General features: G+C 44.0%; 49 protein-coding genes and 2 pseudogenes (2 of these 51 only partly in view). 37 read left to right on the plus strand and 14 right to left on the minus strand.

The window, feature by feature from the left end; translation table 11 throughout:
* From MKX60_RS09405 to MKX60_RS09415, 3 genes are all read left to right on the plus strand, one after another.
* Positions 1–315, plus strand: partial view of a FlxA-like family protein gene (locus tag MKX60_RS09405; RefSeq protein WP_076286012.1) — the 3' portion only. The gene continues 66 nt to the left of window position 1, outside the view; only the last 315 of its 381 coding nucleotides appear in the window; the start codon falls outside the window, past its left edge; the stop codon is at positions 313–315.
* A gap of 188 nt (positions 316–503) precedes the next feature.
* A complete protein-coding gene (locus MKX60_RS09410; RefSeq protein ID WP_341059599.1) occupies positions 504–1,376 on the plus strand; it encodes an AraC family transcriptional regulator in 873 nt (290 codons plus the stop codon).
* Between the two features lie 156 nt (positions 1,377–1,532).
* Positions 1,533–2,927, plus strand: a complete 1,395-nt coding sequence (locus MKX60_RS09415; RefSeq protein ID WP_341059600.1) for a hypothetical protein — start codon at positions 1,533–1,535, stop codon at positions 2,925–2,927.
* A gap of 179 nt (positions 2,928–3,106) precedes the next feature.
* On the opposite strand, the gene MKX60_RS09420 is transcribed toward MKX60_RS09415, so the two are convergent.
* The 6 genes from MKX60_RS09420 to MKX60_RS09445 all read right to left on the minus strand — a co-directional run bounded on the left by MKX60_RS09420 (position 3,107) and on the right by MKX60_RS09445 (position 12,972).
* The gene (locus tag MKX60_RS09420) at positions 3,107–5,725 is read right to left on the minus strand and encodes a family 16 glycosylhydrolase (protein ID WP_341059601.1); all 2,619 of its coding nucleotides are present in this window, start codon (positions 5,723–5,725) and stop codon (positions 3,107–3,109) included.
* A gap of 135 nt (positions 5,726–5,860) precedes the next feature.
* Positions 5,861–7,432, minus strand: a complete 1,572-nt coding sequence (locus MKX60_RS09425; protein ID WP_341059602.1) for a response regulator transcription factor — start codon at positions 7,430–7,432, stop codon at positions 5,861–5,863.
* 3 nt (positions 7,433–7,435) lie between these two features.
* Positions 7,436–9,274 (minus strand): sensor histidine kinase, encoded by a 1,839-nt coding sequence (locus MKX60_RS09430; RefSeq protein WP_341059603.1) that lies wholly within the window; start codon positions 9,272–9,274, stop codon positions 7,436–7,438.
* A gap of 147 nt (positions 9,275–9,421) precedes the next feature.
* Positions 9,422–11,086: an extracellular solute-binding protein gene (locus MKX60_RS09435; RefSeq protein WP_341059604.1), complete on the minus strand. Its 1,665-nt coding sequence runs from the start codon at positions 11,084–11,086 to the stop codon at positions 9,422–9,424.
* 62 nt (positions 11,087–11,148) lie between these two features.
* Entirely contained in the window at positions 11,149–12,033 is an 885-nt protein-coding gene (locus tag MKX60_RS09440) for a carbohydrate ABC transporter permease (RefSeq protein WP_076300441.1), read from the minus strand.
* Between the two features lie 18 nt (positions 12,034–12,051).
* The gene (locus tag MKX60_RS09445; protein WP_076300442.1) at positions 12,052–12,972 is read right to left on the minus strand and encodes an ABC transporter permease; all 921 of its coding nucleotides are present in this window, start codon (positions 12,970–12,972) and stop codon (positions 12,052–12,054) included.
* 148 nt (positions 12,973–13,120) lie between these two features.
* Between MKX60_RS09445 and MKX60_RS09450 the strand changes: the two genes are divergently transcribed.
* The 4 genes and pseudogenes from MKX60_RS09450 (at position 13,121) to MKX60_RS09465 (ending at position 16,507) form a co-directional block, all read left to right on the plus strand.
* Positions 13,121–13,864, plus strand: a complete 744-nt coding sequence (locus MKX60_RS09450) for a glycoside hydrolase family 16 protein (RefSeq protein ID WP_341059605.1) — start codon at positions 13,121–13,123, stop codon at positions 13,862–13,864.
* Between the two features lie 159 nt (positions 13,865–14,023).
* Positions 14,024–15,385: pseudogene (locus MKX60_RS09455) on the plus strand (SMI1/KNR4 family protein); the annotation flags it as partial.
* 42 nt (positions 15,386–15,427) lie between these two features.
* On the plus strand, positions 15,428–15,736 hold the full coding sequence (locus MKX60_RS09460; protein WP_341060287.1) for an immunity 51 family protein: 309 nt from the start codon (positions 15,428–15,430) through the stop codon (positions 15,734–15,736).
* Positions 15,737–16,042: 306 nt separating this feature from the next.
* Entirely contained in the window at positions 16,043–16,507 is a 465-nt protein-coding gene (locus MKX60_RS09465; RefSeq protein WP_341059606.1) for a phage tail protein, read from the plus strand.
* Positions 16,508–16,695: 188 nt separating this feature from the next.
* On the opposite strand, the gene pdxR is transcribed toward MKX60_RS09465, so the two are convergent.
* Positions 16,696–18,126 (minus strand): MocR-like pyridoxine biosynthesis transcription factor PdxR, encoded by a 1,431-nt coding sequence (gene pdxR, locus MKX60_RS09470; protein ID WP_341059608.1) that lies wholly within the window; start codon positions 18,124–18,126, stop codon positions 16,696–16,698.
* 172 nt (positions 18,127–18,298) lie between these two features.
* On the opposite strand from pdxR, the gene MKX60_RS09475 reads away from it, so the two are divergent.
* Both MKX60_RS09475 and MKX60_RS09480 read left to right on the plus strand, forming a co-directional pair.
* The gene (locus tag MKX60_RS09475) at positions 18,299–18,847 is read left to right on the plus strand and encodes a pyridoxamine 5'-phosphate oxidase family protein (RefSeq protein ID WP_076300446.1); all 549 of its coding nucleotides are present in this window, start codon (positions 18,299–18,301) and stop codon (positions 18,845–18,847) included.
* Positions 18,848–19,041: 194 nt separating this feature from the next.
* A complete protein-coding gene (locus MKX60_RS09480) occupies positions 19,042–19,305 on the plus strand; it encodes a hypothetical protein (RefSeq protein WP_341059609.1) in 264 nt (87 codons plus the stop codon).
* Between the two features lie 697 nt (positions 19,306–20,002).
* On the opposite strand, the gene MKX60_RS09485 is transcribed toward MKX60_RS09480, so the two are convergent.
* Complete coding sequence (locus MKX60_RS09485; RefSeq protein WP_076300448.1) at positions 20,003–21,931, minus strand: alpha/beta hydrolase family protein; 1,929 nt, start codon at positions 21,929–21,931, stop codon at positions 20,003–20,005.
* Positions 21,932–22,089: 158 nt separating this feature from the next.
* Here MKX60_RS09485 and MKX60_RS09490 point away from each other — a divergent pair, with 158 nt between their 5' ends.
* From MKX60_RS09490 to MKX60_RS09525, 8 genes are all read left to right on the plus strand, one after another.
* Positions 22,090–22,599, plus strand: a complete 510-nt coding sequence (locus MKX60_RS09490) for a MarR family winged helix-turn-helix transcriptional regulator (RefSeq protein ID WP_076300449.1) — start codon at positions 22,090–22,092, stop codon at positions 22,597–22,599.
* 336 nt (positions 22,600–22,935) lie between these two features.
* On the plus strand, positions 22,936–23,865 hold the full coding sequence (locus tag MKX60_RS09495; protein ID WP_341060288.1) for a phosphotransferase family protein: 930 nt from the start codon (positions 22,936–22,938) through the stop codon (positions 23,863–23,865).
* Between the two features lie 298 nt (positions 23,866–24,163).
* Complete coding sequence (locus MKX60_RS09500; protein WP_042191393.1) at positions 24,164–25,828, plus strand: extracellular solute-binding protein; 1,665 nt, start codon at positions 24,164–24,166, stop codon at positions 25,826–25,828.
* Between the two features lie 89 nt (positions 25,829–25,917).
* A complete protein-coding gene (locus tag MKX60_RS09505) occupies positions 25,918–26,823 on the plus strand; it encodes an ABC transporter permease (protein WP_042191391.1) in 906 nt (301 codons plus the stop codon).
* A 34-nt stretch (positions 26,824–26,857) separates the two neighbouring features.
* Positions 26,858–27,742: a carbohydrate ABC transporter permease gene (locus tag MKX60_RS09510; RefSeq protein ID WP_042191389.1), complete on the plus strand. Its 885-nt coding sequence runs from the start codon at positions 26,858–26,860 to the stop codon at positions 27,740–27,742.
* A gap of 45 nt (positions 27,743–27,787) precedes the next feature.
* Entirely contained in the window at positions 27,788–29,521 is a 1,734-nt protein-coding gene (locus tag MKX60_RS09515) for a sensor histidine kinase (RefSeq protein WP_076286024.1), read from the plus strand.
* A gap of 13 nt (positions 29,522–29,534) precedes the next feature.
* Positions 29,535–31,217 carry a response regulator gene (locus tag MKX60_RS09520; protein ID WP_341059610.1) on the plus strand — a complete coding sequence of 561 codons (1,683 nt, stop codon included), beginning with the start codon at positions 29,535–29,537 and terminating at the stop codon, positions 31,215–31,217.
* 92 nt (positions 31,218–31,309) lie between these two features.
* The gene (locus MKX60_RS09525; RefSeq protein WP_076286026.1) at positions 31,310–32,584 is read left to right on the plus strand and encodes a Gfo/Idh/MocA family protein; all 1,275 of its coding nucleotides are present in this window, start codon (positions 31,310–31,312) and stop codon (positions 32,582–32,584) included.
* A gap of 227 nt (positions 32,585–32,811) precedes the next feature.
* Here MKX60_RS09525 and MKX60_RS09530 read toward each other — a convergent pair whose 3' ends face one another.
* A complete protein-coding gene (locus MKX60_RS09530) occupies positions 32,812–32,997 on the minus strand; it encodes a hypothetical protein (RefSeq protein ID WP_042130754.1) in 186 nt (61 codons plus the stop codon).
* Between the two features lie 523 nt (positions 32,998–33,520).
* Here MKX60_RS09530 and MKX60_RS09535 point away from each other — a divergent pair.
* From MKX60_RS09535 to MKX60_RS09595, 13 genes and pseudogenes are all read left to right on the plus strand, one after another.
* A complete protein-coding gene (locus tag MKX60_RS09535; RefSeq protein WP_341059611.1) occupies positions 33,521–34,432 on the plus strand; it encodes a dihydrodipicolinate synthase family protein in 912 nt (303 codons plus the stop codon).
* A 4-nt stretch (positions 34,433–34,436) separates the two neighbouring features.
* Entirely contained in the window at positions 34,437–34,841 is a 405-nt protein-coding gene (locus tag MKX60_RS09540; RefSeq protein ID WP_341059613.1) for a GDSL-type esterase/lipase family protein, read from the plus strand.
* Positions 34,822–35,571: a carbohydrate ABC transporter permease gene (locus MKX60_RS09545; RefSeq protein WP_341059615.1), complete on the plus strand. Its 750-nt coding sequence runs from the start codon at positions 34,822–34,824 to the stop codon at positions 35,569–35,571. The genes MKX60_RS09540 and MKX60_RS09545 overlap by 20 nt, the downstream gene beginning before the upstream one ends.
* Before the next feature lie 24 nt (positions 35,572–35,595).
* A complete protein-coding gene (locus MKX60_RS09550) occupies positions 35,596–36,306 on the plus strand; it encodes an N-acetylmannosamine-6-phosphate 2-epimerase (protein WP_341059616.1) in 711 nt (236 codons plus the stop codon).
* A 2-nt stretch (positions 36,307–36,308) separates the two neighbouring features.
* Positions 36,309–37,181, plus strand: coding sequence for an ROK family protein (locus MKX60_RS09555; RefSeq protein ID WP_076286030.1), 873 nt, complete (start codon positions 36,309–36,311; stop codon positions 37,179–37,181).
* A 23-nt stretch (positions 37,182–37,204) separates the two neighbouring features.
* Positions 37,205–38,059, plus strand: a complete 855-nt coding sequence (locus tag MKX60_RS09560; RefSeq protein WP_076300453.1) for a MurR/RpiR family transcriptional regulator — start codon at positions 37,205–37,207, stop codon at positions 38,057–38,059.
* Between the two features lie 215 nt (positions 38,060–38,274).
* The gene (locus MKX60_RS09565) at positions 38,275–38,748 is read left to right on the plus strand and encodes a YhcH/YjgK/YiaL family protein (protein ID WP_341059617.1); all 474 of its coding nucleotides are present in this window, start codon (positions 38,275–38,277) and stop codon (positions 38,746–38,748) included.
* A 537-nt stretch (positions 38,749–39,285) separates the two neighbouring features.
* The gene (locus tag MKX60_RS09570; protein WP_341059619.1) at positions 39,286–40,398 is read left to right on the plus strand and encodes an amidohydrolase/deacetylase family metallohydrolase; all 1,113 of its coding nucleotides are present in this window, start codon (positions 39,286–39,288) and stop codon (positions 40,396–40,398) included.
* Complete coding sequence (locus MKX60_RS09575) at positions 40,364–41,467, plus strand: DgaE family pyridoxal phosphate-dependent ammonia lyase (protein WP_341059621.1); 1,104 nt, start codon at positions 40,364–40,366, stop codon at positions 41,465–41,467. The genes MKX60_RS09570 and MKX60_RS09575 overlap by 35 nt, the downstream gene beginning before the upstream one ends.
* Before the next feature lies 1 nt (position 41,468).
* Positions 41,469–42,221 carry a 2-dehydro-3-deoxy-phosphogluconate aldolase gene (gene dagF, locus MKX60_RS09580; protein WP_042191361.1) on the plus strand — a complete coding sequence of 251 codons (753 nt, stop codon included), beginning with the start codon at positions 41,469–41,471 and terminating at the stop codon, positions 42,219–42,221.
* Positions 42,214–43,230: a sugar kinase gene (locus tag MKX60_RS09585; RefSeq protein WP_042191359.1), complete on the plus strand. Its 1,017-nt coding sequence runs from the start codon at positions 42,214–42,216 to the stop codon at positions 43,228–43,230. The genes dagF and MKX60_RS09585 overlap by 8 nt, the downstream gene beginning before the upstream one ends.
* Before the next feature lie 8 nt (positions 43,231–43,238).
* Positions 43,239–43,952, plus strand: a complete 714-nt coding sequence (locus MKX60_RS09590; protein ID WP_076286037.1) for a GntR family transcriptional regulator — start codon at positions 43,239–43,241, stop codon at positions 43,950–43,952.
* A 2-nt stretch (positions 43,953–43,954) separates the two neighbouring features.
* Positions 43,955–44,099 (plus strand): annotated as a pseudogene (locus tag MKX60_RS09595) (LuxR C-terminal-related transcriptional regulator); the annotation flags it as partial.
* Positions 44,100–44,205: 106 nt separating this feature from the next.
* On the opposite strand, the gene MKX60_RS09600 reads toward MKX60_RS09595, so the two are convergent.
* The 3 genes from MKX60_RS09600 to MKX60_RS09610 all read right to left on the minus strand — a co-directional run bounded on the left by MKX60_RS09600 (position 44,206) and on the right by MKX60_RS09610 (position 45,742).
* Complete coding sequence (locus MKX60_RS09600; protein WP_081383030.1) at positions 44,206–44,415, minus strand: hypothetical protein; 210 nt, start codon at positions 44,413–44,415, stop codon at positions 44,206–44,208.
* A gap of 293 nt (positions 44,416–44,708) precedes the next feature.
* Complete coding sequence (locus MKX60_RS09605; protein WP_042191355.1) at positions 44,709–45,035, minus strand: branched-chain amino acid transporter permease; 327 nt, start codon at positions 45,033–45,035, stop codon at positions 44,709–44,711.
* The gene (locus tag MKX60_RS09610) at positions 45,032–45,742 is read right to left on the minus strand and encodes an AzlC family ABC transporter permease (protein ID WP_076286038.1); all 711 of its coding nucleotides are present in this window, start codon (positions 45,740–45,742) and stop codon (positions 45,032–45,034) included. The genes MKX60_RS09605 and MKX60_RS09610 overlap by 4 nt, the downstream gene beginning before the upstream one ends.
* Positions 45,743–45,844: 102 nt before the next feature.
* On the opposite strand from MKX60_RS09610, the gene MKX60_RS09615 reads away from it, so the two are divergent.
* The 5 genes from MKX60_RS09615 (at position 45,845) to MKX60_RS09635 (ending at position 51,290) form a co-directional block, all read left to right on the plus strand.
* Positions 45,845–47,242 carry an aminotransferase-like domain-containing protein gene (locus MKX60_RS09615; RefSeq protein ID WP_341059622.1) on the plus strand — a complete coding sequence of 466 codons (1,398 nt, stop codon included), beginning with the start codon at positions 45,845–45,847 and terminating at the stop codon, positions 47,240–47,242.
* A gap of 243 nt (positions 47,243–47,485) precedes the next feature.
* A complete protein-coding gene (locus tag MKX60_RS09620) occupies positions 47,486–48,478 on the plus strand; it encodes an ABC transporter substrate-binding protein (protein WP_339243355.1) in 993 nt (330 codons plus the stop codon).
* Positions 48,459–49,235 (plus strand): ABC transporter ATP-binding protein, encoded by a 777-nt coding sequence (locus MKX60_RS09625; protein ID WP_341059623.1) that lies wholly within the window; start codon positions 48,459–48,461, stop codon positions 49,233–49,235. Before MKX60_RS09620 ends, MKX60_RS09625 begins: the two co-directional genes overlap by 20 nt.
* Complete coding sequence (locus MKX60_RS09630) at positions 49,229–49,981, plus strand: ABC transporter permease (protein ID WP_042191349.1); 753 nt, start codon at positions 49,229–49,231, stop codon at positions 49,979–49,981. Before MKX60_RS09625 ends, MKX60_RS09630 begins: the two co-directional genes overlap by 7 nt.
* A gap of 178 nt (positions 49,982–50,159) precedes the next feature.
* Positions 50,160–51,290: a low temperature requirement protein A gene (locus MKX60_RS09635; protein WP_341059625.1), complete on the plus strand. Its 1,131-nt coding sequence runs from the start codon at positions 50,160–50,162 to the stop codon at positions 51,288–51,290.
* Between the two features lie 100 nt (positions 51,291–51,390).
* Here MKX60_RS09635 and MKX60_RS09640 read toward each other — a convergent pair whose 3' ends face one another.
* Complete coding sequence (locus MKX60_RS09640) at positions 51,391–52,338, minus strand: serine hydrolase domain-containing protein (protein WP_341060289.1); 948 nt, start codon at positions 52,336–52,338, stop codon at positions 51,391–51,393.
* Between the two features lie 171 nt (positions 52,339–52,509).
* Between MKX60_RS09640 and MKX60_RS09645 the strand changes: the two genes are divergently transcribed.
* Positions 52,510–54,879, plus strand: coding sequence for a YcdB/YcdC domain-containing protein (locus MKX60_RS09645; RefSeq protein WP_341059626.1), 2,370 nt, complete (start codon positions 52,510–52,512; stop codon positions 54,877–54,879).
* 160 nt (positions 54,880–55,039) lie between these two features.
* Here the strand turns inward: MKX60_RS09645 and MKX60_RS09650 are convergent, their stop codons facing one another.
* Positions 55,040–55,861 (minus strand): TerC family protein, encoded by an 822-nt coding sequence (locus MKX60_RS09650; protein ID WP_341059628.1) that lies wholly within the window; start codon positions 55,859–55,861, stop codon positions 55,040–55,042.
* 563 nt (positions 55,862–56,424) lie between these two features.
* Between MKX60_RS09650 and MKX60_RS09655 the strand changes: the two genes are divergently transcribed.
* Positions 56,425–57,671, plus strand: the start of a protein-coding gene (locus tag MKX60_RS09655) for a beta strand repeat-containing protein (protein ID WP_341059630.1). Its footprint extends 2,137 nt past the window's final position; 1,247 of the gene's 3,384 nt are visible here — the first part of the coding sequence; the start codon lies at positions 56,425–56,427; its stop codon lies off the right edge, out of view.

Here is a 57,671-nt window from a genome sequence, read left to right on the forward strand (position 1 = left end):
AGTGATGTCAGTTCCCTGGAGAAACAGCGGAACCGGCTGATGATGGAACTGGATAAAGTGAATGCGGCACAAGGAAGTGAGATGCAGACTCCTTATCGCCGGGAGCAGCTGCAGCGGCAAATCCGGCTGCTGGAGTCCCAACTCGTACAGAAAAGCGGGAGTAGCGCCCCCGTAAATTTTGTACCGGCTTCTCCGCTTCAAGATCACCTCCCCCTCTCGCGGATTGAGTGGAAGGGAGGCCTCAAGGGCATCGGTCTGACCGATCCCCGGACGGCGACGGTGAACTCGGAGGGCCATTTCGACGCGTTAATTTAGGCAAGAGAGAGAAGGTGCGAAAAGCGTCCGGTGATGAACCGGCTTTTCGCACCTCTTTTTTGAATGCGCGGTGAACCGTATCTTAAGTAGCGGCAAGTTTCTCCTAGGTACCCAGCAAAACTGTGCATGAGATGTCGGATGGATGCCGACGATACTTGCTATATTGTTAGTGAAGGGAGGTCATTCGAATGGATTTGCTTGCAAATCTGAACGGGGCTCTACAATACATTGAAGAGAATCTTGCTGATGATATAGACCTGAAGGAAGCGGCGAGGTTGGCTTGTTGTTCCGAATATCATTTTTCTAGAATGTTCTCATTTCTTGCAGGCATCACGCTATCAGAATACATCCGTCGGAGACGCCTGACATCTGCGGCATTTGAGCTTCAAGCTGGAGAATTAAGAGTTATGGATGTGGCGGTGAAATATGGATATAGCTCAGCAGACGCATTTTCTAGAGCTTTCCAAGGCTTGCACGGTATTCCGCCCTCTTCGGTAAAGTTGCATGGCCCTTCATTAAAAGCCTATCCGCGCTTGACCTTTCAATTAACGATTCAAGGGGGAAGTGCAATGAACTATCGTATCATTGAAAAAGAGTCATTCTGTATCGTAGGCATTACGAGAAGGGTACCTATCCAATTTAATGGCGTAAATCCGGAAATCGCATCTATGTGGAAAAGCTTAACTAGCGATGACATCGACCAGCTCAAAAAGCTCTCGAATGTCGAACCTCAGGGACTGATTCAAGCATCGATGAATTTTTCTGAGGGGAGAATGGAAGAAAAGGGGGAACTTGACCATTATGTTGGCGTTGCTACAACCAAGGAATGCCCCGAAAATTTAACGAAACTAGATGTTCCTGCAGCAACATGGGCTGTATTCGAAGCCGTTGGACCATTTCCCGATACATTGCAAAATGTCTGGGGACGCATCTATTCTGAATGGTTCCCTACCGCTAATTATGAGTTGGCAAGAGGCCCGGAGATTTTATGGAATGAGATTAAGGATATATCTTCACCCACCTTCAGAAGTGAGATTTGGATACCGGTTTTGAAAAAATAATAAACGGTGATTACTATTGTACTTCTGATTTGTCAGGCCATCCCATAGAAGGATGGCCTTTTTTTGTTGTGGGGGATGGTTTGTAAAGTTGAGATTGACCCTTATTTTTACATATGAGAGAATAATGGAAATTTGAAAATGAAAGGAAAATAATGTATGAGCAATCTTTTCCGATTCATTCCTATTAGTCAACTAGCAGATAAATTTCCGGAAGGATCTTGGTGGGCGAAGTTTTACCAGGATTTCAGTGACGAGCAGCTAGCCGCTTATTATGAAGGGGATTTGACGCTGCCTTCTCTTAATCTGGATTGGGAGCAGGCTTTCCCGCAACAAAAAGAGGTAATCATCATTTTTATCGATGGGAATTTTACTGTAGACAATCTCTATAATAAAGAAACAGATGGTGCCATAGGGCTTATGGTAACCGGTAATTTGAATGCGAAAAATATAGCTGTAGGCGGTCAGGAAATCTATGTTTCGGGCAATCTGATGGTTGAGGAAATATTGTGCGGCACCTACAATCATGGGGAAACAATTGTTATAGGTGATCTTAGCGCTGCTGTTTTAGTTCAGGATGACGAGTACAGCATCAAAGTAGACGGGCAGAAATCTATTGCATGCTTAGTAAATGTATGGGAGGGAGACGGCGTATTTCAGGAGCTTCCGGTGGACATTCATGAGGTGTTGATTGATGAAGTTTTTCTGGATATGGATGAGGAGGACACGGAATTTTCCTTTTGCACGCTGGTGAATGTTATTGTAGAAGGGCGTTCCGTATTGAAAAAAGTAAATGAACCCCTCACGAGAAAGAAACCTGTTCATTTTTATTTTACCCATAACACGATCAATGAGGAAAATATATTGAAATTGACTCAGTGTATTTTAATGACGGATGACAAACCATCTTTTGATTTTCAGGAGCAAGGCGTATTTTTCAAAGTTCAACTGGAGCATATTGATGCAGACGGGGATGAGCGGGATCTCAGCGTTTATATGAAAGATCACAGGCATCACTATTATATTTGGCTGGAGCAAGATCATTCCATCGGTTTGTTGAGGAGAACCATAGATGAAGGGTCTGAGTGGGAGGATATTACAGAAGAGTCTCAGGAACAGCTAGCGGAGATTAGCGATTGCTGGACTATGTTGTTGACCTGTATTAATATGGCTGAGCTTTATTTACGAAACATTGAGGTCCAATATGTGCAAGACATTTTGCAACACGATGTGATTCAGGAATTATATTCGGAAGAAGAGGAGGATGACGGGTTCTGGGACGGCTCAAAATATTACAGCTTCCGTAATGCGCATACGGACGAGGACGGAGACTACCTGCATGCTCGGATTGAAATCAAGACTCCAGATGAAGCGTATTATTTTTATACAGTGGATCATGGAACTTATGTTTCCCGGCATTATCAGCCGCCCAATCAATATGGCAAGCAGGACATGTCTTTTTTGGACCTTAGGCGCTGGGAGGCATCAGAGCAGTATTTTACAAGATTCAAGCAATTTATTGATCAGAAGATAGAGGCTGGTGTAAATAGTTAGGCTTGATGACGTTCTAAGAGATGAGCTTTGTCGTCAAGGAGGTCACGCATCACGCATGGCAACTGATCTTCCACCGAGGAGACCAGCATGGCTGAAACAACAAAACAGGCGAGAGGGAAGCACCAATACTTCCTCCTCGCCTATTCGTGTTCATGCATTTTGTCTAGGGTTTATCCACTTTACTCCGGTGTTCCTTGGGTTAACCCATGGATATACGTGAGCGTCGGAGAATCGACGGCCCCTTGCCCCGGATTATAGGTAAAGGAGTACTCGATGGTATCGCCGTGTTGCAGGTTATTTACAGGGTAGGTATAGTTACCGTTCCCTGCTGGGGTCATGGCTACGTTTAGCTGCCCACCGTTATTTAGCTTATAGTGTAAGTCAGCAAAGGTTGCACCGTTCACATAGAACAGCAGATCGTCGCCTATTTTCTTCAGGCCCCGCACCTCATCGCCGATGATGATAACACTGGATGATGCCGGTACAACAGTGATGGTGGAGGTAGCAGTTTTATTGCCGTCGGCGGTTGTAGCTGTTACGGTTGTCGCGCCCGGTGCAAGTCCCGTTACAAGACCGTTCGGGTTCACGGAAGCGATGCTGGTACCTGATACGGTCCAAGTAACCTGCTTATTCGTTGCATTAGACGGGGCTACATTGGCGTTCAACTGTACACTCTGTCCGACTTCCACCTGTGCAGTGGTCTGATTCAGAGTTACACCGGTAACCGGCACGTTTACCGGATTCTCGCTGTTGCCTTCTTTATAGACACGAACATAATCGACTTGCATTGTAGCTGGAATATCCGACGGATCTGGGGTATGACCACTGTCGAAGTGTCCGCCGATCGCCAGATTCATAATAATGTAGAAGGGCTGATCGAATGGAGCGTTCGGATTGTTCGGTGCAGCAACGGAATACCATTGATCTCTGCTCACTTTAAAGAAGAATTTTCCGTCCACATACCATTTCATATTATCTTCTTCCCAGACCATGGAGTACACATGATAATCATTGGCGAAGGTCTGACCTTCAGGGAAGTGATATTCACCCGCAATATATCTGTTCACAGGCCATTGTCCGCCAAAGTGAATGGCGCCGCTGGTCGTGCCGGGCAAGCGTCCTTTGGCTTCCATAATATCAATTTCCCCGGATGCGGCCCATGCACCATAGGCTGAATCTTTCGGAAGCATCCAGAGTGCTGGCCAGACGCCATTACCTGTAGGCAGCTTAGCACGAATATCTACTCTGCCGTACTGAAAGGACAAATGATCTTTGGTGTTTATCTTGCCGGAGGAGTATTGGGCATACCGGCTTGGGTCCTGTGGGAAGGATTTTGAATCGTTCAAAGCTTTGATATTCAGCTTTCCGTCCTGTACAAATACATTTTGTGCACTGTCTGTATAGTGCTGCAGCTCCGCATTACCCCAGCCCCAGCTATTCGGATCGTCAGTAATATAATAGCCTTGTTCGTAGCTCCATTTGCTCGTATCAAGCGCTGTTCCGTTAAATTCATCCTGCCAAATGAGATTCATGCCTTCTATGACCGGGTCGTTTGGCGTTCCGATGGCAATGTCATCATGATCGGATACATCCGGACGTGGAGCATCTGGATTACCGATAAAGGTATAGTTGACGTAATTGTTGCCGACACTTCCGCCGGCCTGTCCATTTAATGGATAGCCGATACGGATCTGTACATCTTCTTGTACGGGCTGGAACCAAAGTCCATAGATATAGTCAGCCCAATATCCCCACTGGTTGGCATCGGACATGTTGTTGTAGCCATTGCCGGCGTATACAAATCCGCTCAGACTGGAATCACTCATAGCAACCCATTGTCCGTTGATGTTAATTTGGTACACGTAATTTCCGAGCTCAGTGCCTATTGGAGCGCCTCCATCAATTTTGGGCAGCGGTACACCTATGACGCCTTTTGCATCTGCGGTAAAGGTCGTTCCCTCATAGGGAGTAAGGACATATGAATTTCTTACAGGTTTATTAAAGGTGAGGGTATAGACGACGTTAGCTGAAGAGGTCTTCGATTCTAACTTGACGTTGATAGACTCCGTTACGGTAAACCAGTAGCCGCCACCTCCTTCGGTGAATTGCCCGAAGTTGTTATCATAGATCCAGCCGCTGGCTGCATTATTGTCAATATCAATCCATGTACTGCTGCTTACAGGTTTTACATATACCTTCAGATCTTCAGCAACGGCTTCATAGGTAACGGCCGGATCATTGTTGAAGGTAGGATAAGTAAAGCCTGCACTGCCTGTAAAACCTGCCGTAATCTGCGGACCCTGTGTAGGTGCCATAGCAGTGATGTTCGTTTTGTTAATGTTTTGAAATACCAGGGTGTAATTCAGTGTAACCCCATTAGCCTTGGAGAACAGTTGAATCTCCGTTGTTGCGGAGAGAGTAAACCAATAGCCATTCTTGCCGCTATCACTCCAGTGCCCCCAGTTTTGGTTATAGATATAGCCGCCTGCACTGTCAATATCCACCCAGTTGCCATCCACTTTCACATTTACACCTACGTCATCGGAAACATCATTCCAGGTGGCAGAGTCTCCATTGAATATAGGCATGACAAAACCGTAGCTAGCTTGTCCAACCCCTGATTTTGAGATGACAGGTCCGTCTGCCGCCGAAAAGTAAGCCATAGAGGTAACTGTGGTTCCTGCTGCCTGAACCTTCAATGTCGGCAATAGGCCTACACCAGCCAAGAGCACTACCGCTAAGAACCAACTAAATATCTTCCGCTTAAAACCACTTTCCGTATTGTAAAGTCGTTTCATACTTGCCCTCCTTTAATAAGATGGTATTGAACGAAACCGCTTTCATTTAGGGACGTCTTTATTGTATCGAATATAATAATCAGCTAAAAGGTACAATTATTTTTGTTATAACCCAATTTTTTGGCTTTTGATTATTTATAGCGCTGTGTCATGGTACTTTTCCTCACTGTCATGCTTCCGCCGCATCATTTGCCGGTATTCAGTGGGTTGCATGTCCATGACATCCCGAAATGATCGTGTAAAACTTTTGTAGCTTTCATATCCTACCATGGTGGCTACCTCAACGATTTTATGATCGGTTTCAGCCAGCAGCCGCCGGGCTTTATCCAGGCGCACATCGCGCAAGTATTCTGCGAAGCCTTTGCCGATATTTTTTTTGAACAGGTTGGAAAAATAGGCATAATTAAGCGACACGTGGTTGGATACCATCGCGAGATCCAGGGGTTTATGATAGCTTTCGTGTATAAAGCGTATGGCTTCATTCAAATCTTGCGAGTTGCGATAGCTGCACTTATATTCATAATAAAATTGGTTCAGCCGAAGCAGCTGTTGTTGCAGCGCCTGAATATAATCACGAATACCCGGATAATCGAATAGATTACGCAAACATTCGATGTCCAGCGCTTCTTCCCCCATGTACGGGCGGATCACACGCACAGATTCCTCCAGCATCTGCACAATGGCACGGCATAGCTGCTGTGTGTATTGGATGTGATAGCGTTGCAGCGTATCTTTGTGAAATATCATAGAAATGCCTTGGGTGATTGTACCGCTGTTTTTGGTGCCGATTAACTGGAACAGGGCATATAACTCCTCATAGGGAAGCTCCCACTGCTGCTCCTGTCGCTCAATATGTGTTGGCAGGATACAGCTCTTCTCTGGAAACAGATAACTGTGGCGATAGAGCTCTAGCGCTTGTGTATAGCTGCGGGGCAACTCCTTTAAGCCTTGCTGCGGGCTGGTCATGGCAGTGATTGCATCTATCTGCCCTGCTTTGAGGGCGGCCGGGAAGGCTCCCGTATCTACGGTGGCATCAACCGCGAGGATCAGGTACGGGCGGTGTTGCAGGCATATACACCCTTGTCTACCATATACACGGTAGGCAAGGGATTCCATGCTGTGGCTACTGTCGGCCCCCGGTTGGTTAATCCATAATTCTTCCCGCAGCAGACACAGGCGGTAATTACTCCATAACTCTGGATTCTGCTGTTGGGTCTGGAGAACCCACGCTTCATCAATCATTGCACCCTGCATGAACATACTCATTTCTTTGCGGTCTGTTTCCCGGGCGCGGCGGGAAATATGCTCCATATTACGCGAGAGCGTCTGCCGTGTTTTTATCTCATTCGCTACATGTTCTACCGCGGTTTGCAAATCTTCACGTTTCACAGGTTTGAGCAGGTAGCCCTTTGCCCCAAGTTCGATCGCTTTTTGAGCATAGGCAAAATCGCTGTAGCCGCTAATAATCAGGTAATCTACCTCGATGTGCTCCTGTTTGCTCTGCGCCATCAGCGTCAATCCATCCATATCGGGCATTCGGATATCGGTAATCACCAGTTGGATGTTATGCTGACTCAATATATCCAAGGCCTCAATTCCGTTTACGGCACAGTAAATGTTGTCCAGCTGCAACGGGAATTGGCGCAGCATGGCCTGCAGCCCATCACGAATGTGCTTTTGGTCGTCCACAATTAGAATATTGATCATGCTCTACCATCCTCCAAGATTCACATTTTCCAAAGGCAAACGTATGGTTACACAGGTATAAGCGCCCTGCACACTGTCGATCCAAAGACCGCAGTCCTTACCATAATGAAGCTGTATGCGCTTATGCACGTTCTCCAAGCCCAGTCCGTTTTTGCTGGTAACAATCGGTGAATCTGAGTCGCCCCGCAGCACAGCCTGCAGACTGGACAGCATCTCCGGGTCAACACCTGCGCCATCATCTCTTATCTCAACTAGCAGGAGGCTGTCATTCTCTACGGATACGGTAATTTGGATGTGTACACTGCCCCCCGAGGGCGCTGCGTGATGAACGGCATTTTCGACGATGGGCTGCATACACATTTTAGGAATTGTATAACGCAGCACCTCCTGCGGGAGATCCGCCGTCAATACAATGCTGCCACCCTCCATAAAGTTTATGAATCGGACATAGCTGTGTATGTTGGCTAGTTCTTCGCTAAGGGCAACCGTATCGCTGCGCCACTGCATGCTGTAACGCAGTTGCGAGCCTAAAGACACCAACGCATCGGCGATAGCCGGCTGTCGCTGAACCTCTGCGAGCATACGGATGGATTCCAGCGCGTTATATAAAAAGTGTGAATTGATCTGCGAATGCAGTGAGTGCAGCTGTGCATTTTTGGCAATCAGCTGTTTATCTACCACTTGGGTCATCAGATGTTTGATTTCGTCTAACATATTATTATAGCTGACGGCCACCTCGTCGATTTCGTCACCGGTTTCGTTTTTATCTAGGCCGGTATCAATTTTCGCATCCAGTTGGCCTTGCCGCACCTTGCGCATAGAAGCCAGCACTCTGTCGAGCCGGCGGAAAATGCGCCGGGTGGTATGTGAAACGAGCAGTAACATCAGCAGCAATACACATAAGGTGATCGCTACTACGAGCAAATACCAGCTTCGTGGGCCTTTCATCAGCGCTTGATGAGAGGCAATATCCACTACATAGGCGTTAAGTGGGGCGATGTAGCGATACAACGCATAGTAAGTTTGGTTGCCTACCTTGACCTTAATGGGACTACTCTGCTGCAACATATCCAGCCGCTGATGAATGCTGCCCAGAATTTTATCCAACTCCTCACCGGCATTTTGAGCAAAGATATGCTCAGGATTGTATACAGATCGGGAAGGGGTGGTTCCGTCCACCACTACAGAAAAGAAATCTCCCCCGCTATCCGCAAGCAGGTCACTGAAAAAGACGCTATGCTGGGCGCGAATTTCCATAATGGTAGGGAGTTTCTGCTGCTGTCCCTGAAGGCGTACCAGCCGGTAATAGGATAACGTATGCTCGCCATCCTTAAAAGCAAATAGGCGGTATGCTGCACCGCCTTCCTCCCGAAGGGTCACCCAGTAGTCCTGCGGCTGAAACTTGTCATAATGGTAGATTTCAGGCCAAATCTCAAATAGGTTTGGATTATCGACATAGAAACTGAGCTCACTGATCATCTCGTGGCTTTGAATGATATTATGCATTTGCTCAAATTGATTTTGTCTAAATTTCACAAGACGCAGGCCATCCCCACGCATATTGGAGTGAATAAAATCTACAAATGCCTTTTGATTCAGCGCAGTAGAGGAAGCGTTCTCAATAATGCCCATTCTGCTGCGTAGCTGTTCATTAAGTCGTGAAACATGACTGCTGCCGGTGGCCATAGCGTCCTTGTATAGCTGGCTTTCCTGCGTGCGGATAAATAAAAAGGATACCACAATCGCAGGAATAGCAATCATCATGCTAAAGGCCAAAAACAATTTTTTGGATATGCGTGAATTGCGGTAAAGCCTCTTCAATTTAGTCAGCAGATACTTCATTTTAGTAGCCTCCTACCCTTGTAATATACCATATATTACAAACCGCCTGGTAGGTAACTAGGCTGTTTTGCCAAATGGTAGAACTAGCGAAAAAGGGAATACCGGCCACCATTTCGGTGACCGGCAGCACGCTTTATTCGGGCATTATTACTCGGCCATTTTGGATTTTCGCACATCCAGTTCAGCCTGACGGTATTCCATCACCTTGCCAAAGCTGTAGTTTTCGCGGCGGTCAAGGAAATTCTCGAAGATTTTATCAAATTCAGCCTCATTCTTGGCTGTAATCAGCTCGGGGAGGACTTCCTCCCAATTTTGTGAAATACGAGACCAGGCTACCGATACATCAGAATCTCCCTGTGGATCTAATCCCTTATAGATACCGCTATCAATATCGGCCTGCTTATTGGCGAAGTCTTCCATTTGCTTAATGACAGGCGCTTTCTCCGGTCTCCACTGGTTGACGATTACAGGGTTTCGCATCATCCAATAGGTATCCATGATGCCATATTCTTTCTCCATCTTCTCAATATCAGTGTCGAGTAATTTTACCATTTCAGGCTTCAGCTGCGGCTTGCCATCCACCATCTCCCATGTTTCGCCTTCCTTGCCAAGGAATAAATCTCGTTGGCCTTCTTCGCTGGCCAGATAGGTCAAAAAGCGGATGGCTCGTTCAGGGTTTTCGGTGGATTTGCTAATCATCGTCACCATCCAGCCGTCCATGTTGCCGGGGAATAGTTTAGGATTATCACCCTTACTGTTCTTAGGCCCATCGACTGCGATGTAGTAAGAGTCCGGGTTACCGCTAGCAGCTAGCATAGGATTGACAGCCGACATGCCGGTCCACTCGCGGACCATCATGAAATAGCGGGCGTTGTTTGTTTTTTCCTCTACCTGCGTATCGGAATCCACCAGGAAATCCACATTAATCAGCCCGCGCTCGTAAGCCGTGCGGAAGGTTTTTAGCCAGGCGATATAATCGGGATCGGTAATGCGGTCATATACTTTCCCGTCTTTCTCATGCGGAACGGCCAGGAGGTTCTGCAGATATTCGGTCATCCCGTAAGGGACGTTCCCTTGTGCAAAAAAGGGACTGATGGGCTGGCCTTTATATTGGGAGTACTTATCCTTTACCAGTTGCAGTGCGTTCAGAAAGCCCTCTGGAGTGCTAAGGTCCGGACTGCCCATCTCCTCATACAGATCCTTACGCACCAGGAAAGTCTGGTTGGCGGCCGTCATGCCAGTTTCATGCATCAGGTTGGGGCTATATGAATCATTCGGAACGCCATAGGTATTGCCATTTTCTTGACGGTACCATTTCAGTGTGCCGTCCCCGGCCACCTTGAAGAAGTATGGATCATACTTGTCAGCCAATTCATTTAAGGCGTAGACATGATCGCCTTCCCACAGCTTTTTGACAGCAGTTTCCCATGAACCCATCGATATCAAGTCTGGCAGCTTGCCGGAGGTCATCATCAGGGTAATATGCTCATTCGCTTCACCGGAAGGTACTTCAAGCTTGATGTTTACGCCTGTTTTTTCCGTTACGTACTTGGAGGTCAAGCTCTCTCCCCAAGTGTGGGCATACCAGTTAGCACCTACGAACCAGGACAAATCCACAGGGCTGGTATCGAGCTTCCATGCCGGATCATCGGGATTAAGTTTTGCTTCACTTGGTGGAGGCTGTGTACTATCCGTAGGCTGTGGGGTCGGCTTATTTTCACTATTCGCTGAATTGGAACACGCGGCTATGCCTAGCATCAGGCTTGCGGCCAGAATGAGGGTCAACCCTGGCTTGATGAGATTGCGTTTCATGACATAATCATCCTTTCTTTGCTGCTTCGATTTTTGTATTCCAGTTTCTAGACGTATACCTCTTATCCTTTAATGGCGCCGATCATCACTCCTTTGACCAGATAGCGTTGAATGAAAGGATAGACTAAGAGAATAGGCAGTGTGGCCACCATCATGGATGCAAATTTGATAGAGTTGCCGGGAAGTCTTGCGCCGAATTGCGCCATCGCTTGCTGCTGCATGAAGGACATAGAGTTCTCCGCAATGATTTTGTACAGCATGGTCTGCAGCGGCAGTAATTCTTGCGAACGGATGTAAATGACCCCCTGGTAATAATCATTCCAATGATAGACGGCTGAAAAAAGTGATATGGTCGCTATGACAGCCATGCTATTGGGCAATACGATTCTGAATAGGACACCATAGTCTGAAGCACCGTCTACTTTCGCAGATTCCTCCAGGCTGTCGGGTATGGTGCGGAAGAAGCTCATGAATATGACCATATTAAAAAAAGTGTACATGGAGGGAATAATGAATATCCAAAAATTATCATATAAGCCCAGCTTCGTCATCAGAATAAATGTAGGGATCAGCCCGCCTGAGAACAGCATCGTAACCAACGCGATTTTAAGATACAGCTTGCGTCCGATCAGATTAGACTTGCTCATTCCGTAAGCTATAATGGCGGTAAATAACACATGCGTTGCTGTCCCGAGCACCGTGCGCAAAGTAGTGATATAAAAACCGTTCATCATAGTCTTATCATTGAACACAACGCTATAGCTGGCCAGCGATAATTCTTTGGGAAACCAGTTGACGGTGCCCAGCGATGCCTGCTGCGGCGCATTAAGCGAGTTAATGAATACAAACCACATCGGGTACAGCGTTAAAAAGCAAACCGCCAGCATCAGCAGGGTGTTGCAGACTTCAAATACTCCAATTTGCCGAAACCTTTTGCGTCTTTCCATCTTTCTGTCGTCCCCCTTTTAAAAAATGCTGTCGCCGGTTAGTTTTTTGGATGTGTGATTGGCCAAAAACAATAAACCTAGCGCGACAATAGAGCGGGCGAACAGGACGGCTGTTGAGAAGGAATGGCGCCCGGAGACCAACCCCATGTTGTAGATATACAAGTCTAGGCTTTCCGCCATCCTCATGTTCATGTTGTTCTTCAACATAAAGATCTGCTCAAAGTTACTGCCGAGTATCCCGCTGACAGCGAGGATGAACAAAATAGCGATGGTGGGGCGTATGCTCTGAATGGTGATATGCCACATACGCTGCCGCCGATTTGCGCCATCCAGCTCGGCCGCTTCGTACAGCCCCGGATCAATGCCGGATATTGCCGCTATGTAGATAATGGCGCTCCAGCCGGTTTCTTTGAGCGTATCGGTGAAGTAGGTAATCCACCAAAAGTACTTAGGGTCGCTGTTAAACAGGATTTCGCGTCCCTGGAGCCCGATCGCCATCATCAGCTGATTGATCACACCGCCCTCGCCCAGCCAATTGAGTGCAATGCCGCCAAAAATCGTCCAGGCAATAAAGTGCGGCAGGTACGAAATGGTTTGTACCGTTCGCTTAAATCGAAGACTCCGTATTTCATTCAGCATCAAGGCAAACAAGATAGGAATGGGAAAACCCAACACCAGCTTGATGCTGCTCATTCCCAAGGTATTGCGGATTGAACGCCAAAAACGCTCATCCGTCAAAAAATCCTGAAAATGCTTCAGCCCGACAAACGGTGATTCTAGTAAGGGTTTGGCGATGCTGTAGTCCATAAATGCAATAATGAGCCAAAACATGGGGATATAACAAAAGATAAACATCCAGAGGATTCCCGGGATAACCATGCTTTGCAATTGCCACTGTTTAAAAAGCGCTTTCATTTGTTCCGTTCTGTATTGGAACATGTTCCGTGCCCCCTTTCTATTTCATCGTATGAAAAAGCGCATAGGAAAAAAAGCCCATGATTATTGACCCTATCCCATTTTTTTAGATTTGTTTGACCAGCTGCAAAATTTAAGTATGCTGTGATTAAATGAAAGGAGTGTGCAAAGGATGAATAAACCTATATGGGAACAGAATTTCTTAGATAGAAATGCCGATTTAAAGCTATGGAATATCCGCCTTGGCAACGACTTGTTAGATAATGAGGGTAATCCCATAGACCCAGGTTGGGGCAACGGAGAGCAGCAGTATTACACGGATCATTCCAGCAATCTGTATATCGATGAATTTGGCTTAAACCTGTGTGCGTGCAGCGAATCCATTGAAAAGGATGGGCGCAATTTTGCATATACCTCGGCTCGTTTGGATACAAAGGACCATTTTTCCTTTTGCTATGGCAAGTTAGTTGTGCGTGCAAAGCTGCCGGTAGGGCAGGGGGTATGGCCTGCCATCTGGTTGCTTCCGAAGGAACAGGCTTACGGTCCTTGGCCAGCTTCCGGCGAGATTGATATCATGGAAGCGAAAGGCCGCTTGCCTCAGCAAATATCCGGAACACTGCACTACGGAAAGGATTGGGAACATCAAATCGTCGAGGAGTTCTCGCACCATTTTGAAAGCGGAACTATTAATGAATTCCATGATTATGCACTGGAATGGAATGCTGGTTCGATTCGATGGCTGGTAGACGGATATTGCTTTGCTGAGCGTCGCCAGGAGCCGGGTGTGATGCCCTTTGATGAACCCTTTTATCTAGTGCTTAACCTTGCGGTGGGCGGCTGGTATGACAATGTAGCGGTTGACGAGGCTGCACTGCCAGCGGTCATGACGGTTTCAAATATATGGCTGTTCCGATAATAAGAAAGTTGTTATTTATCAGATTAAAGCCTTTAGGGCACACCCATTTTGGGGATGCCCTATTTCGATTTTCAATACCTATATCCCATCTGGTAGAATAGGGAAAACCATATTTTTCTATATTCTAGTAATTTGATTATACGCTTGGGGAGGTAGACCATGGACAAAGAACTAACCGCACAGCTGACACAGTGGCATGAAGATGATGAACACCAGAAGATTGTAGACACCCTGATGGCGATTCCTCCAGCGGACAGAGATTACGAGGTAGTCAGCAGTCTGGCAAGAGCGTATAACAATTTGGGACGTTATGAAGAAGCGCTTGGACACTTCGCGATGATTGCGGAACAGGGGCAGAATGACCATCTGTGGCATTTTCGTGTGGGATATTCCTACTACTATTTGAATCGATATGAGGAAGCGGTGAGAGTGCTGAGTATTGCCCATGACCTCGATCCGGATGATGAGAATACGGCCATGTTTCTGAAATTCAGCCAGCGCAAGCTACGCAAAGAACAACACGCCGCAGCCAGACAGGTAATCAGAGAGCAACATAATGATTCGGGGACGACTGCAACTCCTTTTGAAGGGATGGACCTCTCCGAATTTTGGAAAGATAGCGATTATGCGCTAAAAGAATATGTTTCTGCCCCGCCTACGGATGAGCTGATTGCTTCTGTAGAAGAAGAACTGGGTTACAAGCTTCCTGCCTCTTATATCAGTCTGATGAAGCAGCACAATGGGGGAGTTCCTTATAATACTTGTTTTCCGACGGAGGACGCGACCTCATGGGCTGAGGATCATATTGCGATTACGGGCATTATGGGCATCGGACGCGAGAAAAGCTATTCACTCTGTGGCGATCTCGGCAGCCCGTTCATGATTGAGGAGTGGGGGTATCCTGACATCGGCGTAGTAATTTGTGACTGCCCTTCGGCAGGCCATGATGTCGTGATGCTGGATTACCGGAACTGTGGGAGGGACGGCGAACCTGAGGTAATTCATGTGGATCAGGAAGATAATTATGAAATTACGTTCCTGGCCCAAGACTTCGAGACGTTTATACGCGGTCTGGTGAGTGATGAGGACTACGACACCTCTGAAGAAGATAAAGAGGAGGATTTGCGCAAAGTAGCCGTAGGCCAATTCTCGCCTTTGCTTGCGAAGCTGTGCAGCCATGTGTCTGAGGTAGATCAGCTTGAGCAGAAGATCCGTAGAGTCTGTACCCGAATCGTAGAAGAGAAGGGACACTTTTCCTTTCATGCGGATGAGCTTTCTACTCTGATGTACGATGTGCAGTTCTGGCTGTACACAAGCTCTTATCCAAATACGAGCCGTCAACAATATCTGGATGTATATGAGGAAATGATCGCTTTTGGCGGCGAGTTCGGTCAAGGCGGGTATGCTCCGGGCTGGATCAGCGACTGGCTGGATGGGCGAATACGGGAAGGGCTGATTGTTCAGAAAAACGGGGTGCTTTGCTTCACGGATCAAGCCCGCTCTGAGGTCATTGCACGGCTGGAAGCAGAATCCGCAGAAGAGGACGTTGCCCCTTTTATACTCGTGGATCAGCAAGGTGGAGGCATGTCTGTCATTCTAAATGTGGGTAGCTACCGATCGGAAATGTTTGAGGCCCGGGCAGACGAAGGATTTGAAGGTAACGGGTACGATTGGGCTTCTTTGGCGGCTGTGTTTGTGAACGAATATATGCCTGAATGGGTAGATACGATTCATTTTGACCCGGAAGCGGATATGTTCTGTGCTTATTCGGAGAATAGCGAAGCTATTAAGCAGTTCGCGGTGCGGTTGAAGCAGGCCTGTGAAAATGAGACGTTGATCCGGGATCTTTTTTCCCGCGCGGAGCTCGATTGATCACAACAGTATTCAGGGGCTCGGTCACACAGAAGGTTGAGAGAATGCGTCAGGTAGGAATCCGTTTCAAGGTTTGTTTTCGATGGCACCAATATATGGAATGATACGGTTTTTAGCTGACCGTCAGCATCTGCTGCAAGGACGAAGGCTATAAGTCTTGGCCGATTTGCAGCAGATGCTCTTTTTTAGAAAGTTACGGGCATAGATTTGAACATGTGAAGTGGATTATTTTTGATATAATATAGTTAAAATTTTAGTTATTGTATTCTATTGATAGGGAATAATGAGAGAAAAGGAGAGATGGAAATGACGTATATCGTTGATTTTAAAGATGTGTCTACGGTCGGAGTAGAGTCTTCACCTGTAGCAGAGGCGCTTGCTGGTTTACGTGCGAATGAAGCTCGTTACTTTATGAACAAGTACAAGCATGAATTTACAGTTGTCCCAGCTAACGAAAGCCAGGAAAACCTTGATTATGTGAGCCGAATTTTAAAAGAAGAACGTAATATTGAGTTTGCGGCAAAACCTTTAGAAACGTCGCGTTTTCAAGTGGAAAATATTAAATTCACTTATGTCTTTTATGAAGATGGACTTGAGGTTAATGTCATGTATACGGTTGATGATCCTAAGAAGCGAGCCGTTGGTTTTAAGCTTTCTGAGGGGATGGAGATACCAAAGGAGTTAGAAGAGAAGTTTAAATTTGCTAGGCAAAAGTCTAAACTAGCCGGTACAATCCGTGGCTCGTATTTTGTAATCAAAGGAGAGTATTAAAGGAGTAAGAATAATACAAGCCTCTATTCCGAGTGGCGGGATAGAGGCTTTATTTATTTGCTATCTGCATAAGCCAAGTATCTTAAAATGAGGGCGTAACCAAGGGATTCACGGTAACTGTAACCATCGGACCAAGTAATTTAAAGTCCATACTTTCTTTTAATTTATCTAATCCTGCGGAAATGATTTTACAGAATTATCTCCGCAAGGCGATGTATCCCCTGCTCAATTGATGCTTCATCTACTTTTGCAAACCCCAATACCCATCCCTTTCTTTTGCTATCCAGACAATAGGGTCCAAGAGGGTAAACACGTATTCCATGTTGTAGGGCTAAATTTGTCACAGTTTCTTCGTCGTATGATTCCTCAGCCTCAAGTAACATATGCAATCCTGTTTCTACTCCACTGAGTGTAAAACGCTCCCCTAAACCACTAGCCATAATAGCTTTTGTCATGATTTCGTGTCTTCTTCGATATACATTTCTGACTCTTCTCATATGCCGCATAAAATGACCATTTTTAATGAAATGGGTTAGTGTTAGCTGATCCATAATCGGAAGATGACGGTAAGTCAGCTCCTGTACCTTCGCTAGTTGAGCAATTGCCTCGGATGGACCTATAATAGCCGAAATACGAATGCCAGGAGCAATCATTTTAGAAAAACTCATGAGATACAAAGTATTATTGGATGCCTGACTAAACAACGTTGGCAGCGGCTCCCCACGATACCGGAATTCACTATCATAATCGTCTTCAATGATCCAAAACCGTTCTTGAACCGCTTTATGTAGCAATTGTTGCCGACGGGTCTCCGACATAACGACCCCTACTGCGCACTGGTGAGAAGGGGTGGCAAAGATCAGTTTGGATTGAGGGTGAATATGCTCCACCACTAGACCATACTCATCAACGGGAATAGGTACCACATTCATTCGTCGATATTTCATCGCCATCCAAGCAGCTGGGAAACCTGGATCTTCTACTGAAACTGTGTCCCCATCAGCTAAAAGCGACTGTGCGATTAAATCGATACTATGCTGAGCTCCTGAGGTCAACAGAATCTGATTAGTTTGGATATGTATGCCCCGTTCAAGGGATAAATAACGCTGTATTTGCTCACGTAATGGTGTGTAACCGTAGCAATTACCGTAAGCCCAGCTTGATAAATCCATTTCAGCAGATGCGTGGAGCAGCGATTGCCGCCAGTTTTTTTGAAATTGTTCATCCAAATAGGGTTCATGAGGACTGAAATCAATATCCACTTCTAGCTGTTCTTTACCTCTGAACCAGTCATGTAAATGATCAACAGCTGAGTCTAACAAGGAGAGTGAAGGAGGTGTGGGACCCTCTGGTTCTATTTCCTTCGTTGACACATTGAATTGCTTCCATTTACTAACTCGCGTTCCTCCTCGGCGAGAGGTAACTGTATAACCTCGACTTAACAATTCTTCATAGACGATCTGTATAGTTGAACGTGAGACACCTACGATGTGAGCAAGTTCGCGGGTAGGTATTAGTAATTCTCCTGGCGCCCAGACTCCGCTAGTAATATTATGAATCGCTTGATCAAGCAATTGCTGCCAGATCGGTCTCTTATCATTACGAATTACTTTCATCATCGTACACACCTCCAAATAGAAGTCCAATCATAATAATATTAATTATGGATTGCTCTAAACGGTGATTTTTGGATATTTTAATGCAATCCATTCATTGATATACTACCGTAACAACGCTGGTATTCGCAATTTGGTCGTTGCCGCACGCTAGAGTTAAAGGAGAGATATCGATATGAATTCGGTTCGTTACAAGAGCAGGGAATGCCTGGATCAAGAGAAGATTGAAGGGTTCCTTCAGCAAGCGAGATTGGGTTATCTTGGGTTGGCTGATGGCAATCGCCCCTATGTTGTGCCACTTAATTATGTATGGACAGAAGGGAAACTCTATTTTCACGGGGCTGGAGACGGAAGGCGTAATCAGGTGATGAGTGATAATTCAGAGGTGTGTTTTACGGTATGTGAGGAATACGGAACCATTACGGATCCGGTACCTGCGAAAACGGATACAGCTTATATGAGCGTAATGATATTCGGACAAGCAGAACCGATCACGGATTTGGATGAAGCCACTCATGTACTTCAGGAAATGATGAATAAGTATGTACCAGGTTACTATAATCGCCCCCTGTCCAAGCAGCATGTGGAGAAGTATAGATCAGCTGTATTCGGCGGTCCGGTTCAAGTTTATCGGGTAATTCCAAGCCATATGACGGCAAAAGAGAGTCCTATTGAAGCGGAAAAAATGTATAAAAAGGACATGGATACTGAACGCCAAGTTTAACCACAAGATATTCCCATTAACATTATTCAATAATGAAATTAGAGATTAGTCCTTAAGCTAACGAATATCGATAGCTCAATAAACACGATAAGGCAGCCGATCAGTCAACGTGATCGACTGCCTTTATTCAACTAACGGGCAGATTAGCTCGGTAAATGTTTTTTACTCTTATAGATAAAATTGAGTTACCAAGAATGGGAGCAGAAAATGAAAGAATAGTGATCGGGGATTTAATCTTACCTTCTCCCAGACTTCAATTTCTCAGACCAAGAGCATTCTACTTCGATCATAAAACTTCAAATTTATACGTCTATATAGATTATTTAGTTTACTACGGTGTTGATGGCGAAAAAATATTAAAGCCAAAAGAACTAAAAAGATATCTAAGCAAAATTACTGATTTAAATGATTTAAATGATATCTATATTAATTGGGATATTAAATTTGTTGAAGCCTAATATGAATTCATGGGAAGAGCAATATTTATTTGATTACTAAAGTGTAAAAATAATGTATCGATTCTAGGAACACTAGACCGCGGACTTCCAGCAAGGGCGGCTTCATTCGACCAGCTGCAACCCACTGTGATCATAACAGTGTAACTGTGGGAGATATCGAGAAAATTGGAAGTCCTTACAGAGTCATGATGTTCTGTGACCCATATGGATCGTTTCAGGGCATGTCAGGAGAAATAATTAAATGTAGGTATAATCCCTATAATCATTGAAGTAACGGATAACGACAGTTCAATAAAAAAGCGGCCGTCTAGGACTATATTTTCTCTGAACAGTTATTGATAACTGAGGAAGAATACAACTCCTATATCACTATCATTTCATTGGGTGCTATTTATCATTCCTAGAAGAAAAGGAAAAAGTCCTAAACGTAGCGGTAAAATCATTGTCGCGAATAGAAATATTCAGTACGAGCGAGTGGGAATACACGTAAGAACCACAATGAAAAAGATGGAGATTCCATAGAGCCAGCAGTTGTTTGGTAATAAGTCAGTCTACTCACTTATGGTCAGCAAATTACAAATAGGCTGACGGCATTCGCGGCAGCCTATTAAAGTAACGGGGAATATAGTTGAAACAGGAACTTAAATCTGTGGCATATTTGCTGTTGTAAGAAACCCCTCTATGTTCAAAACTTTCTTTAAAGTGCTAATGTAGCAGTATTGGCAACTCCGATCATCGTGATGATCAAGGTATTCACCATAGCACCAAGCCACACGTTCCCTGTCAATTTGTATAGGCTGCGACTAATAATTGCAGCTGCAAATAGTAAGAAAATAAACGGAAGCAGTACCATTGGATAAAGTCTTGTTTCTTGCCAAAATGTATTACCTGTCGTAAATAATACAGCATACTGGATTCCGTTAATAAGCATAATACCTAGCACGTTTCCCAGTCCAGCGACAATCATATTTGCTTTTTCAGACTTTATATTACTAAAACTTAATATATTTATTAAGAGCGCATTTATTAGATAGAAAATAAAGAAGAACGGCAAATAGTTCATCCATACCAATAACTTATCTGAATTAAATGTAAATACTCCGAGTATCCAAAATTTAAAATCAGCGTTAAAAAGATATTCTGCCGCATATACGATACCGAAAAAAATTCCGTAGATGCATAAGGCAAGAATTAAAGTCTTTCCTGCTTTGCTCAAACCGATTTTTAATCCTAATTGTTCCAAAGAAAGCTCAGCGTTATTTCTTTTCTCCAATTTGTACTTATATACAAATAGTGCCGCTCCAATAAGGCTGCTAAACATTGCCCATATCAAGATATAGTTTGTAATGGGCTGCGTAAACCATTTTACAGACATGAAATTGGACGTGCTTTTAAAAATCACTTTATCTAGATTTAAAGCTACGATTACGCCAATAGCAGAAAAAATCCAATTAAGCGACCAGCTGATCCAAAAAACTCTAGTTTTCTTTTTGCTTTTTTCCGTTTGCAATGCATTAGCTATAGAACTGCTTTGTTTTTTTGCTAATTTTAAGTGCTTAAAGAACGGAATTTCCAACAAGTAATAGGATGCTGGGAAAATCAATAGAAAAATACCTAATAATCCAATAAAGCTAACTAGCTCTTTCCAGATCCATATTTGATTAGTATTTTTTATTTGTGGTGAAATCTCAAAGGCCTGGCTGAAAAAGTCTACTGTGTATGCAACAGTTTTCTTTGAAAAATGTGCCCATTCATGCGTTTGCTTTGGATTATAAATTACTCTCAGTGTTTGATTTTCTGCATCTCCATAATATTTAGCTACATTAAAGCTCGAATGCTGCTCAGCTTTTGAAAAAATCGAGTTCACTGCGACTAAGGCCTCATCAGCATTATTGGAGAGATCGCCATTGCCTTGAGACAAATCATAATTCCCCTCATCATATTGACCATAAATAATTCCCATATTAGCGTGGATTTGACTAAATACCTTTTCACTAGATAAACGGATATTTCCCACCGGCAACCCTGCTGCGACCTTGTTTAAGGAATTAGCATATTCCTTTTCGCTGTCTGTTATTGTCTCGGCGCCTTCCGAATCGGGCTTCTTCGCTTCTTCAATTGCTGCATAATATTGTGAACCGTAGTGCATTAACGTCAACCATGTGGACATTCCACCCATAGAATGCCCCATAACACCGATCATGTCATTATCAATGTAATCGAGACTTTTATAGGCAAATTCCACTAGAGGTATCATTCCCTCACCATTAGCTGCTACTGCCTTCATGACTGGCTCGCTCGACGAGCTTGATTTTCCATGATAGTAGGCATCGAATGTCATTACTGCAATCCCTCTGCGTGATAATTCAATAGCGTTTAAATTTTGCATATGTTTATTGTTTAGATAACCATGCTCGGTAATAACTAAAGGAACCTTGTGCTCCTCATTTGATTGTTCAGGTTTAAAAATTTGTCCAGACAGCCACTGCCCATTTTCAGTTGGTAGCTTAAAATCAATAATTTCTACCTTTCCATAAGAAGTTTGTAAAAAACCTGATAAACAAGCGCTTACAAAAATCATCAACATAGAAACGACAAGCAATCTTCTTATTATCTTTTTCCCCATATAAATACTCCCCCTTAACTATATAGGTTCCATTGGAAACTATATAGTTTTTATACTATACTTTTTATTTGAAAGCAATAGCGCTTTTCTAGCTATGTTAAAATTACAATTTTTGATATAATTTTATGAGCTAAATTGACGGGAAAAGAGGGATTTCTTTGGCAGTTGAATGGATGGGGAAATATAGAACATTTGTAGAGAAGATTGTTAAATATGGAAATTCATACGCAGACTCCTATAAAAAAGAGTACAACTATAATACTGTTTTTTTATTTTCTGCTGCACAAATTCAAGTGCTGGAATATCTATTGGAGAATGAAGATAAAAATCAAAACATGCTGGAAATTGCAAAACGGCTGGGAATATCTAAGAGCGCATTTTCAAAACATGTAAAAAAAATGGTGGAAAAAGGGCTGCTCGAAAAGTACCATACATCAGATAATAAGAAAAACATTATCATTAAGGTTTCCACAATAGGCAAAGAAGTGTATAGCCAATATGTACAATACGCTTATGAAAAATGCTTCAAAAAAATATTTTCCCTGCTGGATGAAATCCCTATGCAATATATTGAGAAAATGGAAGCTATTTTAGATATCTCAGCTAGTGCTACAACTGAAAAAACAAAGCAAAAGAAAGAGGTTAATCTCATTCTTATCGAGGAATAAGAGATGTTATTATTAACATTTAATCAATTTCAATATAAAACGATGGTCTAATGCTGTTCGAAAAAAAGAAATTGATCAGTTGCGTATGGAATGATGAGATTGGTTATGAAGCTGCTAGAAATTTCATCAAAAAAAGCCTTTTGGAATAAAATCCAAAGGCTTTTTGTATGCTTATTTTTTTCAAGACCTTATTCAACATCATAATTGATCAGAAAGAAAAAGTCTATACTTTGGGCTGGATTTTATTTACTATTGTGAAGCCGGCAAAACTTAATCAATGGAGTGTTGTTAATGGACGTTACCTATCATCTCGATCAGGCCGACTTACAGGATTATATTGGACGGATTTTTGGCACCAGTTATTTAGTTACTCGTGTTTCACGAATGCATGGTGGCGCACAAAAGGTGGTCTACAAGATTGAGTGCAGTAATGGATTTTCCTGCGTTTTGTATGTGTGGGATCTTTCCATGAATTATTTTGAAGAAGAAAAAGCGAATGAAGATATAAATGAACAGTCCTATGGAAGTGATTTGTTTGAATTAAACAATAAGTATTTAATACAACATGGAATTCAGACCCCAGCACTTTATGATCTGAACAAGGAAAGAGATCGTTACCCATTTGATTATGCGCTTGTTGAATATATAGATGGACGTAAGGCAGAAACCTTTTTCCAACATTCCGAGTTAGCTGCTCAAGATAAAGTGTTTCAGCAGTTGGGGGATATGCTTACTACTATGCATACCACCGAAAGGCAGTTTTTTGGGAAAGCCAATGCTAACGAGATCAGTACAGAACAATGTCATTCATTACAAATGGAAAATGCGAAAGTACAGCTAGCTTACGCCTCTCAGCATATGGAGAAGATCGGGTCTAATCAAAGTAAACTGCTCGATAAGTTGTATGAGCTTGAATCAAGAATTAAGCCTAGAAAGCAGTATGGATTTATTCATGGGGAACTGGGTCCTGACCATGTATTGGTTAATGATAAGCTGGAGCCCTTTCTGATCGATATTGAAGGAGCAGCGTTCTTTGATATTGAGCATGAGCATAGTTTTTTGGAGATGCGATTTGGAGATTTCTATCGGTATCTTAAGAACGATAAGCTTGATCCGGATAGGCTGTTATTTTATCAATTGCATCACCATATATCATTAACTTCAGCGGGTTTAAAGCTACAGCATAGAGGATTTCCCGATCAACAATTCGCAAAAGGTCTAGCTGAATATCAATCTGAACGTGCGCTTAGGTTTATCGAAAGATGAAGAAATGAAAATGAAGCAAGAAGCGGCGCGTCATCTCTTGTCAAATATCGTGGGAGCTGAATATTCAAGTTATTACACGGTAACGTTTCAACGAAGCGAAGAGGGAGTCAACCTAACCTAGGGAGACTCCCTCACTCTTGTGCGTTCTAGGGACAAGCCTGACGGTAGTCAAGAGGTGTATACGAAAGTAAAGACTAGTATATAGATGGGGGTCCTTTCCTTTCCTATACTAGAACTAGGAAGAGAAGCAGCATGAAGTAGATGCACGACCTATTTTGAGACAATGTGGAGGGGTAATATGAAGAAAAAAAGTAGAATACTTCTGATCGTCGCATTGATCCTAAGTTTAACTATCACGGCATGCGGCAAAACCACAAATGAAGGGGAGAAGCAGCCTGAGAAGCAGCCTGAGACACCTGTGGAACAAAAAAATGAAGTGATTGAAGTTTCAACAGTTTCGGCAAGCGATCAGTATCTCAAATTCGATGAGGGCGAAAGCTTTGAGAAGAACTCGGTCTATGATGCGTATGAGAAAGATATCGGTGTGAAGCTCACGAATAAATGGGTGTCCGCCGATGACGTTCAATTCAAGGAAAAAGTGAAGATGTCCATCGCCTCCAATGATCTTCCGGACTTCATGAAGGTTAATGCTACACAGCTGAAAGAACTGACCGAAGCGGATATGATTATGGATATCACGGACGTATATGACAAGAATGCGACGGATGAGACTAAGAAATTCTTGTCGATGGATGGCGGAATGCAACTGAAGACCGCCACTTTCGACGGTAAACTCATGGGGATTCCAAGTTCTTATAATCCGTACCAGTATCAGTTCCTCTATGTACGTACGGACTGGCTGAAGAAATTGAACCTGCCGGAACCGAAGACGATGGCGGATCTCTTGACGATCGCAGAAGCGTTCAAAACAAAAGATCCAGGCGGCACTGGGAAACCGTATGGAATTGTAATTAGCAAAGATCCATTTAACAACCAGTCCACAGCTGTTACAGGACTAATAGCATTCTTGAATAGTTACCATGCTTATGAAAATCTTTGGATGGAAGACGGAAATGGCAATTTGGTCAACAGTGACATTCAGCCTCAAGTGAAAGACGCACTTAAGGCGCTGCAGGAAATGTTCAAGAAAGGATTAATTGATCCTGAGTTCGTCGTTAAAGATGTGGAGAAAGCAGCAGAGCTCCTCTATAACAACAACGCAGGTATCGTATACGGCCAGTCTTGGGTACCGGCTCAGCTCGCTAAAGGCGCAGTAAAGGATGGTAAAGTCGTACAAGAGTGGGGCGTATTCCCGATTCCATCGGTGGATAGCGAACCTGCACTATCGCAGATAGGTTTGGGTGTTGACGAATATTATGTTATCTCCAAGCAAGCGAAGCATCCGGAAGGCGTTATTAAATTGCTGAACCATTGGATTGTCGTGGATAATCATCCGACGCCAGAACAGAAAGTGTATGAGTATGGTAAAGACCTGAAGGAGAAAGGCAACAACTACTGGCTTCTAAGCCCGCTTCGTGTTGGTAAACAAAAGGATAATAACGGTGAAATATTGCCAAAAGCGATCGAGAACAAAGACGAGAGCATTTTGGAGACGAAAGATCAAAAAACTCGTTACGAGCGTGCCATGAAGTATGTTGATGGTACCGATATCAATATGTGGTGGGAATATCTGATCTCAGGTCCAAAAGGTGCATATTCACTTGTTCCTGAAATTCAGAACAATAAACAGTACCTACAAAACAAATTCTACGGCGCACCGACTCCAACCATGGCAGATCGACAAGAAATCCTGAAGAAGAAGCGGGATGAAGTATACTTCAAGATTATGATGAATCAAGTATCTGTGGATGAATTCGATAAATTCGTAGAAGAGTGGAAAAAGCTTGGCGGCGACGAAATGACCAAAGAAGTCAATGAATGGTACGCGACTCACAAACAATGATAGCAGGAGAATCGAGGGGTTGAACACAAACGACCTCTCTTTTCTTTAACCTAGTTCTTCATTTTTAGTCCTATAGCGAGGTGGATGGCATGAATGTATTAACGCGTATGTGGAAAAGGGAGTGGCCGCTTCACTTGATGTTGGTTCCTGGGATCGTATTGGTCCTCATCTTCAGTTATATCCCGATGGCCGGCATTATGATGGCCTTTCAGAAATACGTACCGAATAAAGGGTTGTTCGGCTCACCATTTATTGGTCTTAAAAACCTTCAGTTACTGATGGATTACCCCGATATCGGCCGGATATTCTTCAATACAGTATACATTGCGGTGATGAAAATTGTAGCAGGTATGATCGTTCCGGTCACCATAGCGATACTTCTGAATGAGCTGCGGAAAGAATGGGTCAAACGGACCTTCCAGACGCTCGTGTACTTGCCGCATTTTCTATCATGGGTCTTGTTAAGCGGTATTCTAATCGATGTATTGTCTCCATCTTCCGGTATTCTCAATCAAGTGCTTGGCTTGTTTGGTATAGACCCTGTTTTTTTCCTGGGAGACAACAAATGGTTCCCTTATGTCATGGTCATATCGGATGTATGGAAAGAGTTCGGATTTGGTACGATTGTCTATCTGGCTGCGCTTACCAGTATTAATCCGTCACTGTACGAGGCAGCGGAGATCGACGGCGCAGGACGCTTTAAGCAGACGTTACATGTGACGCTGCCGGGGATGCTTCCTATTATCGTTCTCATGTTTACGCTTAGTATCGGGAATGTACTGAATGCGGGATTTGATCAAATCTTCAACCTATATAGTCCTCCGGTCTATGAAAGCGCGGATATTATCGATACCTTCGTATATCGTATGGGGATTGAGCAAGCACAGTTCGGTTTCGCTACGGCCGTAGGACTGCTGAAATCCGTCATCTCTTTCATATTCGTATCTATGTCCTATATCTTAGCCTATCGTGTAGCGAATTACCGCATTTTCTAATGCAATCGGCGGTAATTCAGAAGGGAGACACATCGTGCGTACTAACAGATCATTCGGAAGAAAATTGTTTTTGATATGTAATTTTATTTTTCTGGCATCCGTATCTTTGTTATGCCTCATGCCTATTATTCATATTTTGGCGCTCTCGTTCAGCTCCGGGCAGGCAGCATCCGCCGGAAAAGTCATCCTGTGGCCAGTTGAATTCACAACGGCTGCTTATGCTAACGTATTTGGAAAACCTGAATATTTACGCGCATTCTGGGTATCGATTCAGCGGGTCCTTATGGGAACGACAATCAGCATGTTCCTGACGATTATCACGGCCTATCCATTATCCAAAGATTCTCGCCAATTTCGGCTGCGGACCTTCTATTCATGGTTCTTCGTATTCACGATTTTATTCAGTGGCGGGCTTATTCCAAACTATTTAACCGTGAAAAACCTTGGGATGCTCGATACAATCTGGGCTTTGGTGCTGCCGGGAGCGGTCACGGTGTTCAACGTTATTCTGCTGCTGAATTTCTACCGCAGTCTGCCCAAAGAACTTGAGGAATCTTCGCTGCTCGATGGGGCGGGTCAATTTACTACCTTATGGAAAATATATGTGCCGCTATCGTTGCCGGCATTGGCAACGACAGGTCTTTTCACTATGGTGGGGCATTGGAATAGCTGGTTTGATGGTATGATTTACATGAATCATCCCGAGAATTATCCGCTGCAGACCTTCCTGCAGACGATCATTATCAAAATGGATTTCCGCTTTATTAAACCTGAGAGGGCAGAATTAATGATCAAATTGTCCGATCGTACGAGCAGGGCAGCTCAAATATTCGTAGCAGCATTTCCGATTCTTATCGTGTATCCGTTCTTGCAGCGGTTCTTCATTAAAGGAATTGTGATGGGGAGTGTCAAAGAATAAAATAGGGCACTCAAACTATGACATAGCATTGCAGGAGAACAAACGATGAAAATCCGATTCTTGATTAAAGATTCCTCTATATTCCAGAAAATAATGGCTGCCTTTCTGGCAGCCTTGTTTCCGCTCATGGCGATTACCTGGTTGATTAATGAGAAGGGTTCGGACAATATTCGGAGTGAAATTTCCGAGTCTATTCTAAATACGACTCGCTTCTATCTGGATTCACTCGACAAGGAAGCAGACCGGATCAGCCGTTATTTGCCGAACTATGTGATGGACAAAGACTTGATGGAAATTGCAACTACAGGCAATTACATGAGTTATTACGATCGTGCGCAAAAAATATTAGATATCCAAAGACGGCTTGAATTGATGAAGAACTCAAGTCCATTTATTCAAGAAGCAAGGGCGTATATCCCTCTTATCGACCGAACGATTCTTAGCAATAAATTTGAAACTTCGATGAATAAGCAGGAATATGCTTCTATGCAGCAAAACAAGAGATTATACGAAGAACCTTTCATTTACTGGAACGATCGATTATTTATTTCCATGCAATACCCCATTAATACCGTTAAAAATCCGATTTATATCGTAGCGGTTGAATTATCGACTATCAAAATCCGAGAAACGTTATCTCAAATCGGCAGCTCGCGTGGTGGACAGAGCGTATTGCTCAATCTGGAACGTGGTTGGGAGATCGAGAGTGACATGGATCCGGAACTGCTGGAACAAATGAAATCCTTCGCTGCGGATAAGCGGGAATTGCAAAAAGACGAAGGATACGAAACGATTATGTATAATGGTAAGCGGTTTCTTACGGTATATAAATACTCCAGTCTCTGGAATTCCTATTCGATTATGTGCATTCCCGAAGAGACGATTTTGGGTTCTCTTGAGATCTATCGAACATTGTTCTGGTGGGCTTGCGCACTAGCTGTGGGTATTGTCGTTTTCTTCTCCTACTTTCTATTACGATTTATCTATCGGCCATTAATGAAACTTGTGCATTCCTTTCGGCGCGTTCAGCAGAATAGGCTGGAACCGATCGTGATCGATCGTGGAGCCGATGAGTTCGGGTATTTGTACCAAGCTTTTAATAATACGATCCGATCCTTGAAAACACTAATCGAGGAAAATTACGAGCAGCAAATCAGGAACCAGCGTTCCGAACTGAAACGATTGCAATCGCAAATTAATCCTCATTTTTTATATAATTGTTTTTTTGTATTGTGCCGGTTAATTAAATCCGAGAATCAGAAGGAAAAGGCTTATCAATTCTGCCTGTACATCGGACAATATTTTCAGTTCATTACTCGCGATGACGAGGATGATATTCCGCTGGGGCTGGAGGTCAATCATTCTCGCACGTATGTAGACATGCAAACCATATGTTACGGAGACCGTATTCAAGTCAAGTTCGAAGGTGATGTTCCCGATCTCTTCGTGCCGAGGCTGATTCTGCAGCCGATCATCGAAAATGCTTATAAGCATGCCTTGGGCAATATGATTCAGCAGGGTGAGCTATGGGTTCATTGTGAGCGGGTGGGTGATGTATTCTCCATCTATGTCGAAGATAATGGCAGAAGCATCTCCGATGCGGAGATCGAACAGCTTCAGAAGCGACTGCGTCAATCCACCACTCGGATGGAGGAAACAACCGGAATCATAAATGTGCATCGCAGAATACAACTGCGGTACGGTGAGGAATATGGCATTACAGTGTCACGTTCTGCTCTTGGTGGACTTCAAGTAAGAATCAATCTGAGCGCGAACTAGAGGAGGAATCAGCATGTACCGACTGCTAATCGTCGATGACCTTCCCATTATTGTCGATGGTCTTCTGGAGCTATTCAATGAGACCGATCATTTACAACTCGAGGTTATGAAGGCATATTCAGGTGAAGAAGCACTGGAGGTACTGTCTCATCATCGTATTGATATCGTGATTTCCGACATTAAGATGCCTGGACTGGAAGGGATTGAGCTGCTTCGGGAAATCAAATCCCAGTGGCCGGCCTGCAAAGTTATTTTCTTAACAGGATACAATGATTTTCATTATGCAAGGAGCGCAATTACGTACGGTGGGTTCGATTATATTCTGAAGGTCGAAAGTGATGAGAAAATTATTCAGTCCGTAGAACGGGCGATTGAGAAAATTGAAGAAGAAAATAACCAAGAACAGATGATCGCTAGAGCGCAATCCAAAATGAGACTGGCATTGCCCTCCCTGCAAAAAGAGTATGTGTGGGAGCTCTTTCAAGGCAAGCATGTATCGGATAGCCAATTAAAGCAGGCGTTCAAAGAAATCGATATCCCGCTTGACGCGACATTGCCGGTTTACTTGCTCATAGGCAGGGTAGACGCATGGAAAGAAATGTTCACGACGCCGGATAAAGCGTTATTGACTTACGCCGTACAGAACATTTGCGATGAGTATTTGTCCACGCAGGTCAGATGCTATTCCGTTGTATTCGAGTTATCCAAAATCGTCTGGATGATTCAACCGAAAATCCCGGATGGATCGTCTATCGAATACGGGGATCAGGATTGGATCAGAGCTCATCGGTATACGAGCGGTATTCTGGAGACTGTGCAGGGAAATTGCAAGAGATTGCTGAGTTTATCGGTTTCTTTCCTTCTTGGAAGTGAAGCAACGACATGGGATAACATATCTGATCGGTTTCACTCGATCAAATACGGCCTGGTACAAGGACATGGATTATTTAATGAGGTCATATTGACCGATAAAGACATTCAAAGAGAAGTGAACGGTGATCTGAGTGGGAACTACCACGATGCCTTCTATCACGCCCGTGTTCAATTGCTGATGTCTTGTGTCGAGAATAATCATCGGGAGCAATTCAACAAGCTGTATGCCGAACTAACGTCCATTTGGAATGATGAGGAGTCGCCGAATGAGCGGAAGATCGAACTGTATCATTCGCTTTCAGCTATTTTTCTGTTCTATATCCATAAGAATCGGGAAATTCGGGATTACATCAATACGCTGATGGATCTGGATAAGTTATATCGCTATGGTGATTCCGCATCATGGTCGGAGCTGATTCAATACTTCTCGCAAATGGCGGATTGCTTCTTCGAATGGAATGCGCTGCGGGGTACGCAATTGCCGACAGAGGTCGTGAATAAAGTACATCGATATATTGAAGAACATATTTCCACTGATATCTCCTTAAATGCGCTGGCCGATTACGTGAGCTTGAATCCATCTTATTTGTCCCGACTTTATAAGCAAATCACTGGAATGGGGTTATCTAAATATGTGAACGACTATCGTAACCTGATCGCCAAAGATATGCTGCTCAACACATCGATGAAAGTGAATGAAATTGCTGCTGCCCTGGGGTACAACTCAGCGCTTGCGTTTATTCGCTTCTTCAAGAAGCAGAACGAAACGACGCCGCAAGATTTCCGTATGGCAAGGATCCATATACAGAATCAAGGTCAATAAATGTATATGAAATGTCAGTAACGATCTCTTTTGCCTCCGTTCCTACCGCCTTACAATGGAAGTACACTAGGTGCGCAAGAGGAGGAGTAGTCTTGAGAACATTAACAGCTGTATTACTTGGCGCTGGCAGTCGAGGAAGATATATTTATGGGCCCTACGCGGAGAAGTTCCCGAATGAATTAAAGATTGTTGCCGTAGCTGAGCCGGATGATGAACGTAGAAATCGATTTGCAGAGATTCATAGAATTGCCCCAGAACATGTCTACGATTCTTGGGAGAAAGTATTCGATCAGGGTCAAATTGCGGACGTGATGATAATTGCTACGCTCGATCGGATGCATTATATACCAGCGATGAAAGCGATGGAGCTAGGCTATCATGTCATGCTAGAGAAGCCGATGTCTCCTTCCATGGAAGAATGCATCGAATTGGAGCAAGCTTCGCTTCGGTATAAGCGATTGCTCGTCGTAACCCATGTCCTGCGATATTCCCCGTTCTGGTCTGGGATCAAAAAATGCATCGAAGACGGTGAACTCGGAACGATAGGTACGATTCAATTAACCGAAAATGTGGGCTACATGCATATGACACACAGTTATGTCCGCGGGAATTGGCGCAATTCGGAGGAGACGAGTCCCATGATCCTGGCCAAATCATGCCATGATCTGGATCTCATCTCATGGCTTATGAATCAACCGTGTACAAGCGTGAGCTCGTACGGATCATTATTGCATTTCAGGGCGGAGAACGCTCCGGAAGGCTCCGCGGATCGCTGTATCAACGGCTGTGAGGTTGAGAAGGAATGCGCCTTCTCGGCGATGAAAATATATATTCAGCCCCCGGAACACCCTTGGGCACGCTATATGACGAATGATTTGTCGCAAGAGGGGATCTTGAAGGCGCTGAAGGAAGGACCGTGGGGTCGCTGCGTGTATCGCTGCGATAATAATGTCGTGGATCACCAGGTAGTCAACATGGAGTTCGAGAACGGAGCGAATGCATCGTTCATCATGTCAGGGCTGACACAGAGCGGCACGCGCCGGGTTCAAATTATGGGAACACAAGGCGAGATCATCGGGGATATGGACAAAGGATCTTTCACGCTGTACCGCTATGTATCGGGCGAGAAGGTTGAGATTGGCTGCAATGTGGAAGGCGATGGTCATGGAGGCGGCGATGACCGTATGGTAAGCTCATTCCTGCGGAATGTGCGTCAATTCGACAGCAATCCATCGCAAGGTTTGACCTCGGCGACGGCATCCCTGCAGAGTCATTTGATCGCATTCGCGTCGGAACATTCGAGATTGAACGCAGGTCAGGCGGTCAAGCTTTCGGACTTGCAGAAGAAAGGACAAATGTCTGTATAAGATCAAATGATACTAGGAAGCCTCTTTCGAAGTGATGGGATGCCGTCATGGAGAGGGAGGTTTTTTAGTATGTATTTGATTCAAGAAATCGAGTCAATATGGAAAAGGTTTTTCGTTACATAATCTCAAGGCATAATAAAAGACCGCTCTACTGGAATGACTTCCGGATCTGCGGCCTTAGGACAAGATTCTATTATAGGGTCAATCTGTATCTAAAGGTGGTGAAATTAATGGAATTTAACAGTCTTGATACGAGCTTCTTCTTCATAGGTGAGTGGTTTTGGGGATCTTGGAGTGTGCAAGTGGCGTTGCACAGAATATTCCATTTTTTGATAATCCTCATTACCTGAATTCATCGTTGGATTCCAATTTTCCGTTACCCAATTTTTAAGTTCTTTAAGACCTGCTAGCATTTCCTCCAGCCTCCTTTGGCGAAGAAACAATATATTTTGTATTGTTCTGGTTACGCTTTCATTATATCATAGAAATTAGTTTTTTAAAGCTGTGTCCACGTGAAAAACACAGTTTTTAAGTGAACATTGTGTGTTAATTAGGGTTTGTGCTTCCTATGGAGAAAAGTGTCTCCTTGTAGGAGACACTTATATTAGATTTAAAAGGATAATCTATTGCCCTTGAGAGCCGCAAAAAATTTCTAGTAATTACCAATACGGCAGATGACTTTAAGGTCGTAGATAGTGTTACTCTGATAATAACTAGAGCTGCATATATCGTCCGATATTCTATTTTTAATTGGAAAATAAGGTCTTATTTTATGGGCATTTACTTAAATGAAACTATTTTTCTAGTATGATCGTTCTTCCGGCGGAAATAAATTTTATTTTTAAAAAAATAGAGAAAATAATTTACAGAACTAAATTTAAGTGATATCTTGAATATGTAGAAAAGAAACCGTTCACATCTTAAGGGGGATTATCAATGACACTCAACAAGTTCCACGGAATTATACCTGCCTTCTATGCTTGCTATGACGATCAAGGAAATATTTCCGAATCCCGGACACATGCCTTATGTGATTACTTATTTGAAAAAGGAGTTCAAGGTGTTTATGTGGGAGGTAGTTCTGGAGAATGTATCTACCAGAGTCTGGACGAACGCAAAGCGGTACTTAGCTATGTAGCTAGTAACCTGAAAGGTAAAATGACACTGATTGCTCATGTAGGAGCCCCTTCTACTAGAGATAGTATCGAATTAGCAAAACATGCGGCGAGCTTAGGATATGATGCACTATCCGCAATCCCACCTATATATTTCAAATTACCTGATAGTGCAGTAACTAAATACTGGAGCGATATTATGGAGGCAACTCCTCTACCGTTCATTATCTATAACATTCCTCAGACTACGGGATATACACTAACTCCAGCTTTATTCGAGAAACTGCTTACTAATAAAAAAGTTATCGGCGTTAAGAATTCTTCTATGCCACCTATGGATATTGAACGCTTCAAAAGAGTGGGTGGAAAAGATGTAGTGGTCTTTAATGGACCGGATGAACAGTATGTTGCGGGAAGAATCATGGGAGCCGATGCTGGCATTGGTGGTACTTATGCAGTTATGCCGGAGCTGTTCTTGCAAGCTAATACATTTGTACTTGCCGGCAAGTTAGAGGAAGCAGGACAACTTCAAAGTGAGATCAACGATATCATCATCGCGCTTTGTTCCCTCAAGGGTTCTATGTATGCGGAAATTAAAGAGGTTCTGAGATTAAGAGGCGTAAACATTGGTAGTGTAAGAGCACCGCTTGAAGGGGTAGCCGCTGAAGATGCTGGTCCAATCGCAGATATTATGAAATTGATTGATCAAGCGATCGAAAAATATTGTGGTTAATGCAATGAAGAGAACCATCGTATGCTTTGGTGATTCCAATACTTGGGGCTACGACGCAAAGACGGACCAAAGGTTTATTGATGAAATACGTTGGACCGGACTTCTACAATCAGAACTGTACAACACTTACCGGGTCATAGAGGAAGGGCTTCCTGGTAGAACCAGTGTTAGTGACGATCCGCTATTTGAAGGGTTAGCCGGAATATCTTATCTCTATCCATGCCTCATGTCACATGCACCACTTGATTTGGTAGTGATCATGCTTGGGACGAATGATACGAAAGAAAGATTTGCACTAACTTCTTATAACATCGCACAAGGTATTGTTAGGCTCGCTCATAAATCTAGAGGGAGCGGGGCAGGTCCAGCCGGAAAAGCTCCAGAAGTGCTTGTATTGGTTATTCACTAGTTCTCTTAAGAACAGTTCAGATGTTGTGAAGATGCCTCCAGACTGGTGGCCTAAATCGATCACATTCTCCAACTATGTGGATGTGTTTCAGAACCAACCGGCTTTGAGATGGACATTTAATAGTATTTATGTCTCAGGTGTATCTACGATTATCGTTATTATTGTAGGCGCTATGGCTGCCTATGCATTCTCAAAGATCAATTTTAAAGGTAAAGATATCATCTTCATTATTTTCATATCGAGCTTGATGATTACTAAAGAAATTATGATCGTGCCTTTATTCCGGATTACACAGCAATTTGGAATGGTGAATTCGTATAACGGTATGATTTGGCCGAACGTCGCGGGTGCATTTGGAGTCTTCCTATTAAAAGGATTCTTCGATTTAACCCCTAACGCTTTAAGAGAAGCCGGAAGAATAGATGGTGCAAATGAATGGAGAATCTTCACTCGCATCATGGTGCCTATTATTAAACCTGGTATTGGAGCCTTATTTATTCTGAATTTCGTGCAAGTCTGGAATGATTATTTGTGGCAGCTGGTTATAGGCCAAGAGAACAAAATGAAAACATTAATGGTTGGTACTGCAACCTTAATGCAGGATCTGAATCCTAATTTCGCCTATAAAATGGCCGGAGCCACCATTGCTGCAATTCCGATGTTGCTAGTGTTCATGTTATTCCAACGTTTCTTCACCAATGGAATTACAGCAGGAGCAGTCAAAGAATAAATAAAAATGTGGAGTGGGTTACTGATGAATACTGAAAATAATGTACTTAAAAAGATAAAACATAAACTAGTCGTCTCCAGTCAAGCCTTACCCGAAGAACCGCTGCATAGTCCGTTTATAATGGGAAGAATGGCTTATGCAGCATACTTGGGCGGTGCTTCAGGTATTCGGGCAAATAGCGTAGCGGATATTCAAGAAATTAAGAAAACAGTGGATCTACCTATCATTGGGATCATCAAAAGGGTATATGAAGGTTCTGAAGTGTTCATTACACCAACCCTGAAGGAAGTAGATGAGCTTTACCGCGAAGGGGTAGATATCATTGCTATGGATGCGACGGACCGGACTCGTCCGGATGGATCAACCATCTCAGAACTATTTCCTCACATAAGAGAGACCTATAAAGATCAACTGTTTATGGCAGATTGCTCTACATTTGAAGAAGCTGCTAAAGCCGTTGAGCTGGGGTTTGATCTTGTGGGAACTACCTTAAGCGGATATACAGAATACACCAAAGAGCGGTCACTTCCAGATTTCGAACTAGTTAAACAAATCGTAAGCAACTTCTCTGTGCCTGTGATAGCTGAAGGCGGTGTTTCCACTCCTGAAGAACTGAAGACAATGTTCGATCTAGGTGTTTATTCAGCAGTTGTCGGCTCAGCGATTACAAGACCAATGGAGATTACCAAAAGGTTTGTAGACGCTATTCAGCAGATTGCCGGAGAGGGTAGATAAGGATGAGAATTCTCGCTGTAGATATTGGCGGTACCAATACCAAGATGTGTATATGCGATAAACTTGGGAATGTTCATAACTTTAAGGAGTATGCAACTGAGAGCCACTTGGGAGGGCCGCATGTAATCTCAAGATTGCTTGATAAGATTGCAGAAAATGATGATTTTGATGCCATTGCTATAAGTACAGCCGGTCAAGTCAATGCTGAAGAAGGAATTATAGTCTATGCTAACGAAAATATACCTAGCTATACAGGGATGAAGATTAAGGAAATTGTAACTAATCATTTTCATAAACCTGTTATGGTAGAGAACGATGTGAATTCAGCAGCATTAGGCGAGGCTTATTATGGTGCTGCCCAGAACTTTAACAATTTCTTATGCTTGACGTTTGGCACGGGCATTGGTGGTGCCATTGTATTGAACCGCCAAATCTATAAAGGAGCAGATGGGGTGGCGGCCGAATTTGGTCATATCCTGACACATCCATTGTCAGATGCGGTGGAGGGACTGCCTTTTTATGAGAAGTATGCTTCAACCACTGCTTTAGTCAAGATGGCTCAGCAAGCAGATCCCGAATGTACAGACGGAAAAGTCCTTTTTGATAAAATTCACAAAGGGGACGAAGCTCTGAAACAGATCTTGGATTCATGGGTAACTGAGGTGTCCGCGGGTTTAGCCTCAATTATTCATATTTTCAATCCATCCGCTATAATTATTGGGGGCGGTGTTATGGAACAAGAAGATTTAGTTCAAAGGGTAGAGGAACGGACGAAGTCTTTAATTATGGAGAGTTTTGCGGGTGTAAGAATTGTTAAGGCCTCACTTGGGAATAAGGCAGGCTTGCTTGGCGCTTCCTCTTTATTCGCACATTAAATCATTGTAAAGGAGGGGCTTATTTGCGAACAATCAGTATTTTTTCTTCTATTCATTCCAAGTACAATAATTTGACGAATACGGAGAAGAAGGTAGCGGACTACGTCCTGGAGAACACGAGAAGTGTTGTCTATATGTCGATTACTGATCTTGCAGATGCGTGCGATGTAGGTGAATCAAGTATTTTTCGATTTTGCAAATCTTTAAGTTATAAAGGGTATCAAGAGTTCAAGATTGCACTCGCTCATAGTATCACTGTAGAGAATGAGATCCCGCAGCTTACGGATCAAATTCTAATGGACGACACTACTGAAGCTGTGGCTTCCAAAGTGCTGACCACAAATGTAAGTGCACTGAACGAGACCTATAATTTAATTGATATACAGAAGATCAATGAAGCTATTGATTATATGATAAACGCGGAACGAGTATCATTTTTCGGCGTAGGCTCTTCATTAATCACGGCGATGGAAGCCAAAATTAAATTTATGCGCATTACTAACAAAACGGAGTGTTTGATGGATTCACATCTTCAGATGATGTCTGCAGCGCTGATGTCTAACCGAGATGTCGCTGTAATCATTTCTTATTCCGGCTCAACGAAAGATAGTATCGAAGTTGCAAGAAAGGCGAAGGAACGAGGCGCTAAGGTGGTGTCCATTACGAGATTTGAAAAGTCACCTTTAACATCGTATTCGGATCTTACCTTACTTTGTGGTGCTAATGAGGGTCCTCTGCAGGGCGGTTCATTATCTGCTAAGATCTCACAACTCTATCTGCTGGATATTTTATATGTGGAATATTTCAAAAAGACTAGTGAGCAGTCCATTATCAATAAAGAAACAACAGCTGCAGCAGTTAGTGAGAAGCTCCTATAAGTGCGAGTTCAAAAAGTATGGTTTTTAACACCGAGAAGATTGGATGAAGGTAGAAACTGAGGAGCGGAGCGTAGTGGAAGCTACGTGAGCACCGGAAGTTTCGCCTGAATTCAATATTCGATGTCGAGTAAGCTTCTTGGGCTACTTCGTGATCAAAAGCGGACTTTTTGAACAACCTCTGTAAGATAATTGAGATGTGGGGAGAATCAGACATTATGATCTTAGGTTCATTGTCATCTTGGGAAGAGCATAGCAGATACGAGAATTCAGTTATTGTAGAGACTATTGAGGAATTGAAAGTCATCTTACAACACGAATCTGATCTTGGGCGAATCGAGATCCGCGGTAACGAGATATACGTTTCGATTATGGCGCTTGAGGCGAAGTCGCTAGAGGAACAGGTTGCTGAAAAGCATGAGGCTTATATTGATGTGCATTATCTGATCGAAGGTGAAGAAACGATCGGTTGGTCCCCTCTGCAAGAAGGGATCGAGGCTACTAAGCCTTACGATGCCGAAGCAGATTATGCGCTTTATCCTCCGTCATCCGATGAAATTTTGTTAACTTTGAAGCCGGGGATGTTCGCTGTCTTTTTCCCGCATGATGTACACAGACCTGGTATGGGTCAACCGGGCATGAAGATTAAGAAGGCTGTTATTAAGATACATGTAGGGTTATTAAGTTCATAGATTTTGTACAAGAGTGACAGACACATTCGATATTCTGAACGGTAAAAGTCAATAAAGCAGCGATTCTCCTTTTTATTGGAGGATCGCTGCTTTGCGTTTCGGTCATTTGCAGCTTGCTTCTGTAGATTATGGGCAGGTAAAAGCCAAATCGACTTCTAGCACTACTGAAGAAGTGAAACGGAAGCTCTGATAGATAATTAGGGAAAATCTCCGTAAAATTCTGCGATTTTTGCTTATTTGACTAATAATTAGGGGAAATCTCCCTCTAATTCAACTGATTCGTTGGTGAATATAGATATTACCACGATTTTTAGGGAGGAATTCCCTAATTCTATTCATTAAAAGCAATTATCGGCTATAATCAGGGGGATTTTCCCTAATTACTCTCTACAAAGAATCCGTCCGATAATCAGGTTTCTCTAATTTTGTGACAACCACGTCTAATTTTACGTATAAACATTATAACGTTATATTTACTTAACGCGCTATTCGTGTTATTTTAAACATTATAATGTTATATGGAAAAAGGTGAGAACAATGGATGAAAGATACGTGCTCCGTCAGGTGAAACGAGTAAGCGGAGAAGAGATCGACATTGTAATCGAAAATGGCAAGATCGCTGAGATCACCCCGGCAGGTGAGGCGCATGGGGAGCAGGAGTGGGAAGGTTCAGGCGCGTACGTATCCAGTGGCTGGATCGATATGCATGTGCATGCCTTTCGCGAATTTGATCCGTATGGTGACGAGATCGATGAGATCGGTGTCCGGCAAGGGGTGACCACTCTAGTCGATGCCGGTAGCTGCGGGGCGGATCGGATAGGTGATCTGGCTCTGGACGCGTCTCAGGCTAAGACGAATGTACTGGCTTTCTTAAATATCTCGCGGATCGGACTGCTAAGAATTGATGAATTGTCCAACTTGGAATGGATTGATAAGGAGAAGATCCTGCAATCCGTCCGAACCTACGGGGAGATAATCGTGGGATTAAAGGCTAGGATCAGCAAAAGCGTTGTGGGTGCCAGCGGGATTGAACCACTGCGTATTGCACGAAGCCTTTCAATGGAGACGGGCCTGCCGTTAATGGTACATATCGGTTCAGCACCGCCAGATATCAGAGAGGTTATGCCCCTTTTGCAGCGTAAGGATATCGTGACCCATTATCTCAACGGAAAAGAGAATAATTTGTTTGCTGCGGATGGTCAGCCGCTTCAGGTACTGACTGAGGCCATTGAACGGGGAGTTCATCTGGATGTGGGGCATGGAACAGCAAGCTTCTCTTTTAAGGTAGCTGAGGATGCTAAACGTAATGGTATTGGATTGAATACGATTAGCACGGATATCTATCGAGTGAACCGATTGAAGGGACCTGTCTTTAGCATTTCTAATGTACTTTCCAAGTTTCTATGTTTGGGCTATGCTCTGGATGAGATTGTGGCAGCGGTTACTTCCAATGCAGCGGAATGGCTGGGCAGGCCGGAGCTGGGCCGAATTCAGGTGGGAGATCCTGCAAACTTGACTCTCTTCACCCTGCAGCATAAGTCTGCAGTGCTTGTGGATTCTGAAGGAGAAGAAAGAATGACGGATAAAGTAATCCATGCAAAAGGAGTGGTTATAGGTGGGGAATTCATTAAATGCGAAATACGGGCTTAAACGCGTAATCAATGCAAGCGGCAGAATGAGTATCTTGGGGGTGTCGGCTCCGTCTGACACAGTGATGGAGGCGATGAAGCAAGGCGGACAGAGTTATGTGGAAATAGCGGATCTGGTGGATAAAGCCGGAGATTACACGGCACGAATTCTCGGCGCTGAAGCAGCGCTTATCGTTAACTCAGCCTCCAGCGGTATTGCATTGTCCGTTGCGGCGCTAGTGACCCAAGGCAATCGGCGCCGCAGTGAACGTTTGCACCAAGAAGCCATTCCACGCAATGAAATCATCATTCTGAAGGGGCATAATGTACAGTACGGAGCTCCTGTGGAAACGATGGTCTATCTAGGTGGTGGGAAACTAATTGAGGTCGGTTATGCGAATGAAGGCCGGGCCGAGCATATAGAGGATGCCATTTGTGAGCAGACGGCTGCCATTCTGTACGTGAAGTCCCACCATGCAGTGCAGAAAAATATGTTATCCGTCGAAGAAGCATGGGAGATCGCAAACCGTAGGGGCATTCCACTAATCGTAGATGCAGCAGCGGAAGAAGATCTCTGTAAATATGTGAAATACTCTGACCTGGCGATTTATAGTGGTTCTAAAGCTATTGAAGGGCCTACATCCGGTATTATCGCCGGCAAACGTAATTATGTGGAATGGGTTAAGGTCCAATTGTATGGAATAGGACGCAGTATGAAGGTTGGTAAAGAAACTTCCTTTGGTCTGCTGCAAGCACTAGAGGAATACATGGTCAAGGAAGACAAGAGTGACACCGAGAAAGCGTCTTTGCAGGGATTAATGGTGTTGAATGATCTTCCGGGAATTCGTGTAACCATTGTGCAGGACGAGGCGGGCCGTGCCATCTATCGCGGTCGGGTTCAAGTTGATCCAAAGCAGGCTGGTATTACGGCGAAGGAATTGGTAGAGGGGTTGCAGCAAGGCGAGATTGCGATCTATACCCGCGATTATGGAGTGAAGCAGGGATATTTCGATATTGATCCACGGCCGCTTCTGGGGGATGATCTGCACGTGATTGTAGACAGCATTCATAAATTAATAGGGGGACAATAAGATGACGATTTCACAACGTTTTTATAAGGGCCGCACCGCATTAAATGTACTCGCTAAAGATATCGCTAATGCTAAAGAGATTTATGAAGCGGCGGAAGGTTATGTACTGGTCGGTGTGCTCTCTAAAGATTATAAGTCGGTAGAAGAAGCCGTAACAGCCATGAAGCAATATGGTCAAGAGATTGAAGATGCGGTATCCATTGGCTTAGGTGCAGGGGATAATCGCCAAGCGGCAATTGTGGCCGAGATTGCTAAGCATTATCCGGGTAGTCATATTAACCAGGCATTCCCGGTGGTTGGAGCTACACGCGCTAATCTTGGTGGGAAAGACAGTTGGATCAACAGCATGATCGCCCCTTCTGGTCACGCTGGTTATGTGAATATTTCTACAGGAGTCTTCAGCGCTGCGCAGAGTGAAGCGGCGATTGTACCTATAGCATCGGCAATTGCGCTTGTTCGGGATATGGGTGGTAATGCACTGAAGTATTTCCCGATGGAGGGATTAAGCCGTGAAGAGGAATACCGCTCTGTCGCTAAGGCCTGTGCTGAGGCAGGGTTCGCACTCGAACCAACCGGTGGAATTGATATGGACAATTTCGAGGAAATACTAGAGATTGCGCTTGAAGCAGGGGTGCCACAAGTGATTCCGCATGTCTACTCATCCATTATCGATAAAGAATCGGGCCAGACCCGGACCCAGGATGTGCGTGATTTGCTTGGAATTATGAAGAGGCTGACAGATAAATATGCCTAAACGAATCGGGGCATTCGGAGAAGTGATGATGCGTCTGCAGGTGCCGGGAGTTCAGCTGCTATCCCAGGGAAACAGCTTAAACTATTCATTCTCTGGTACCGGGGTTAATGTCAGCGCTGCACTGGCACGCTTCGGGCATGAAGGTTATTTGATTTCCCGTTTGCCGACTACTTCCTTGGGAGAGGCCGCCGCCGCGTATTTGCGGAAGCTGGGCATCTCTTCTAGCCTCGTTATACGAGGAGGAGAATATCTGGGCTTGTATTTCTTGGAGAACGGATTTGGTGCACGTCCAAGCAAGGTAACTTACAGCAATCGTCTGGAGAGTAGCTTCAATACGGCTCCTGAGGAAACTTATAATTATGAAGAGATTGCGCGAAGCCTGGATGTGATCCATTTCTGCGGCATTACGCTGGCTATGAACGATAGTGTACGTCATCATATGAAATCCTTGGCTAGAGCTGTCAAACAGCAGGGTGGGACTGTGATCTTTGATTGCAACTATCGTCCGTCCTTGTGGGGACCGGAAGGCTATTCACAAGCGAAGCCGCATTACGAGGAGATGCTGCAGCTGGCCGATATCGTAATGATGAATGAGAAGGACGCAATCTTTATCTTGGGGATCAGCACTGAACAAGCTGAACGTGAAGAGCAACTGATCGAACTGATTCCAGCAGTTGCGAAGCATTACGATATCTCGGTGATCGCAGGCACCCATCGCAGTATTCATGGCGACAACTCACATTCACTGCGTGGGTTTCTTTATAAGAATCAGAGCTTCTTCTTTTCGGATACGCTGAGATTTCTCGTCTATGATAGAATAGGGGCTGGAGATGCCTATACGAGCGGAATTGTGCATGGCGAGCTAACAGGATTTACACCTGAGCAGACAGTACGGTTTGCCGCTGCCGCTAGTATGTTAGCCCATACTGTCGAGGGCGACACTCCCATGGCTTCAGAAGCGGATATACTTCGAGCTATGACTCTATCCGTAGGCGATGTAGAAAGGTAGTGAACCTCTTGAGTTTGTCCCGAAAAGATAAGCCCTTATATATGCAAATTGCAAATATTATAAAGGATCGGATTCTACACGGAGTCTATCCTATTGGATTGAATATTCCTTCCGAGCCTCAGCTAGAGCAGGAATTCAATGTCAGCAAGATCACTGTACGCGGTGCCATTCAGGAGCTCGTCCAAGAAGGATTTCTGGAAAAGGGGAGCGGCAAGGGGACGAAGGTGATCCGTAATACCTCATCATCCAAGCTGTCCAAGTGGAAAAAATTCACGGAAATTCTAGTGGATGAAGGGCACCAAATTCGGAAGCAATGGCTGAAGGCGGAGCGAGTATATAATGAAGTCGAAAGCGAAGCCTTTCGTTTATTCGGCGAACGTTGTATACGCTTGGAACGCATATATAGTCTCAATGATATTCCATACGTTCATTACACGCATTATTTAGTAAATGGTATGGATGATTTGGATCTACTGGACTTAAATGCCCAGTCCTTGTATGAACTGCTTGAAGAGCGGAGCGTTTCCTTAGAGAAACTGCGTGATGAATTTTCCGTTGCCGTTCCTCCGCCTGATGTAGAGGAGATATTGCTCCTTGATAAGAAGTGTCCCTTGCTGAAGCGAACTCGTTATTCTTATGATGAGCTGGGCAAGGTAACTGAGTATAGTGTAGGCTTTTACAATACAGAGCTGCAGAATTATGTAGTGAACTATGAGGTGTAGTTAAAACGACTCGTGATATCGCTTGGTCAATGATTCATTAGCAAGAAAACCATACGCAATCACATCTCCAACATAATGCAGAAATTGAAAGTTAAAGGCCGTTCACAAGCGGTTGTCGAGCTGATTAGGCTTGGGGAGCTAAAAGTGACGCATTTATACCTTCTCCACCTTTACGGGTGTGGGGAGGTTTTTTGTTGTAGAGGAAAACTAAAACCAAGCGATTGCTGTCCACTGATGGATGTTATCGCTTGGTTTAGTGTTTAAGATCGATATTCATGGTGTCAAAATCAACCTTGCATTTAGCTCTTATCATAAAATCAATACCAACAATTCCATCAAAGCCATAAGGCTCTTGTATCGAACCAAGCTGAATTGGTAAATCAGTCAAAGTAATAAGTTCAATGAGTATGTCAGGAATCTGCTGCTCATAGCAAATTTCGCTAGTCCCCCCAACCCCATACATTCGTTTTGCTCGTCCATTAATAAAATCAATATGGATGCCTATTACAGCTAATGCATCGGTATCAAAGACGGTTGCCGCACTTCTAAAAAAAATTCTTCTATAACCTCAACGTCGTTTCTGCTCGTATGAAATACATACAACTCACGCGTCGGATGAAGCTTGTGTAGTTTTTTGTAGCCGCTACAAGCTTCTTGCGGATTATCGTAGTCTTGAATGATCGATAAATAATGGAGGTTAATGTTATAATTGTAGTTATATAGTACTGTACGGTTGATAAGACCTACATAAATTTCTTATATCTGAATCAATACCATATAAGCGATTGTACCGAATGCTATGGATAATAGCATATTTCTTCGCCAGAGATGAAGCAACGCGACGATTGCGACGGATATTAGCTCCGGTAATCCGTGATTACCGGACAATACGTTAGTGTTCTTTAGGCTATAAATAACAAGGAGTCCAATCGTTGCTGATGGAAGAACTCTACCTAGGTATTGAATGTACTTTGGGGTTGGACGTCCCGGTGGGAAAATAATGAACGGAATAAAACGTGTCATCATCGTGCCTAGCACAACCATGGCAATTGTAATGATCTGCTGAAAAGTAGACATCGTCATGCGGTTTCACCTACCGGTTCCTGTTGTTTACGAGTGATCGTAAGTGCTGCAATAATCAGGATCATTGCGGGGATCATGAAGCTGTCACGTCCAAATATGATAAGGCACAGTATGGAGATAACAACGCCTACTAGAGCACTTCTATGGGTCGATCCACTCTTCCATTGCTCAATAAAGATAACAACGAATAGTGCTGTCATCACAAATTCGAGACCTTCCATATTCATGTGAAAAATCGATCCGAATACTCCCCCGATACAAGCGCCTACGACCCAATAGCAATGATTTAGCAGCGTGACGAAGAACATATACCAACCGCGATCCACTCCTTCAGGGATCTTCGCGGAATAATTGATGGTGAATGATTCATCACAGAGACCAAAAATCAAATAAAGCTTCTTCAGCCCCGTACCTTTAAACTTCTCCAGCATAGATATGCCATAAAATAGATGTCGTGCATTAACCATTAAAGCAAACAATAATGCACTTAATGGATGATAAGCACCTAATAACAAGTGAACCGTTAGAAATTCCACCGATCCAGCATAAATAAGCGAGCTCATTAGAAAGGTATAGATCACATGAAACCCTGATACATTCATGTAAATTCCGTAGGCGATCCCCAAAAATAAAAAAGCGGCAAGAATGGGAAAGGTAGCAGGAGCCGCGGTGCGGAATGCTACATAAAGTTTGTTATTGTTACGCATGTTACTTACAACCCCTTAGCTTATGTCCATGTCATTGTAGCAGTGCGAATCCATACAATCAACGGTATAATTGTATGGATTACAATTTTGTGGGAGGACAATATGCCGATCAATTCTTTTGTTAATTACCCGATGTCGTGGCGACCTGACAGACATACGCTGAAGCGTCCGATCTATCATTCCATAGCCTCATTACTTGAACAAGATATAGCTAGCGGTCTTTTGGTACCCGGAACGAAGCTTCCCCCTCAACGTGAGCTAGCGGATTTTTTAGATGTTAATTTCACAACAATTACACGCGCTTATAAGCTATGCGAAGCTAAAGGACTCATCTATGCTATTACAGGAAGTGGTACCTTTGTGGCAACGAATGCAACGCGCTCGATAGCAATATCGAAGGACAAAATTTCTCATGACTGTATTGATCTGGGGCTAGTTGCTTCGTTTGAGCAGAGTAACTCGATCGTAGCTCAGGTCGCAAGAAGGGTTATGCATAGAGGCAATATAGAGGAACTATTAAATTACAATGATCCTACAGGAATGCCACATCATAAACTGGCAGGCCTATCATGGATGCAAGCATTTGGGATACAGGCAAATATCAATAACATCGCAATTGCATCCGGTGGCCTGAATGCGTTGGTCATTACGTTATTTGCTCTCTTCGAACCTGGACAACGGATTGCCGTTGATGTATTCACCTATTCTAATTTTATTGAGCTTGCCCGAATGTATCGTATTCAGCTTGTTCCGATTCCAGGCGATGCCTCTGGAATGCTACCACAAGTGCTGGATAACCAGTGCCAGCTGCTGGATATACGTGGTATATTCCTGATGCCTTCTTGTACAAATCCTACAACCGTTATGATGACTGATGGGCGGAAGCGTGAAATTGCTAACGTTATCCAGAAACATAACTTGCTGCTCATAGAAGATGATATTCATGCGTTCTTAACGGCAGGTCATTTAGAAGAATACAAACAACCGATGTACTCATTGCTTCCTGATCAGACCATCTATATTAGCAGTACGACAAAATCTATTTGCTCTGGACTTAGGATCGCTTATATCGTATTTGGAGAGAAATTCAAAGAGAGAATTGAGCGGGCTATTTTCAATATTAATGTGAAGACATCCTCCCTAGATGCCGAGATTATTTCTGAGCTTATTGTATCGGGTAGTGCTGCTGAGATTGTCGCATATAAAAAAGAACTGGTCCAAGCTGCGAACAAGCTATTTTCGACATATTTTCCACAAAAAGCAGCCGAAGGGCACCCCTTAAGTTTTTTTAAATGGATTCCCTTATCAGGATACCGTACAGCCGCTGAACTGGAGTCAGAACTGTTACAACAAGGCGTTCGAATATTCCATTCCGATTGGTTTCTTAGTGGTGCCAGCACACCGGACAAGTATGTACGTGTAGCCTTATCGTCGTCATCCTCATTGGATGAGCTGGACACTGGACTGAAGATTCTGAAGCAACATATGTCCTTAGACTAGGATGTGTCTGAAAGCTCAGCTTGCAGAGAGATTCTCTGTGGGCTGATTCGGATTTTTTGCATCTTAGTATGTGATAAATATAACTATTTAAATTTATGAATATACAAGCTGTGATGACTGATGTAAAATTACAATACCTGAAGCGTCCTGGAACAGCTTAAGGGCTTTTTGCATGCTCTTTTGCAGATTGCAAAGAATAGGGGCATGTCTACTATAGAAAGATTAATGGAGGTAGGAGAGTTTATGAAGAAAAAAGCATTAAAAAGAATGTTGATGTTGTCGATGATGGTCGTTGTCGTCGCTGTACTTGCAGTAGGTTGTGGTTCAAAGAATAACACGAATACAGCATCGACAGAGGGTAACGCAGCAGAGGCCTCAAAAGAAGCTGTTACTTTGTCGCTTGGTTTACTGCCTTCGATTGATGCGATTCCTTTTGTAATTGCTCATGAGCAAGGTTTTGATAAGAAGCATGGAGTGAACCTAGATATCCAAACGTTCAAGAGTGCAAAAGACCGTGATGTCGCTTTTCAAGCAGGCAAGTTAGAGGGTATCAGTGCTGATTTGGTTGCAATTTCTATCTACAATGAAGCCGGGCTGGATGTGAAGATCACTAGCACAACTTTTGGTGAATTCGATTTATTGACTGGGAATGACGCCATCCAAGATGTGAAGGATCTGAAAGGAAAAACCGTGATTTTGTCCAAAAATACCTCCACACAATATACTGTGGCAATGATGCTGAAACAAGCGGGTTTAACGGAAGATGATATTACGGTAACTGAGGTTCCACAAATCCCTACCCGTTTAGAATTGCTTAAGAACAATAAGGCAGATGCAGCTATTTTACCTGAACCATTTGTAACTATGGGTAAAGCTTCAGGCTTGCGCGTGCTTAGCTCCACGCATACAGCGGGAGTGAATCCATTTGTACTGGCTTTCCCACAAACCGCTATTGATGCTAAGGCAGATGCGATTCGCAACATGTATGCTGCTTATGACGAGGCTGTAGCGTATATGAAATCTCATGATCAATCCGAATATATCGATCTTGTGATCAAAGAAGTTGGTTATCCAGAAACGTTGAAAGATGAGATCAAGGTACCTGATTATGTCCCTGCCAATCAAGTGGATGTGAAAGAAGTAGAAGCCGCATTTGCATGGGCACGGGAAAAAGGTTTGCTTAGCAAAAATATCTCGGCTGAAGATGTGATTTCTGATGTCCAATTCAAAAAATAAGGGACTCGTCATTAAGGGTCTTAAAGTAGAGTACAAGACAGGTCAACTGGCCTTAGGAAAGATGGATCTATCTTTACCGGAGCATGGGATTTACACGATCATCGGACCCTCTGGCAGCGGAAAATCAACTTTATTACGGGCGATTGCGGGCTTGCTGCCAAGCTATATGGGGCAAATTGTTTTTAATGAAAAATCCGTGCATGATAAAGAAAATCTGATCGGCCTGGTACCGCAAAACTACGGGCTTCTTCCATGGAAGACTGTACATGATAATATTCAAATCGCGATGAAAATCTCGCATACTGCGAGCACATCCAAGCAAGAACGGGAGAATCAGATTAATCAGTGGCTGTCATCGATGGGAATCTATGATTTAGCTGATCGTTATCCTCTATCACTCAGTGGAGGACAGCAGCAAAGAGTGGCAATCGCCAGAGCGTTCGCCATTTTGCCCACTATTTTACTGCTGGACGAGCCATTCTCCGCACTGGATGCGATTACTAGGGAAACGCTGCAGATTCTCTTTTTGGATAACTGGTCAGCGCATCCGGCGACTACCTTATTTGTTACCCATGATGTGGAAGAAGCTATTCTGCTGGGGCAGAAAATTATTGTTATGCCGTCTAATAAAAAAGAAGCTCCGGAAATGATCGATAATCAATTAGTGTTTCAGATGAAGCATGAAGATAAGCGGGACAGTGTAGATTTCTTTGAGCAGACTAAGCGAATCAGAAAGGTAATGCAGGAGATATGGTGAGAAAAAATCGGATTCATCACATAATAAGACTGTTGTTTGTGTTCTTTTGTATGAATGTGGTTTGGTATATTGCCTATTTGCTTATGAATCATTCGATTTTGCCGAGTCCATTCGCTGTATATAACGCTATGTTTCACTTAGGTGGGCAGGAAATTGCTTTAAATGTAGGATATAGCTTGTTCAGAATTTTTGCAGGGGTAGTGCTGGCGTTAATCATTGGACTGCTCATTGGTCTTCTGATGGGACGTTCGCTGACCTGGAATAAGCTGCTTGACCCTGTGGTCTACTTGACCTATCCTGTTCCCAAAATCGCCCTGCTTCCCGTTGTGATGCTATTCTTCGGGCTTGGTGAAACGTCCAAAATCTTAATGATCATGCTGATTCTCTTGTTCCAGATTATTATCTCCGTTAGGGATGGTGTGAAGGCTATTCCTGAGAATACCTATGATGTCTTAACGAGTATAGGGGCAAGTACAGTGCAGAAATTCTGGCATGTGACACTGCCAGGTGCACTGTCGGTCATTCTGAGTACGATTCGTATTTCACTGGGAACAGCGATATCTGTACTCTTTTTCACGGAGATTTATGGAACTGAGCATGGCATGGGCTTCTTCATTATGGATGCTTGGTTAAGACTGGATTATCCGGAGATGTATGCGGGAATTATGCTGTTCAGCTTGGTGGGGTTTGTCCTCTTCTTACTTGTTGATTATCTTGATTACAAGTTTATGAAGTGGCGGAATTAAATGTAGTTGGAGATTTAACTATAGCTTTCCTTTGTCGATTTTAGGCAAGGGGGAGCTTTTTTTTTGTGATTTTAGAGTGGAAACAAAGGGGCTTCAAATTAGTATATCAATTCGGTTAAGATGGATAAGTATTCGATAAACTGTATTGGATACACATCCAAACTAAGGGAGTAAAACGATGAATAAGCGCACATCGGGATTTGAGTACGGCACAGCATCCTTTGCTGAGAAGAAAGTTACCTGGCTGGAACTATTTTATGATCTGCTTTTTGTAGCTGCAGTTTCAAAAGCGAGTCATATCTTGTTGCATGTAGAGGCGGGTACAATTCCACTTGAATATTTATCTAAATTTATCTTAATATTCATTCCGATCTGGTGGGCCTGGGTGGGACAATCGCTTTTTGTAAATCGGTTTGGACAGGACATCTTTTCACACCGAATATTTCTGATTCTACAATTATTTTTTGTATTAATAATGACGGCCAGCTTATCGGTTAACTTTGATCAATACTATATGCCATTTCTAATCGGTTATGTTGGCTTAAGAGCTATGACTGCCATTCAATATCTTACGGTAAATAAGAATGAAGCAGCTGATAGAAAGGACACTGCCCGTTATCTGGGAAGTCGTTTTTGGATTGGATTAGTGATCTCTGCTTTATCACTTTTCTTTGACTCTTGGATACGTTATGTAGTTTTGTATACAGGAATTACTATAGACATTTTGCTTCCATTAATCGGTCGGAGATACTTGGTGAAAAGCCCGATAAACACTCATCATTTATTAGAACGTTTCTCGTTGTTTACCCTTATTCTGCTTGGCGAATCTGTGGTCAGTATACTTGCAGTCTTACAGTCTAGCCACTGGACGTGGCAATCTATTTTATTTGCATTATTAACTTTTCTATTAATTATAGCTATGTGGTGGCAATACTTTGATAATGTTGAAAAGAAAGTGGACAAAACCATAGAGACTGCCGGGCAAACTATAATTTATGGGCATTTATTTATTTATGTAACCTTAAGCATGATTGCAGCTTCAATCCAACTGCTATTTTTAGAACAATTAAATTACACATTTATGGTATGTTTTATTTTTGGATCGGTCCTGCTCTACTTCTTCTCTACCTCACTGGTCTTCCATAAATATAGACGTATACAGCAACGGTTAGGGATATTTCATTTGGCGTTATTATTAGGTATACTTGGAGTTTTTTTCGCAGTAGATTTGTTGTTCCTTATACCCAATTACCTGATCATTGGAGAAATGGTGTTATTTTTTGCTGTGTATGCAAAATTAACGACTTGAGCTTCGTTGTATCGAAGCTGAATAAATTGAAGAAGGAAGCCGGGTCATTGCAACCCGGCTTCCTTCTTTCATAATGGGAGTGTGCGGTATCCCCCTGTCGTTATTGCCCAAGAAGCGCTGGCACGATAAATCGGCCGAACACATTAGCTGGTGAGCCTTTCTTGTATTTATCCGCAGTAATGACTGCAACCAGCTCATAGGATGGAACCACAATAATATGCTGGCCCATGAAGCCAAGCGCAAAATAATAAGGGATCTCCTTTGGCTGCTGCTCCGTACCTGCATTGAATGATGATACCCACCAGTGCCATCCGTAGAAGCCCTTCTGTGGTAGCGTGGCTGCGACATAGGGGCGAGTGGACTTCTGAACAGTACCCGAATGAATGAGCTGTTGATCCTTCCAGCGCCCTTCTTGCAAATAAAGGAGACCAAATTTCAGCATATCCTCAGGCATCATATAAAGGCCAAACCCACCAGTATGTATGCCTTGTGGATCACTGTCCCAGCGATAGCTTTCGATGCCAAGCGGCTGAAATAGCTGATCTTCAGCAAATGCTGCAACGTCTTGTCCAGAACATTCACGCAGGATAGCGGATAAAATCTGGGAGCAGCCGGAGTTATAGTTCATCTCAGTGCCTGGCTTATGAGATAGCGGCTGGGCGAGCACAAACTTTATCCAGTCTGCGGTTCTAGTCATAGTCGGAAAGGAATTTTGCCCCCCAAATTCTGTCCAGTTAAAGCCTGCGGTCATCGTTAATAAGTGACGGATAGTGATCTCTCTTTTTCGTGGATCTTGATCCTCTTTTAATGAAGGGAAAAATAGAGAAATGGGTGTATCCGGTGGTGGAACCATTTGTTTATCTATGGCTATGCTGACTAAGGCGGCGAGCACGCTTTTGGTGCATGAGTTAATTTTACCTAGCTCCTTAGCGATTTCTGGCTCGCGATAATGCTCCAGTATAGGTTTTCCATGTTGAATGATTAGACAACTGCGAATTTCTAGGCCAGTAATACCGTCTATAAGCGGCTGAAGGTTCCAATCAGTAATGTGAATGGCCCCCTTTCATAGATGAGTTGAAGCTGTAGCTGCCTACCATTATAGCTTATATAGGGTGCATTACATAAACCTTGTAATTTCCTGTCGTTAATTAAATATGGAAAATATAAGTAATTATCTGTATAATGTTATGAATCACGTGTTAGAGGAGGATGAATTCTTTTGAAAAGCAATAACACTCACTTTGTTCATCAGACAGCTAAAACGGTATTGATTACTTCAGTGGCGCTCGCGTTATTATTACCCCCTGGCTTGGCCGCAGCCGATTCTACATCTGTTAGTAGCAACACTACGGTAACACAGGTTAGCACACAAGCGCCGGTGACTACAACGAACTCTGAGGCAGATCTTACAAAAGTGAAATTCACGCAGGAGCAAGCGATTGCGAAGCTAAAAGAATTATTCCCATCCCTAAAAGATGCAACGGTAAACAATGTACAACTGGGATCTAATCAAAGCTACCCCCCTCCAGCAAATCAAATGATCTGGAATATTCAGTGGCAGATTCAAGAGGGGAGTATGGGATATGGCTTTAGCAGTGAGGTAGATGCCATTAATGGAGATATCATCAGTACGTATATTTCATACCCTCGTGAGAATAACGAATCCTATTATCCACCGAAAGTATCGCAGACTCAGGCACTGGAGATCGCCAAGGCTTTTGTGACTAAGGCAGCCTCATCGGTTAAGAGCAGTGATCTGCAATTAAATGAGAATGCTGGTTATAATTATTTTTCGAACTCTTTATTCGGTCCTGTTCAATACAGCTATTACTTCAGTGTCATGAAGAATGGTCTTCCTTCTGGATCGGATAACATTAATATAGCCGTGGATGGCAACGGTAATGTAATTCAATTCTCTAAGTTTTCTCAAGGGCTTGAGTATCCATCTGCACAGCCGAAGATTACCTTGGAGCAAGCACAGAAGCAATTTGCGGAACAGTTTGATGTAGGCCTTTTTTACATTCCTACTTATAAGAACGGAAAACCTAACAACTGGATTCTAGGCTGGCGTCCAGTGGATCAGTCTCTATATCCTATCGATGCATTGACAGGCAAGAGAATAGATTATGAAGGAAAAGAATCCGTATCTACCGCAGTCGTGTATTCAGATGTAGCAAAGAGCAAGGATGTCTTTCAAGCAAGAACTTCAACTACAGAGCTTACTGCAAAAGAAGCGGAACAGCTTGTAAAGAAGGTTGCATATATTCCAGCAGATCGTAAATTGATCTCCCAAAGCTTGAGAAATGACTATCAGGATACAGATCGGAAGATCTGGCAGTTATACTGGGGTGGGGCTAGTGGAAATGAACGCTACATTGGGGCTGGCTTTCCAGAACAATCCTCTGCCGAGATCGATGCAAAGACCGGTGAAATATTACAGTACCAGGTTCAAGCTTATGGTGCTACTCAGGATAAGAAGAAGGAAGAGGCGGCCCCTGCTGGAGGGAAGAAGCTTAGTGAGGCCGAAGCTAAGACTAAAGTACTTAGTATAATAAATAGCCTATATCCTCAGGCGAGTCAGAAGCTAAAGCTTGTAGAATATGGAGATAACTCAAACGTTACTTCAGACGGATCAGGATTTAGATATCAGTTTATTAGATATCATCAAGGCATTCCTGTGAGTGACAGTACCCTTACGGTAAGCTTGGATCTTTACGGCAGACTGATTTCTTACATGGGGAATCGGATAAACGGTATCGATGAAATCACATTATCTCCTGATGCAACAATTTCCAAGAAGGAAGCGCTCGAAAGTTATAAACCTAAATATCAGACTAAGCTGAAGTATACTCAGGTTGGTGGATACTATAGTTATAATAGCTATGCCGCGCCAAAGGTGAAGCTGGTATATGATAAAACTTTTGATGAATCTAATGGATTATATCAGGTTTTAGATGCAGCCACTGGAAAATGGGTAGCGGTCTATGATTACCTCGGTCAGCAAGATGCTCAAATATCTGCAACGGATATCAAAGGTCATGCAGCAGAACAACCCTTATCAGAATTAGTAAAATATCATGTGATTACTCCGGATGCCGATGGTAAAGTAAACCCAGATCAAGAAATAACAGTTGGCGATTGGTTAACCTATCTTGCCAAGGCTTCTAATCCGAATTTCAGCAGTTATATTGCTAATAATGAACGGAAAACTGTGGCAGGTGTGAAGCCTGAGAATTCATATTATGATGTTGTTACTTATGCAGCAGATCGTAAGTGGATCAACAAGGATCAAAGCCTGCAAATTGATAGTAAGTTAACCCGGGAACAGCTTGCTGTTCAGCTGGCTAATTTTTTGAAATACAACAAACTCACAGCCTATCTTGATAAAGATGTAACGGTAAGTCAGTTCAGTGATAGTGCATCTATAAACAATAAGGGTGCAGTGGCTCTTGTTGTGAAATTGGGAATCCTAAAGGATGACAACGGCAAGTTTAATCCGCAGCAGACGGTAACGAAAGCACTGGCGGCTACGGTGATTATGAAGCTAGTGGAACTGCAAGGTAAGACTGATCAGATCATTGGTCAATAAGAATATATAATGCAGAGCCTGCTTCCCATTTGATGGTGGAAGCAGGCTTTTCTGTATGAGGAGCAAAATAGGGAGTAAAAGAAAACAACCCGAAAGACAAACACCTTTACAGAAGGGGTGTGTCTTTCGGGTTATATTTGTTTTTGCTATTCAAATACAATTACTGGAGCTGTTTATCTACTTCTTTAACTGGATTCTCGTTAGCGTTCTCTTCTACCTTGCTGCTCATAAACCAACCGATTGCAGCGATGAGCACGAGTACAACATAGAAGGTAACCTTCCAAATGGTACTATGCGCGAAATCCTCGGAAAGAACACCAAGTGAAGGGTGTGCCAAGGTAATGACTGCGAGCTTAACGCCGACCCAGCCTACGATGAAGAAGGCTGCAATTTCAAGACCTGGACGGGTGTGCAGCAGCTTAACGAAGAAGGAAGCTGCAAAACGCATAATGACCAATCCGATAAATCCGCCGGCAAAGATGACGAGGAATTGTCCACCGTCAAGGCCTCCGATTTTTGGAAGACCACTTGCAGGTAGTGCAACCGCAAGTGCAACTGCGGCTAGGATGGAATCCACCGCGAAGGCGATGTCAGCAACTTCTACTTTAAAGACAGTAAACCAAAAGCTGGATTTCTTTTTGTTGACTGCACCGCCCGTACCGCTTTCAGCTGCTTCATCCGTAACGGGCTTCTTGATTAATAGTTTTCGGAAGATATGGTTCCCCGCGATAAACAGTAAATAAAGTGCGCCGATGGCTTGTACTTGCCAAATATCAACCAGGTAAGAGATGACAAATAGTGAACCGAAGCGGAACACGAAGGCTCCGGCTAATCCGTAGAATAGTGCTTTTTTTCTTTCCTCATCAGGAAGGTGTTTAACCATAATTGCCAATACCAGTGCGTTATCTGCGGCTAGTAGTCCTTCAAGTGCTACAAGAACTAGTAATACCCAGCCGTACTCTAATAATAATCCCCAATCCATTACTGTTGTCCTCCCTTTTCTTATGCAAATATCTACTAAAAGATACTTACCTTACCATTTTAACCAATTTTATATAAAAAAGACCTTTACCAAACAGATTAGCCTTTGGAATAAAGGTCTAACCTGATTGGTAAAGGTCTCGCTAACAATGTTGAATTGCCAATAAAGCCGGAGAATATCCTCATATTCTCGTATTGACGACTTTATTTAACAGCTACTCCCCTTTACGGGATATATTAAATTTTTGATTTAATTCATTGTGATTTTGCCTAAGGAGATCATATACGAGTTGAAAGTTAATGTCAATAAAATGTTGGAGGAATAAGAGTTGATAGTAAGGGAATGTTGGAGGCTGTAAATCTGGATTGCATTGCTACGAATAGGAGAGTTTAATTTTTCTGAGAGGGAGATTAAAAGTACATGTATGTCTGTTAATCTATGCTGATAATCAATGAAGAAGTTTATTTAAATAACAAATAAAAGGGCACTTACTAGACGAATATCTATGTTCTCCTATAGGTAATTGGAGTAGTATACATTAGGTTTTCGTGGAGGTGCTAAAAATGGGCCATTCCAATCATATGTCTAAGAAAAGCTGCAAAAAAAATGATTCTCCGTCAAAAAGAAAATATCATTTGGTTAAAAAATGTTCTTCAAAGAACTATTGTTGTAAGCGAAAAATCATCAAAAAGAAATGTGCTAATAATCGCACCCGCGGCATCACTGGAGCAACGGGCCCCGCTGGAGTAACGGGCCCTACCGGAGTCACGGGAACGACGGGTCCCGCAGGAACAGTTGGAGTCCCGGGAACGACGGGCTCCGCCGGAGTAGCGGGAGCCACGGGAGCGACGGGCCCCGCTGGAGCAACCGGAGCCACGGGAACGGCGGGCCCCGCGGGAGTAGCTGGAGTCACTGGAACGACGGGCCCAGCGGGAGTAGTGGGAGTCACGGGAACGACGGGCCCCGCTGGAGTAGCGGGAGACACGGGGACGACGGGTCCCGCCGGAGTAGCGGGAATCACGGGAACGACAGGCTCCACGGGAGCAGCTGGAGCCACGGGAACGACAGGCTCCACGGGAGCAGCTGGAGCCACGGGAACGACGGGCCCCGCTGGAGTAGCGGGAGACACGGGGACGACGGGTCCCGCCGGAGTAGCGGGAATCACGGGAACGACAGGCTCCACGGGAGCAGCTGGAGCCACGGGAACGACGGGCCCCGCGGGAGTAGCGGGAGCCATGGGAACGACGGGCCCCGCCGGAGTAGCGGGAATCACGGGAACGACGGGCCCGGCAGGAGTAGCTGGAGTCACAGGAACGACGGGTCCGACCGGAGTAGCCGGAGTCACTGGAACGACGGGTTCCGCGGGAGCAACCGGAGCCACTGGAACGGCGGGTCCCGCGGGAGTAGCTGGAGTCACGGGAACGACAGGCCCCGCGGGAGTAGCTGGAGCCACGGGGACGACGGGTCCCGCGGGAGTAGCCGGAGCCACGGGGACGACGGGTCCCGCGGGAGTAGCCGGAGTCACGGGAGCAACGGGTCCAGCTGGAGTAGCTGGAGTCACGGGAACGACAGGCTCCACGGGAGCAGCTGGAGTCACGGGAACGACAGGCTCCACGGGAGCAGCTGGAGTCACGGGAACGACGGGCCCCGCTGGAGCAGTGGGAGCCACGGGAACGACGGGCCCCGCGGGAGTAGCTGGAGTCACGGGAACCACAGGCTCCACGGGAGCAGCTGGAGTCACGGGAACGACGGGCCCCGCTGGAATAGCAGGAGCCACGGGGACGACGGGCCCTGCCGGAGCAGCTGGAGT

The organism is Paenibacillus sp. FSL R5-0914, assembly GCF_038004525.1.
In the GTDB taxonomy this organism is placed as follows: Bacteria; Bacillota; Bacilli; order Paenibacillales; family Paenibacillaceae; genus Paenibacillus_AQ.

Bases quoted from the DNA above. Each gene is read 5' to 3' on its own strand.
- MKX60_RS09410 (WP_341059599.1), top strand. From the start codon at position 504: ATGGATTTGCTTGCAAATCTGAACGGGGCTCTACAATACATTGAAGAG.
- MKX60_RS09415 (WP_341059600.1), top strand. From the start codon at position 1,533: ATGAGCAATCTTTTCCGATTCATTCCTATTAGTCAACTAGCAGATAAA.
- MKX60_RS09420 (WP_341059601.1), bottom strand. From the start codon at position 5,725: ATGAAACGACTTTACAATACGGAAAGTGGTTTTAAGCGGAAGATATTT.
- MKX60_RS09425 (WP_341059602.1), bottom strand. From the start codon at position 7,432: ATGATCAATATTCTAATTGTGGACGACCAAAAGCACATTCGTGATGGG.
- MKX60_RS09430 (WP_341059603.1), bottom strand. From the start codon at position 9,274: ATGAAGTATCTGCTGACTAAATTGAAGAGGCTTTACCGCAATTCACGC.
- MKX60_RS09435 (WP_341059604.1), bottom strand. From the start codon at position 11,086: ATGAAACGCAATCTCATCAAGCCAGGGTTGACCCTCATTCTGGCCGCA.
- MKX60_RS09440 (WP_076300441.1), bottom strand. From the start codon at position 12,033: ATGGAAAGACGCAAAAGGTTTCGGCAAATTGGAGTATTTGAAGTCTGC.
- MKX60_RS09445 (WP_076300442.1), bottom strand. From the start codon at position 12,972: ATGTTCCAATACAGAACGGAACAAATGAAAGCGCTTTTTAAACAGTGG.
- MKX60_RS09450 (WP_341059605.1), top strand. From the start codon at position 13,121: ATGAATAAACCTATATGGGAACAGAATTTCTTAGATAGAAATGCCGAT.
- MKX60_RS09465 (WP_341059606.1), top strand. From the start codon at position 16,043: ATGACGTATATCGTTGATTTTAAAGATGTGTCTACGGTCGGAGTAGAG.
- pdxR (WP_341059608.1), bottom strand. From the start codon at position 18,126: ATGATGAAAGTAATTCGTAATGATAAGAGACCGATCTGGCAGCAATTG.
- MKX60_RS09475 (WP_076300446.1), top strand. From the start codon at position 18,299: ATGAATTCGGTTCGTTACAAGAGCAGGGAATGCCTGGATCAAGAGAAG.
- MKX60_RS09480 (WP_341059609.1), top strand. From the start codon at position 19,042: ATGGGAGCAGAAAATGAAAGAATAGTGATCGGGGATTTAATCTTACCT.
- MKX60_RS09485 (WP_076300448.1), bottom strand. From the start codon at position 21,931: ATGGGGAAAAAGATAATAAGAAGATTGCTTGTCGTTTCTATGTTGATG.
- MKX60_RS09500 (WP_042191393.1), top strand. From the start codon at position 24,164: ATGAAGAAAAAAAGTAGAATACTTCTGATCGTCGCATTGATCCTAAGT.
- MKX60_RS09505 (WP_042191391.1), top strand. From the start codon at position 25,918: ATGAATGTATTAACGCGTATGTGGAAAAGGGAGTGGCCGCTTCACTTG.
- MKX60_RS09515 (WP_076286024.1), top strand. From the start codon at position 27,788: ATGAAAATCCGATTCTTGATTAAAGATTCCTCTATATTCCAGAAAATA.
- MKX60_RS09520 (WP_341059610.1), top strand. From the start codon at position 29,535: ATGTACCGACTGCTAATCGTCGATGACCTTCCCATTATTGTCGATGGT.
- MKX60_RS09530 (WP_042130754.1), bottom strand. From the start codon at position 32,997: ATGCTAGCAGGTCTTAAAGAACTTAAAAATTGGGTAACGGAAAATTGG.
- MKX60_RS09535 (WP_341059611.1), top strand. From the start codon at position 33,521: ATGACACTCAACAAGTTCCACGGAATTATACCTGCCTTCTATGCTTGC.
- MKX60_RS09540 (WP_341059613.1), top strand. From the start codon at position 34,437: ATGAAGAGAACCATCGTATGCTTTGGTGATTCCAATACTTGGGGCTAC.
- MKX60_RS09550 (WP_341059616.1), top strand. From the start codon at position 35,596: ATGAATACTGAAAATAATGTACTTAAAAAGATAAAACATAAACTAGTC.
- MKX60_RS09555 (WP_076286030.1), top strand. From the start codon at position 36,309: ATGAGAATTCTCGCTGTAGATATTGGCGGTACCAATACCAAGATGTGT.
- MKX60_RS09565 (WP_341059617.1), top strand. From the start codon at position 38,275: ATGATCTTAGGTTCATTGTCATCTTGGGAAGAGCATAGCAGATACGAG.
- MKX60_RS09570 (WP_341059619.1), top strand. From the start codon at position 39,286: ATGGATGAAAGATACGTGCTCCGTCAGGTGAAACGAGTAAGCGGAGAA.
- dagF (WP_042191361.1), top strand. From the start codon at position 41,469: ATGACGATTTCACAACGTTTTTATAAGGGCCGCACCGCATTAAATGTA.
- MKX60_RS09585 (WP_042191359.1), top strand. From the start codon at position 42,214: ATGCCTAAACGAATCGGGGCATTCGGAGAAGTGATGATGCGTCTGCAG.
- MKX60_RS09600 (WP_081383030.1), bottom strand. From the start codon at position 44,415: ATGTATGGGGTTGGGGGGACTAGCGAAATTTGCTATGAGCAGCAGATT.
- MKX60_RS09605 (WP_042191355.1), bottom strand. From the start codon at position 45,035: ATGACGATGTCTACTTTTCAGCAGATCATTACAATTGCCATGGTTGTG.
- MKX60_RS09610 (WP_076286038.1), bottom strand. From the start codon at position 45,742: ATGCGTAACAATAACAAACTTTATGTAGCATTCCGCACCGCGGCTCCT.
- MKX60_RS09615 (WP_341059622.1), top strand. From the start codon at position 45,845: ATGCCGATCAATTCTTTTGTTAATTACCCGATGTCGTGGCGACCTGAC.
- MKX60_RS09620 (WP_339243355.1), top strand. From the start codon at position 47,486: ATGAAGAAAAAAGCATTAAAAAGAATGTTGATGTTGTCGATGATGGTC.
- MKX60_RS09625 (WP_341059623.1), top strand. From the start codon at position 48,459: ATGTCCAATTCAAAAAATAAGGGACTCGTCATTAAGGGTCTTAAAGTA.
- MKX60_RS09630 (WP_042191349.1), top strand. From the start codon at position 49,229: ATGGTGAGAAAAAATCGGATTCATCACATAATAAGACTGTTGTTTGTG.
- MKX60_RS09635 (WP_341059625.1), top strand. From the start codon at position 50,160: ATGAATAAGCGCACATCGGGATTTGAGTACGGCACAGCATCCTTTGCT.
- MKX60_RS09650 (WP_341059628.1), bottom strand. From the start codon at position 55,861: ATGGATTGGGGATTATTATTAGAGTACGGCTGGGTATTACTAGTTCTT.